Raw genomic sequence first — 54,777 nt, 5'->3', positions numbered from 1 at the left:
ATTTGCGGTTCTGTACGGAGATCGGTTCATCAGGCCGACCTGGTGAAAATCAGGGCCTGCCTAACGGCAGGCCGTTACCGGCCCGCACACAAAAAATCTGACAGTCCCGGCTTCGAAGACGGCGAGCTTGCCCTGCAGATCCGCCATGGCCTCTATCATGATCTGCTTGTCCAGTTGGCCGTTTTTCTCCTGTTCCACCAGCCGGTCAATCCAGTGCTCGTTGGCCAGAGCCATTTGCTTGGCCCGCTGGTACACCGCCTCGGTTTCGGCGCTGGGGGCGGCCTGGGCCGTGGCGCCCAGCGCAAGGCCGAGCACCAGGGTCGGAAGCTTGAAGAGCACTTGAAATCCTCTTTGGTAACGGACGAACGCCCGGCACTCTTGCAAAACCAAGGCAAACTTTTTCTCTAGGCCGATCTGCGCGGACTGACTGACCGCGCCACCGGCCGTTTTCATGTTCCGATCGTTGCCCCAGCCCACAATGTCACTAAGGAGCAACCCATCAACACATCAAAACGACTCAACAGGCTTCTTGGCCTCAGCCAGAACCTTATTTTCCTCTAACCGAGGAAACGTAAACCGAATAACCATCCCCGCACCCGCACCTTGCCCAACCATCACCAACTCAGCGGACCGAACATTCTCCGGTGCAGCAGCCAACGCACTAACAGCATTGGTCTGCCCGTCAGCGCTCAGCCCTTCGAGAAAGGTGTAAGTCAGACTGCCAGATGCCAGAGCGACCTGCTCAAAGTTGGAAATCTTCGTCGTCAGTTCTTCTTGGCTTCTCGACTTTCTCGCAGTATCAAACACATCCAGGATGGACTTTTCATCGTTCATGGAAACCAGCGTGAACGAGTTGGAAAGCCCCGCGATAGCTTTGACATAGGCGTTTTGATCAAACGGGCTGATCAGTGAAACCATCATCAGCTTGCCACCGGAGAAGATCAGTGCGACGGTGAATTTCTCTTCCAGGAAATCTACATCGTCGATACACCTCGCGGTCCCGCCGACGTCTTTGGAGCAGTCGTAGTAACCTGCAGCTTTAGTGAATTTTGCGAGCGGGGTCTGGTAGACGTAGTTCTTGAACAGCTTTTCTTCGGCGAGAGCCCCCTGAGCGGAGGCGAGCAAGGCGCCGGCCACGAGAATGGATGATGCGACTTTCTTCAGCATGGGGTCCCTTCCTTACTTTGACTGATAGCCAGATGCTATCAGCCCATTTCAGGGCTGTCTTGCTTAATCCCACACTGGATGAGGTTGTACTCCCGGATATCACTCAGCCCAAGCGGTCATTCCTGATAAACTCTCTCACCTCCCAGCCACACCGATTCTCTACCCCAATGTCCCCGATCTCCGCACCCGCCCCACTCTCCCGGCGTTTTTCCGTTGCGCCGATGATGGATTGGGGGCACTCTTGCTGAAAGGCAATAAACTCAATACCTTTATGGGCATCAGTTATCCCTCGTACCATTTTTGTACCATCCACTTTCCGTGGCTCGGGGAGATGACGCTGGGACGTAGACAGCCCGCTACAGACGCAGGGAAGCACTTGAGATAGCACTTCCCTCCGTGACGTCAGTATGTCAAACAAGGGAATCGAGAGAAGACCGTCTCATCGAGTCGATCTCGTTAGCACACTCGGCTAGCTGTTGCATTAAATAAGCCATTTCTGACTCCTTATGATTACAACGATCTTTGAGACGTGACACAAGACTCGAAGAATTTGAGGTAGCTATTAATTTCTTGAGTGCCTTGATGGAAGTCGACGTGGCAGCAAGCTGGCCTCTCAGGACTTCCTGCTGCATGAGAATTTGATCCAGCGACTTGGGCGAGGAAGGTTGCTCCCAAGGTAAGTCGAGCACATCATCGTTACTTACTTCAACTTCAAGGGCTGCATCCTCAATCTCCTTGATTACAGAAGCAGATGTTCGCTGATGGAGATAATCATTAGCAAGGCTCAGGAAATTGCTATGACTATACATGTAAAAATCAGCGCCAGCTTCTGCTTTAAACTCAGAAATCAACTCAGGGCGCGGACTCAAAGTCTTTCCTCCGACCCTTAGCCACCAGTCATCCTTTTGATCCCCTGTAATCAATATAATCGACGAAGAATGCGCCTTTGCATAATCAATTAACTGACGCCACACAATAAGATCGCCATAGCGCGCGCGCACGTGCTCAAAGACTGTAGAATTTTTATATTTACCAGCATCTTCGTAACCTGGAGGGATGTGATTAGCATAGCGACCTTCACCAAACTTAAGGAGCTCCTTGAGTTTGTTTTCATCATATGCGTCGCCCACCTTACCTTCCAGCAAGTCAGCCAATCTCTCCTTTACATCGTCTCTGACCACTCTGTCTTCGTAATATTTTGCTTTATCTTCCAACGCAGAAATAACCCTGCAAGAAACCTCAACAAAATTACGATGCAGCTGACTATCAAGAAATGGATGTTTTGTATTCGATTCCAACTCCGCCAGAAAATCTGACAGCTTTTTTGTAGACTCCGCATACATACACGACTGCTCGTGGACTATTGATGGTCTGTTCCGCAAAAACTCATATATAACCTGATGCGGTATCCAGACCCTCTCGCCTAGTGTCTCGATTATCTTTAGCAAAGCTTCCCGTGCTTCGTCGGATCGCTTATACAAACTAGTAAGCACATTGGTATCAAAAACAAAGATGCAATCATCCCAAAGCTTCTGCTTCGCTTGGTCATCGAAACCAAAGTAGTTAGCAAACATCCCTCTCATTGAAGCCCTCTCAGACTCAACTAAACTGACAACAGTCCACGTATGCGGAGTGATAGCATCTCGCAGAATTCGCGATTCTTCCTAATCCAGAGAGCGAAAAACGCTCCTCTAACTATGGCCTCAGGTACTAGCCCTATCTTCATACCGAGCTGTACATATAGTAGATGAGGATCCCTATTTGTTCGGATCACTTCTTCGACCGCTCCAGCAACCTGAGACTGCGCCTCCGGAGGCCGCTGACAAGAAATGGTCAGCACGACTAGATCTGTGCCCAAATCTTCACGCACTGATTCAAATACTGAAAGCTCCGGTTGATCTCCAGGCAGCCTAATTATCCCGCTTTCAGGATCATCATCACCAGTCTGCTCCGAGTCACCATCGATAATACAAAGTGATTTGAATTTAATCGACGGATTCTTTGAATGACTTCTATGTGTGGATACTGCAGTACCGTCGCCGGCGACGGCATGAATTTCAACCTGCTCAAATGCCACCCCAAGCATTTCTCTCAGAACACTTTCTACCCAAGCCTTCGCAAACTCATCCTCAACAAAAATTGCAAGCCGCTTATCGACTCTGCCTGACACCGCACGAAGTGCCTCAACTGATAGCTTTCCTTGCTTTAACTTACCAGAAATACTTGCCCAAATCGCTTCATTCGGAAGCGGGGCAAGCGCGTAATCACTGTGGGTCGTGAACACCGCCTGCAGCGATTTACGCTCAGCAACATCAATTAAGTATTCAACCATTCGCCGAGTTGCAATTGGATGCAAGCCATTCTCGATTTCTTCGATTAAAATTAGCGAGTTCGATGGAGCCTGCTCAATCTCCAAAATCATCCTAATAATCGAGGATTCACCAGCTCCAAAATGGAACTCTGAATACTGGTTATCGCCTGTCCTTCCAATTAGAAACTGCTGACCATCACTAATTGAGGTAATCCTAAAACCTTCAACAGATTTCCCTAGAACATGCTCAATTTGCTGGATCACACTTGGACCGAGAGGCACCAATGCACTCTTATGTATATAGGAAGACTTAGTAAGCTTTTTGTACTTTGTCTTCTCGGCAGCAGGAACAGTTCGCTCGATCCCAAAAAATAGTACCGGACGATCTAAAACTTCATCCCTTGCCCACTTCGCCTGTCGAAAACTGCTTGTCCTTCTGACCAACTGCCGAGGATTTACCTTCTTATCAACAATTTCATATTCAATCCTCCATCCCGCCATCGACTCATCACCAATAGCACTTTTTGGAAAAAAATTCCCCGGCTTAATTGGTTTATAAGCGCATCCCGCCACACCCAGTACCGATGATTTTCCGCTTCCATTAGGCCCAATCAAAGCAGTAACTGGAAACTCGAACGAAATATCCTCACCAACAAAACCTCGAATTTTTTGTATGCTGGCCTTATACAAATATTGGCCGTAATCATGTGTACGAACTTTATTCAGCAAAGTGATCTTGGTGGATTCACGAATTTCACTACGTTCCATCGTTATTGCCCTATTAAATTGCAAACAGAAGGACTTAAGCCCTAATAACTCCAAAAACTCAGAGTGGCATTATGCCGCCATATTTTCAAGAGCCTACTCACATCATGTCACCGCGCCAATCACCAGTCCGCCCAAGGTGTCGACCCACCGGCGGGTGAATATCTCCAGCACGCATCACAGCTCGATACGCAGGCCGTCCAGGCCGCACTCCTCGGCAAACTTGACCAGGGTATCTAGGCTGGCCCAGGTCTTTACCGGCTCGCGCTTGGAGCGCACCGGGATCAGCCGCGCCGAAGGCCCGCCGACGCGAATGCCCAGCGTCCACTGGCTGCGGTCCAGCTCATACCGCCCGGCCACGGCGTCACGCACCTGGCGGGTGCTGGCCAGCACCCGCAGGGTGTGGCTTTCGACGGCCTGGCCGATCATGCGCCGCCCTCCCGCCGCAGTGCGTCCAGGCGCGCCGTGGCGGTGTCGATCACCAGCTGATACAGGCGCTCGATGCGCGAACTGTCCCGCGCCTTGACCAGTTCCAGGGCTTCGACCATGCCTTCGGCGCGGGCCTGGGCAATGAGGCAGTTGACGGCCGTGCCGGCATTGGCCATCTCGGCCAGGCGTTGGCGCAGAGCGCCGTGATAGCCGGCCGGCAGCACCAGGCCGGGCAGAAACTCATCGTTAGCCATAACGCTTCCCCTCCTTTCGCTGGGTGGCCGACAACATGGCGGCCATCAGTTCATCAGCTCCCGCCGCACATGGCTGCCCAACTGCGCAGCACACCTGTCACCGCCGACATGCTTACTATCGCCAGCCGAGTTGTCCCGAAGGGGTGCACTGTTGCCGACTTCGCTACCGATGAGACACGCCATGGCTGAGCGAATTCGACCACCAATGGCATCGCACAGCCTCGACCTGCCCGCCATCTGTGATATCTGCGGCAAAGGCAGGTCGACCAGACGACATTCGAAATGCAGTCGGATCCGCCAACTGCGCGAGAGCGATAAATGGGCAGCCTACATGGCCAATGTGGCCGCAAAACGAGCACTGGGGAGGCGCGCATGAACACTGTTTTCGTTCTGATGGCGCAATACAACGGACTCGCCATCATCCCAATCGCCCAGGTGTGCACCGACTACTTCACCCACCTGACCCCTGACATGTTTCAGCGGAAGGTTCTTGCCGGACAAATCAAGCTTCCTATCACCAGGCTCGAGGCAAGCCAGAAGAGCGCACGAGGCATTCATATTGCCGACCTGGCGCATTACTTGGATCAGCAGCGGGAGGCTGCCCGTAAGGAGTGTGCGCAATTGAACAAGACGCTGCGGGCCGGCTAACCGGGAGATTGCACCTCGCCTGGCCAGGTGCCGGTGGCGGTCGACATCGTCGACGATCAACCCGGACCGGCATTTGGCGAGGGCAGCTAACGACCCATAGCAGACTTTCAAGCATGGCCCCCAACATTCCCGCTGCACCAGCATCAGACGTATAGGCCACGTCAGCGGATTGAGAAGGTTTCGGCGGTATGGACCAAGGGCTGCCCTTTCTCTGTTTCAACAGCCGGGACAAGCTGGCGCTGCAATTGATAAAAGAGCGTGGCACCGTGCCTGGCGTGCACGCCGGCCGCGTCGCCACAGCCATATCCCCGGTGCTGGCTACGGCCAGCGAGAAAACAAGATTGAGGACCTGATGGCGTACTTCGTCGCCGCAGACGGGAGGCTGGCGCGATCAGTTGGCGCTTTCGCCCTTTCAATTTCATGGTCTCGTTCGCGCTGCTCCAGTAGAGGAGAGTCATCAACTTTAATTGAGTAATCGTTCGAGTATGCTTGAAGTTTTTTCTCTCTTTAGGAGCATTGGGATATCACCTGGGTGAGGTGCAGGAAGAATCCCTTCTTTTCCATCAAGCCAGTCATCTACTTTGGAGAGCTCAAGGCTAAGACCTCGATACCCTACGGCAAGCGGAGTATCAAAAGTTCTCCTTATTCCGACTTTTTCTTTTGAGGCGTGGGTGATCTTTGCTGAAATTCCGAAATTTCCTGTGGTCGGATTTGACAATAGTTCGTCGATATTTATTTTATTATCTGCTGTAGGTGCTTTATAAGGCGCCTCAGCGTCTTCAGGGGTGCGACTTCTCGTGAATCCTACGTCTGTACTGAAGTCGCCAGAATATTCAACATCAAATATTGTGGAGTAGTAGATCTCATATGGTATTATTATCAATGCTTTGCAATCGTCACAAAGTGTGCGTATTGCACTCATGGTGGTGCTATTGTTGAGGCCTTTCAGTTTTTGCGTTGGGTTAATTGTCACCTCCTTGTTTCTGCGAAGATAGGAAATTAACTCGATCGGACTAACTGAGTAATATTGAGCGGCAGGTATGGAAACGGAAATAGATTTCACATCGTTCACGCCCATCCCTAGATTTGGTAAGCCATTAATGGGCAGTGATGCTGCCAAACTACCGCCAGTGCTCATGTTTTTATAGAAATCAGGGAAGCCTACTCGGCGTAGGTACATGCTTTTTGCGGCTGGTTTAATTTCGTCGGATGCATAACAACCACGGCCGGGCTTAGCAATATAATCTGGCAGTTTGTCAGATCCAGTATTTGCGTTTACGTCGTCCTTATTGACTTCGTCGTCTTTATTTGCCTTGCCATCTTGATCTGCTTTGAGAGCTATGGTGCAGTTGTCGCTAGCTGCTTTAAAGCTCCAAGTATTTCCATAATTGCTTTCTAGTAACTTAAGTATGTCGTCAGGTGGGAGCTGGCCGATTCTCACAGTTGTAAAGTCGCATCCTTTTGATTGATATTTTTCTTTTCCTTCGCATGCCTTGTTGTATGCGTGTAGGTAAACGTTTCCTATGTAGTAATCTTCCTTTGGTGGAAACATGGGGTTGATGCCGTACTCATTTATTGCACCAACCCATTTTTGATCAAGATCCCCCTTGGGGAAAGGGCAGCCTGCCAATGTTAGCGAAGTCAAAATAAAAACAAGATGCTTCATAAAGAGCTTCCTTTTTATAGTTATTCTAAGTTGCTGCGCTAACTGCTTCAATTTCGTTGAAATTCAAAAGAATCAGGCCGTTTGGTGTTGATATTTGGTAGGGTCTAACATTTTGATTCTGGTTGTTCAAAAATTGCTCGTAATCTGTCAATAACTCATGGGCGTTCGCTGAATATGTTTGGATGGTTATAGATGATCCGCTTTTTAGATAGATTGTGATTTCTGCCATCGCTTATATGCTCCACCATGCAACGTAATCTTTACTGATAGCTGATGCTTTGGGTATGTCAAGTGGCCACCACCTTGGGTTCTACAGTACCTGCTTGACGATCGACTTTGGCTTCAGATCGTGAAGCTCTTGCTTTGGCTAAGGGAAGGCGAAAGGGAAACATTGGCCTGAGAACTTGCGGTAGTACAGGCGCACCTAGTGACTCAGGCAAGCCGCGCCGTGCCTTGCAGGAGAATGCGAGGAATGATCAGAGGGAACAGAGGGTTGTTGCGGATGCTGGTCATGCTGGCCGGCGGCTGCATGACGATGCAGCCAGACTGGCAGAGCGACCAGGTGCCTGCAGCGCAAATCCTGCTGTTGCTGCCCGAGGCCAGGCATCCACACGCGCCACCATGATGCTCTCCGACCTGCTCACACGGACTGACGCGAGAGCGGGAGAGTTGGCGAAGCTTATGACCGAGCCCTAGTAGCGGACTGGCGTGCGAGGTGTCCTACACTGCCCTCAACAAGCTGCGAGGCAGGTAGGGGAGTCTGCATCCGACCCATTGCAGACGCTGGAAAAACAGCATCTGACAGTCGATCGTAACAGAAGACTGGTGACAGCTATCGGCTGCGCGCGCTTCGTCGACAGTACCCTGCAATGCTTCTAACACTATTCACCTCCGAGGAGCGCCTGCGTTCCGATCGTTGCCATCACCTGTGACTCAGCACGCGCCGCCGAGGGAAATGCCGGCATCGCCTGGCACAAGGTGGCCTAACCTCGGGACATGCGTTAACGTGCGCGGTTATATTTCTTCGGCCCAACCAAAGGAGTGACCGTGCCCGACACCACCCACCCGCCCGAGCAGCTAAGCTTGACCACCCCCTGGGCAACCGAACACCGCCCGTTCTATGTGGTGTCCAAAGGAAAATTCCTCACTCTCTGGATTCTGTCGCTGGGGCTGTATCAGCTGTACTGGGCCTTCAAGAACTGGAAGCAGTTCGAACGCAGCACCGGCGAAAAACAGTGGCCGGTAGCCCGGGCACTGTTTGCGCTGTTTTTCACCCACGCCCTCTACCGCCAGGCCGATGCCCAGCTCAAACGTGACGGCCACGACTTTCAATGGCGCCCTCGCGCGCTGGCAACGCTGTTCGTGATTGGTATGCTCATCAGCAACCTTGCCGACGCCCTATCGCGCCGGAACATCGGTCTTCCCATTACCGACATAGTTAGTCTGGGGATACTGCCGATCACCGGCTGGATCACGTGGCTGGGCCAGCGTGCGCTGAACGCTGCTGCCGGCGACCCCGAGGGTCGCAGCAATGCGCGCCTCACGCCGCTCAACTATGTCTTCATGGCGTTTGTTGCGCTGGTACTGGTGCTTGCTTTGAGCTGACACTGCCCCTTAGTGACCACTGGCCTATTCATCTCAACTCTCAAACACGTGTGATACAGGGAAGACAATCTATGTTTCTCCATCGCTGGAGCTATGTTCTGTTAGTATCCATGCTGCCCCAATTTTGCATGGCGAGCGCGTTTCACCTCGATCCTCGCGGTGAAAAACTCTATCAACAGGCTGTTCCTTATTTGCAACAAGCAAATAATAAGCTCGAAGCAGTTCCGACCAACGCTCCTAGCGCGAACGCGGAGGAGAAGGAGCGCTCTATGGCCTTGGTCGACGAAGCTGGTGCACTGCTCAAACCTGCGATAACTTTGCTTGAACAGGCAGCCACCCTTGGCCATCCCGTAGCTCAATACCGTCTCGGTTTGATCTATGTGATGCTATACCCAAGCGATGTCATAAAAGAAAAGGCTTGCCCCTTGTTTGAGCAAAGCCTTGCTCATGGCTTTGCTCCGCCCGCTCTCGAAATTTCATCTTGGTGTTTGAAGTTTATCGACACGCCTCAATACCAAACTGCGCTACAGGCCATCGAGGTCAGTATGCCCATTTATGAAAAATACTTTCCCCAGCCGGTTGTGAAACTTGAATGCCGTCGTGAAGAACCTGTGGGCCTGGCCATGCAATGGGGCAGCAGTCGTGACTATCAAGCAGAAATATATCGGTTACAGGGTGACAGTAATCGCGCGCAACGTACAGAGTATTACCAGAAGGCTCTAGATGTTAATGACTGTTACAAAGTTAAAAGACGCATGGGGAGGGCTAGTTAATCTTTCCTGGGTCTGCTGCATGCTGCCTATGCCATTATCAATGGCCGCAATGGGTCGAAAGCAGCCGGTCACGACAGAGCGCTTTCGACCCAAAGGGGACATTGAAGGAACGGTCAAATCCTTGATCATTCTTAGAACCTCATAACTACCTGTGGCGGATGTGCGAACAAATCTGTCGCAAACACGAAAACCACAACCCAGGTAGCATTTGACGGCGCGCATATTGGTTGACCGTACATTTAGCGTTACTGCCAGCAGGCAGTGGTCTGCAGCCAGTTGATCAAGCGCAAGCTGTATGGCTCGTCGTCCGATCCCTTGCCCCATCAGAGCGGTGTCACCTAGGAGCACGCCAAGGCTGGCATGGGCTGGATGGTCGCAGGACTCTATCCAGATCGTGCCGATGTCTCGCCCATCGACAACGATAACTTGCCACAGCAATGCCTTTCGACTGGGTTGTGTTCGTGCCATGTAGTGCGAAGCACGCGTATCACTTGCCCAGCGCTCCAGCGCCGCTTGATCGGTCTGAGTGAATGCACGCAGAGCGACCTGTTTCGTCATGAGTCGAGCATCAAGCAATAGCGAGTAAGCGGGAGGGGTTCACCATTTTCTTCAAAGATGCGTTGGCTTCCTGCCTGCGCTGAAAAACCATGCTTGCAGTAAAAGCGTGTGGCTCGCTCGTTGCCATCAAGCACCCACGCACAAACCTGTTGATAGCCATGACCCCTCAATGCCTGCCGGGCCTCTGCCCATAGAGCCGTACCAATACCACACGCCCAGAATGTCGGGTCGAGGTAGATTGCCATCAGTTCAGCAGTGCCGGTGGGAGCATCCTGACCACGGCTAGGGCCGAAGGAAACCCAGCCAACCACTTGCCCATCCAATTCGGCAACGCGAATTGACGGGCTGTCAGACTCGATTGCCTTCTTCAGGAACACCACACGGCGCTCCACACTGGTGTCCAAGGAACTCAGGTATCGTTTTGACAACAGCCCTTCGTAGGCGCTTTGCCAACTGCGGATGTGAAGGATGGCAATGGCAGCGGCATCATCACTGACAGGCTTGCGAACAAGGAGCTTGGATAACAAGCTGATGCTATCCATGTGATCAGATCTAAAAGGGTAATGCGTAGACTTTTGCATGCGCCATGCCAGTTGGCGAGTTACGATCAACTGGCGCTTATGGCGGCATCAGCAAATTTTTCCTGCTTCCCAACCACACAAACTGTTTCGGTGGTGTTCTCAGACCAACAGTAACGGCCTGGTTCCATCCAGCCATGCCTATCGGGGGTTTAACGCTTCGCACAAGGAGGTCAACCACATGAGTGTTTCGAAGGAATGGCTGGAGTCAGCCATTCACGCGCTGGAAGTACGTCTTCTTGAACGCGAGTCTCGCCTTGATCGCGACATACTGAAAAGCTTGCTGGCTCCAGATTTTGTGGAATTTGGCGCGAATGGTGCCGTTTGGAACCGAACACAGATCATTGACGCCTTGCTGGAGCAGGACTTTGTCCAGCGTCAGATCAACGATTTTCAGATACGCATCCTGTCCGATAAAGTGGTGCTGACCACCTATCGATGCACTGTCCTTAGTCCGAGCGGCAGCAGCGAATCTTTGAGAAGCTCAATATGGCGCCAGGTGGGAGACGATTGGCAAATGGCATTCCACCAGGGAACGGCAAGGCCAAGAGTATAAAAAATAGCGTCAGTGAATGGCCGCTTCGGGTCGATAGCTGCCCTTCTCGAGTGACCGCAATCGACCCAAAGCTGCCCTTCACGAGGGGCAGCAATCTGCCAGAAGCGGACTGAGGAGCGGTAAATAAATCTGTCCCCTTTTAGTTGGGTTGCCAAGCGACCCCAAAAGAAAGAATGCGGTGGTCAGGCTCTCTTCGACTGCTGGTTTTGGGGCTGCTTCGCAACCAAACGCGGGACAAGCCCGCTCGCCACAGGTTACTTGTTGCCTGTTCTACCTAAATACCTTGAAAAGGCTGCATCTACCTCGCAGCCAAAAAAGCTAGGACAAATCAGCGACATGGCTGACGCTACTGTCTCGTTCTGCGATGCTCAACATCACCGGTAGCTGCTGCACCACAGATACCTCGGCGGTCTTCTCAAGAAGATCATTCAAGTCGAAAACGGCCATTTCGACATAGCGTTTTATGCACATCCGCTCGTAGGAAACGCTGCGAATACCGTCCAGTACCAGCCAGTTCAAGAACAGTGCGCCCATACCCAGCACCACGATCACCGAGCCCTTGCCCAATGTGAACAAAGGTGTGGCTTTAATAATTTCCGTGCACAACGCGATCATTACGGCGATCAGAGTGGCGAAACTCAGGTTTTGCGATAAAGCAGGTCTGGCGGGTTTTCCGATCAGACCTGCATAAGCTGACAACTCGCGTAGTTTCTCTACCGTGTAGCCCTCCTTGCGTAATCCCTCCAGAAAGAAGGCATAACAAAGGGTGTTTTCCCGCTCAAGGCTCGGCTGCTGGTCAATCGCGTGATCTTCAAACTGCTTCGGGTAAACCATGCGCAATGCCTTAAGGCGCGTGACATAGAGCAGAAGAGCCCAAGGAGCCAGTGCCATGTAGGTGTAAGGAATTAGCGTAGGGTTCTTGATTCCGAACATTGCGAACACAAAAAGCAATGCGGTTGACCCTACAGCTGACCACATTGGCCATAACTTGCGAGCATTATGGAGTTTGAAGATGTGTTTATTGGGTTGTTTACGACTGATTTTATAAAGGGCCTCGAGTTGAGCCCATTCCTTGAGTTTCATAACCAATCCTTATTTTTAAAGTCGTGATAACTGAGCGGCACAACGTTGCCCGCAATTGCCACTGCTTACAATCCACAGCCAAAAAAGACGATCGAAAGGCGACAGATTTATTTTTCTATCACTGTCCGATTTTGGCCGTTAGCGCCCTCCACAAAGGGCGGCTTTGGGTCGAGAGCAGCCGTTCGCGACTGACCGCAATCGACCCACAGCCGATGCCTACCACCAGTAAGCGCTTATCGAGGTAGCATCTTTACCCATCCGCTACTCAGCACGGGCGCCGAGTTTAACCGGTGCCTGAATGATCCGATCCAGCCACGTCCAGCCTTTATACCCATCCCCTCGCCCACGCAAATGGGTATACCGCCGCAGCGAGTTCCAATCACGGTGACCAGATACGCTTGAGACCCTAGGTATGTCCCAGTCCATTTCAAACAACCGACTCACCCCTTCGTGACGCAAGTCGTGGAAGTGCAGATCCTCTATCCCTTTCATCTTGCATGCCTTCGACCAGGCTGTGCCGATTGAATCCGTGTTGTACGGGAATATCTCGCGACACGCTCTGGGCATGCTCTGCACGATGATCCACGCTTCATCCGGCAAGTAACACCAGACATCGTTGCCGATCTTCTGACCAGGGTTTTTCATGTCCCGCACCTTCACTGCCTGCCGGTGCTCATCGAGATCATCCCACCGTATGCGTGTGATCTCGTCCATTCGGCGGGTCGAAAAAATCGCGAACGCTACTACCTTAGGCATGTGGATGACGCTCGGACGCCGCTGCAACATCTCAAAGAAGTGCTCCATCATCTTATCGATCTCATCCAGCGAAGGGCGCCGATCCCGCTCTCGGCTTTTTAGGTTGTACCCGAATTTCTTCAGCACGAGGCGCGCATCTGGCATTGCTTGCGCGTCAATCTCATAACCCCAGGCCGCCCTGGCCAGCGACAGCACCGACCCCAGGTGCGCCAGGTCATTGCCGGCCGTCTGCGGTTTAATGCCTCCACCTTCAGGACTCATGCGCCAGAGCGCGTAATCCACCAGCACCTGCTGGGTGAGGTCGGAATCCACCTTCTCGCCCAAGTAGCTGTTCTTGATGGCATTCAACGTTCGCCGCTTCGTCTCACCCAGCGGCCGGGCTTTCTCGGCTTCGACCAGGTAGCGCTCGATCATGTCCTTGACCGTATGCCCCTTGCGGCTGGCCCGCTCGATAGCGCCAGGTACCGCCAATTCGGTCTCCCGTCGCTTCGCCCAAGCTTGAGCGGCCTGCTTGCGGGCGAATGTCTGGGCTTCTTGATAAACTAAGACACCCTTTTTCTTGAGGCGGATCTGGACGGTGTAGCTGACCGTCCCATCGGCCTTTTTCCTTGCTCTGATCGTTGCCATGGTTTTCGGTGGTACAAGCGTGATTGGCGGTGGTACATCGCACCACTGTCACACTAAAAACGCCCGCCCCCCCCAAAAACGGCACAATAATGCGTAGACCAGAATGCCCCTAGAATCAGCCTCAAAGCCACAAACCACGCGCCCTGAGCCGTCCCGCCGCTTCAGCGTTGCCCCCATGATGGACTGGACCGACAGGCACTGCAGGTTCTTCCTGCGCCTGCTCTCCAAGCACACCCTGCTCTACACCGAAATGGTCACCACCGGTGCCCTCCTGCACAACGACGCCCACCGTTTCCTGCGTCACGACGTTTCCGAGCACCCGCTGGCCCTGCAGTTGGGCGGCAGCGTGCCGGCCGACCTGGCCGCCTGCGCCAAACTGGCCGAGGAAGCCGGCTACGACGAGGTCAACCTCAACGTCGGCTGCCCGAGCGACCGGGTGCAGAACAACATGATCGGCGCCTGCCTGATGGCCCACCCGGCGCTGGTGGCCGATTGCGTGAAGGCCATGCAGGATGCGGTCTCCACGCCCGTGACGGTGAAGCACCGCATCGGCATCAATGGCCGCGACAGCTATGCCGAACTGTGCGATTTCGTTGGCCAGGTGCGTGAGGCCGGTTGCCGGAGTTTTACCGTGCATGCGCGGATCGCGATTCTTGAAGGGCTGTCGCCAAAGGAAAACCGCGAGATCCCACCGCTGCGCTACGACATCGCCGCGCAGTTGAAAGCGGACTTCCCGGACCTGGAGATCGTGCTCAACGGCGGAATCAAGACCCTGGCGGAATGCCAGGCGCACCTTGAAACCTTCGATGGCGTGATGCTGGGGCGCGAGGCGTACCACAACCCTTACCTGCTGGCCGAGGTGGATCAGCAGCTGTTTGCCAGCGAAGCGCCGGTGGTGAGCCGCAGCGCGGCACTGGAGCAGCTGCGGCCGTATATCGTGGCACATATGGAGAGTGGTGGGGCAATGCATCACATTACCCGGCATATTCTGGGGCTTGGGCAAGGGTTCCCGGGGGCGCGGCGGTTCCGGCAACTGCTGTCGGCGGATATTCACAAGGCGGCGGAGCCGCTGAAGGTGTTTGATCAGGCGGCGGAGTTGATGCAGGGGCGGTGAAGTAGGGGCGGGGCTGCCATGTGCATGGCGCTAAAACCCTCAAGACGAACCCCAGGGAACCTCACGCCAGCAGCCGACTCGAATCATCACCTTAGGCAATCCTGCCCCGCCCCACTGGCCTCTTGAGCGCCCGTCGGGCCTCGGGTAATGTCGAGTAAACGCACAGGACAGAGCACGCCCATGACCTCCAAGCTGGAACAACTCAAGCAGTTCACCACCGTGGTTGCCGACACCGGGGACCTGGATGCCATCACCCGTCTCAAACCGGTCGATGCCACCACCAACCCGTCCCTGCTGCTAAAGGCCGCCGCCATCCCGGGCTATGCCGAACTGCTCAAGCAGGTGAAGGCCGATGCCAAGGGCAATGTCGACCTGGCCTGCGACAAGTTCGCCGTGGCCGTGGGCGCGGGCATTCTCAAGGTCATTCCGGGGCGCATCTCCACCGAGGTGGATGCGCGCCTGTCGTTCGATGAGCCAGCACTGCTGAACAAGGCACGCCAGCTGATCGGCCTATACGAAGCGGCAGGGGTGTCGAAAGACCGCGTGCTGATCAAGCTGGCCTCCACCTGGGAAGGCATCCGCGCCGCCGAGAAGCTGGAAAAGGAAGGCATCCAGACCAACCTCACCCTGCTGTTCTCCTTCGCCCAGGCCCAGGCCTGCGCCGATGCTGGCGTGTTCCTGATTTCGCCGTTCGTGGGTCGTATCTACGACTGGTACAAGAAGAGCACCGGCCAGGAATACGTCGGCGCCGAAGACCCAGGCGTACAGTCGGTCACGCGCATCTACAACTACTACAAGGCCAATGGCTACGACACCGTGGTCATGGGCGCCAGCTTCCGCAATCTCGGCCAGATCGAACAACTGGCCGGCTGCGATCGCCTGACCATCAGCCCGGACCTGCTGGACAAGCTGGGCAGCGACCAGGGCGAGCTGCCGCGGATGCTCAAGCCGGGCAATGCCGGTGAAGCCAAACAGGTGCTGAACGAAAGCCAGTTCCGCTGGGCGATGAACGAAGATGCCATGGGCACCGAGAAGCTGGCAGAAGGTATTCGCCAGTTTGCCCGGGATCAGGAAAAACTCGAGAAGTTGATGGCTGAAAAAGCCTGATACATCTAAGGTTTGCCAGGCGGGCGGGAAATGTTCAGCATTTTCCGCCCGTTTCGTTTCAGCGGGCTGTGAACGCGTCCTGAACCTAAAGGCAAAATGACCTCATCCCCATTGCCCCTCGTGCTCGCCGGCCCGGTACTGCGCCGCCTGGAGCCGCAAAGGCTGGCCATCTGGCTGGTTGGCAGCCAACCCCTGCAACCCGAATTCATCCTCGCCGGCACCAGCAAGGTCGATTGCCAGCTCGTTGCCGTCGGCCAGCACGCCTTTATTCACCTGCTGGACATCCACTTCGCCGAGCCCCTGCCGCGCAACGTCGCCATCGCGTACGACCTGCTGATCGACGGCCGGGGCATTGCCGACTGGGCCCCGCACTTGCTCTACCCCGACAGCCCACGCCCCACCCTGGTGCTGCGCGACCGCCTCGACCAGCTGCTGCACGGTTCCTGTCGCAAACCGCATCACCCCGCCGCCGACGGCCTGCTCTGCGCCGACCGTTTGCTGCAGGCCTGCCCACGACCGGAAGACCGCCCCGCCGTGCTGTTGATGACCGGCGACCAGGTTTATGCCGACGACGTCGCCGGCCCGATGCTACGCGCCATTCATTCGCTGATCGAGCGCCTGGGGCTGTTCGACGAAGCGCTGGAAGGCGCGGTGGTCGCCGACAGCCAGGCGCTCTATCGGCATCCGGCCTGCTATTACCACCGCGCCGACCTGCTGCCCGCCCAGGCACGCAACGAAACCCTGCGCGAACGCTTCTTCGGCGGCAAGCGCAAGCCGATATTTTCCTCCAGCAACGCCGACAACCACCTGGTGACCTTTGCCGAAGTCATGGCCATGTACCTGCTGGTATGGGCGCCCGCGCCCTGGCGCCTGGTGGACCTGGGCATGCCGGCTGGCCTGAGCCTGCAGCACCAGGCGCGCTACCGTGAGGAACTGCCACTGATCGAGGCCTTCGCCGCCAGCCTGGGCGACGTGGCACGGGTGATGACCCACCTGCCCTGCCTGATGATCTTCGACGACCACGACATCACCGACGACTGGAACCTCTCGGCACAGTGGGAAGAAACCGCCTACGGTCACCCCTTCTCAAGGCGGATCATCGGCAATGCGCTGCTGGGCTATCTGCTATGCCAGGCGTGGGGCAATGACCCGGATCGCTGCAACGGGCTGATCGGGCAGTGCCAGACACTGCCCCGCCAGCAGGATGAGCTGATCGGTGAGCTGCTGCGCTTCCAGGGCTGGCAGTACAGCCTGCCCAGCGAGCCGCCGCTGCTGGTGCTCGACACCCGCACCCGCCGCTGGCGCAGCGAGAGCGACCTGGGCAAGCCGTCCGGCCTGCTCGACTGGGAAGCGCTGTGCGAACTGCAACAGGCGTTGCTGGACCACCCTTCGGCAATCATCGTGTCACCGGCACCGATCTTCGGCGTCAAGCTGATCGAAACCGTGCAGCGGATATTCAGCTGGCTGGGCTACCCGTTGTTGGTGGATGCCGAGAACTGGATGGCCCACCGAGGCGCGGCGCAGGTGATCCTGAACATCTTCCGCCATTCGCGCACGCCAGGGCACTACGTGATCCTCTCGGGCGATGTGCACTATTCGTTCGTCTACGAGGTGCTGATCCGCCATCGCCAGCGCAGCCCGCATCTCTGGCAGGTGACCAGCAGCGGGATCAAGAACGAGTTCCCACGGCGCTTGCTGGACGTGTTGGACAGGCTCAACCGCTGGCTTTACTCGCCACGCTCACCGTTGAACTGGTTTACCAAGCGCCGGCAGATGGAGGTCGTGCCACGCACGCCCAGCCGCAGCAAGGCCGGGGAGCGGTTATGGAATGGCGCGGGGTTGGGGCAGGTGTTCTTCGATGAGCAGGGGCGGCCGGCGCGAGTGTTCCAGCTGAGTGCGAATGGCAGTGAGGCGACCGAGTTTGCGCAGCGAGAGTGACCAGGCCTGGAGACCTTGCTGGCCTCCTTCGCGGCTGAAGCCGCTCCTGCAGGGACCTCACCCGTCTTGAAGGCTGGTGTAGCCGCAGCAGATCAGGTCCGCTCCAGTGCATTCACCAGGTCATGGAAGGCTTCGCGGTTGGAGTCATTGAGCCCCATGAGAATCTTGTGCGCCTCCAGCACCTTGGAACGCACCACGTCCTCGTTCTGATCCTGCGACGGCAGGTCAGTCAGGCACTCGGGGCGTGGCACCGGGCGGTCGACGATGTTGAACACCTGGTCGAAGCCCATCGATTGCAGCAGGCGCGAAATGTCCGGGTTGGTGGTGACCACGGTCGGCAACAGGCCCACCTTCTGCCGCGACAGGATCGACAGCTTGGCCAGCAGGCCCAAGGTGGTGCTGTCGATGCTTTCGGTTTCGGTCAGGTCGATGACGATGGTCGAGAAGTTCAGCGCGGTGAAAATCTTCTCGATCGTCGCATCCAGCGCCGAACACAGGGTCAGGCGCACTTCACCGACGAATTTCAGTACAAAGGTACCGCTCTGCTCGGCGAACTGGATTCTACCGGTACTCATTGAAGGTTCCTGCTCAACACCAATAGGGCGATATCATCCGGCATCTCCCCAAGCGTAGCCAATCCAAATCGTTGGCGCAGCCCATCCAGGCTACCACCCGCCGCCTTGACGATATCCGGCAAGGCAGCTTCTTTATCTTTGAGCGTATGCCCAGGCAAAAGGTCCAGAATGCCATCGGACATCAGGCTCAGGCTGAACTGCGGCGGCAGCTCGATCACCAGGTCCTGGTAGCTCGCTTCGTCGAACAACCCTACCGGCAGGCCTCGGCCTTCCAGGTAACGGGCCTCGCCCGGGGTATACAGCACCGGCAGCGGCAGGTGGCCGCCCACGGCGTAGGTCAGCAGGCCGGTTTCTTCGTCGATCACGCCACCGACCATGGTCACGTGCTTGCCCAGCTTGCAGTTGATCAGGCCGCGGTTGATGTGGCTGAGTACTTCCGAGGGCTTGAACTCGCGCAGCTTGCTGCTGCGCTTGAATTCGAACAACAGCCGCGTGGTCATGAACTTCAGCAATACCGTGACGAATGCCGACGACGCACCGTGCCCGGAGACATCGGCCAGATAGAAAGCAATGCGCCGCTCATCCACGCGGAAGTAGTCGGCAAAGTCGCCCGACAGGTACAGCGACGGAATGATCTGGTGCTCGAAGGTGAACTCGCCGAGCGTACTGGGGCTTTCCGGCAGCATGTTCATCTGCACCTGGCGACCAGCGGTCTGGTCCTCCTGCAACAGGTGCAGGCTGGCTTCCAGCTCACGGTTGGCCGCTTCCAGCTTGTCGCGGTAGCGCTGGTTTTCCAGCACCAGGCGCGAACGGTCAAGCGCCCGGCGCACCGAGTGTTCGAGCACGGCCAGGTCTTCCAGCGGCTTGATCAGGTAGTCGGCAGCGCCCAGGCGCAAGGCCTCGACCGCGTCGCTCATCACGCCGGCACCCGAGACCACGATCACCGGCAACTGCGGCGCGCGCTCGCTGATCTGGCGGATCAGTTCGAGGCCGCCCATCTGCGGCATGCGCAGATCGCAGATCACGAGGTCGGGCTGGTGTTCTTCGAAGACCTGGAGCCCCTGCTGGCCATTACCGGCCTGGAGGACGCTGAAGCCACTGTCTTCCAGATAGGCGGCGAGGCTCGCACGGACCACGTCGTCATCATCGATGATCAGCAGCGTTGCACTGATTTTCTGCATGTGGGCGAACGGCGCCGATTTGGGTTGGTGCAGGGGCGTCTGCAAGGCTGACATCCAACTGCTGGAATACTCTGTGGTAACGCTCTACTTGAGTTGTAGGCCAAGAACACGGCCCAGGCAACCAATCGAGATACCTCGTAAGGCGCAGACGGTACTCCCATCCGCCAGGCGTTTCAAGCATACGTCGGTCGAGTTCGCTGGTCTTTACAGGGTAAATCACCGAGAGTTATAAAAACGCTAACCAGTACAACCGATTGGGAAGGATGCAGCATGCCTCATACACCCTCCGGCCACAGCGAGAAACGCGATTTCATCCGCATGCGCATCGACACCGGGGTCAGCCTGTTGCATGCGGGGCAGGTCATCGCGGCGGTGTGCCTGGACCTTTCCAGCAGCGGCATGCAGGTGCAGGCGCCGCAGCAATTCAAGGTCGGTGACCACCTGGAGGTGCGCATCGACTCCGATCACCCGGCACTCAAGGGCCTGCATGCCAGTACCGAGGTGGTGTGGATCGCCGATCAGCCCGGCGGGCAGCAGAAGTTCGGCCTGCGCATCCTGGCCATGCATTGAGCTGAACTAAAAACGGCGACCCGATGGTCGCCGTTTTCATGCCTGCAAGGATCAGAAGTCGTCTTCGACTTCGCCATCCTTGACCTTGAACTCGCGGTTCTGAAGGTAGGCATTACGGATGAAGATGTACTTGTCACCCTGGATCAGCTTCTCGGCCGACAGCAGGCTGGCCCGGGTGTCGACCACGTTGAGGGCGAAGATCGAGTTACGCACCGGCACGTCGTTGATGTAGCGGTAGGGTTCGGTGTAGGTGTCCGGGTACTTGGCCAGGCCGTCACGCACGGTGCTCGGGCCGAGCAGCGGGATCACCACGTACGGACCGCTGGGCACGCCCCAGTGACCGAGGGTCTGGCCGAAGTCTTCGTCGTTGCGCTGCAGGCCCATCTTGCTGCCGACATCGAAGAAGCCACCGATGCCGAACACGGTATTGACGATCAGCCGCGCAGTGTCGACGCCCGCCGCATGGGGCTTGAATTGCAAAACGTCGTTGGCCAGGTTGGTGACATCACCGACGTTGTTGAACATGTTGTGGATGCCATCCTGCAAGAACTGCGGGGTGACCCACTGGTAGCCCTTGGCCAATGGCTTGAGGCCATAGGTATCGATCGTATCGTTGAAACGGAAGATCGGGCGGTTGACCGCTTCCCAGGGATCTTCCTCGGTGGCGGCATGGGTGGCTGCCACGGGCGCCAGCAACAAGCTGGCGCAGACACAGGCCTGGGTGACTCGTTCGATCACACCGGCACCGATCCTACGCATAGATATTTCTCCATCGAATTTCTCGGCCGCAAGCGCCTCGCGAGCGCTGCTGTACGGCGGCAGTATAGAGCCTTGTAGGCTGATAAACAGCTTTACACATTTTTGCTCAATGAAATGTGAACAACTGTTGCCCGTCACAGCACGGTAACAATCGTCGAATAGCCTGCGGACTATTTCAGGGACGTTACCATGCTCGCTGCACCCGCCATTACCGCTGTGCTGTTCGGCCTGCGCGGTTGCCTGGTCCAGGCCACCGACGGCAGCCCCCTGCCCGCCCCTGGCGCCCTCGAAACGCTGGCCAGCCTGCGCCACGCGCAGGTGCCGTGCATCTGGCTGGACGACCTGGGTAGCCTGCAGAGCAGGCGCCTGGCCAGCGTGCTACCGGACTGGCTACCGGGCCACGCGGTCAACGGCGTACGCTGGCCGGCACCAAACGCTTGCTGGCAGGCCTTGATGAGCCTGGACAGCGAACGCCTGGAGGGCTGCGTGCTGGTCAGCGGTGAGCCAAAGCTTTTGCAATCTGGCCTCAACGCCGGCTTGTGGACGGTGGGCCTGGCGGCCTGCAGCCCCTCGTGCGACCTCTCCTCCCGGCAGTGGCAGGCCATGACCCAGCAAGAGCAGGATCTGGCCCGCGGCAAGGCCACCCTGGCCTTGTTCAGCCTGGGCGTGCATTCGGTGATCGACCACCTCGACGAACTGGACGCCTGCCTTGCCGACATTGCCCTGCGCTGCAGCAAGGGTGAAAAACCCTGACACAGCCCCATTGATACGGATCATGCAAAGCGCCAGCGAGTGGATTACGCTAGGAGACAGGCGAGAACCTTTGCCGCTTCGCTGAGGTCCATGCCTTGCCAAGCCATTGATGGAGAACAACCGATGCCTGCCCGCGAATTGCAAGAGCGCCTGAACAGCCTGCGCGAGCAACTGGACCGCAACGTACCGCTTTCGGATGAAGAACTGGCCGCCCTGCACGAAGAGGCCAGGCAGATCGAAGCGCAGTTGAAGCTCGAGGAAGCCACGCCGGACAACAATGTGGTCGACGGGGTGAACCTGGCGATCGAACGCTTCGAGGCCGAACACCCGGATTTGACCGCCACCCTGCGCAGCATTGCCAACTCGCTGCACAGCATGGGGATCTGAAATGACTGGGGCCGCTTTGCGGCCCCAACTACACAGAACTTACTGGCGAACCAGTCGCAGGTTCGCCGGGCTGATCGCCCCGGTGCTGCGGTACGGGTTGATATCCAGCCCACCGCGGCGCACATACCGCGCATACACGGTCAGGTGCTCAGGCTGCAGCAGGTTCTTCAAGTCCAGGTAGATCCGCTCCACGCACTGCTCATGGAAGTCGGCATGCTGGCGGAAGCTGATCAGGTAGGTCAGCAGGCTGGCATGGTCCAGCGCCCTGCCCTTGTACTCCACCACCACGCTGCCCCAGTCCGGCTGGCCGGTCACCGGGCAATTGGATTTGAGCAGGTGGCTGTGCACGGTCTCTTCGACAATGCGTTCAGGGTTGCAGCTCAGCAACTCCGGTTGCGGCTGTTCATAGTTGTCGATCACCACATCCAGCGCATCGATGCACTGCCCAGGCAACGCCACCACACCCTGGGCCTCCACTTCAGCCAGGGTACGCACCTGTACGCCTACCGGCTTGCCAGCGGCCGCCGACAAGTCTTTCACCAGGCACGCCTGCAGCTCGCCAATCGAGGCGAACACAGTCTGGTTCAACGAGTTGAGGTAGAGCTTGAACGACTTCGATTCGATGATGTTCGGCGAATCGGCCGGAATTGCGAACTCACCGATGGCCACCACCGGCTTGCCGGAGGGCAGCAACCACGACAACTCGAAGCAGTTCCAGTAGTCCACGCCCTGCCACGGCAGGGTCTGGGCCGTCACGCCCAGTTCTGCCCATTTGGCCGTACGCGGGATCGGGAACAGCAACGAAGGCGTGTAGGTAGCGATGTATTCGCTGGACTTGCCCAGCGGAGAATGTTCGGCAGCGGGGTGCATGGAAACTGACCTGGAGGTTCGAAATTGCCCCTAGTCTACCGGTTTTGCACCCCGCCTTGGAGTGCCAGTCATTCGATGGTCAACTCCCCGACCATACCGGCCTGATAATGCCCCGGCACGTTGCAGGCGAATTCGATCGGTGCCGACTTGCGGAAGGTCCAGGTCAGCTCGGCGCGCTGGCCGGGCTGCACCAGTACGGTGTTGCCACCGCCGTGGCCATGGGCACCGTGGTCCATCTGGCCAGGGGTCATCGGGGCATGGCCCATCTGCGAATGGTCCATGCCCTCATGCTGCATGGCCGCGTTGTACATCTTGCCCTGCATGGCGATCATTTGCTTCTGGTGTTCGGCGTGCATGGCCTTGTCACCGAGGTTGAACTCATGGGGCAGCTTGCCTTCGTTGATCAGCACGAAGCGCACGGTCTCGCCGGCTTTAACATGCAGGCTCTTGGGCTCGAAGGCGATGTCCTTGAGCACCACTTCGACGGTGCGGGTGGCCTTGGCTGCCGGGGCCGGCTCGCCGAATGCGAAGGTTTTCGCCTCGCCGGCCAGGGTGGGCAGGCTGACCAGGGCCAAAGCGGCAGCGATGAACAGGTGTTTCATGATGACTCCGAAGATCACAGCGGGATGAGACCACTCTAGAAAGGCACGGCTGGCGGTTAGCTGACGGGAAGATTACAACTTTGTCAGCTTGGGCGAGCAGGCACATCGTCACGTATCATTTCAGCCATCACCCGACCCTGTGGGAGTCCCATGAAACTGCTGATCGTCGAAGACCAGGCCCGCACCGGCCAGTACCTGAGCCAAGGCCTGAGCGAAGCCGGCTTTGCCACCGAACTGGCCACCGACGGCGAGACCGGCCAGTACCTGGCCCTGACCGGCGACCACGACCTGCTGATCCTCGACGTGATGCTGCCTGGGCGTGATGGCTGGCAGATTCTGCAGGCCGTGCGCACTGCCGGGCTGGACACCCCGGTGCTGTTCCTCACCGCCCGCGACGCCGTCGAAGACCGCGTGCACGGCCTGGAGCTGGGCGCCGACGATTACCTGGTCAAACCCTTCGCTTTCTCCGAGCTGCTGGCCCGGGTACGCAGCCTGCTGCGCCGCGGCGCCAGCCCCAGCCAGGACACCACCCTGACCCTGGCCGACCTGCGCCTGGACCTGATCCGCCGCCGCGCCGAACGAGCCGGCACGCGCATCGACCTGACCGCCAAGGAGTTCGCCCTGCTCGAGCTGCTGCTGCGCCGCCAGGGCGAGGTGCTGCCCAAATCGCTGATCGCCTCGCAAGTGTGGGACATGAACTTCGACAGTGACACCAACGTGATCGAAGTGGCGGTGCGCCGCCTGCGCCTGAAGATCGACGACCCGCATCCGAACAAGCTGATCCATACCGTGCGCGGCATGGGCTACGTGCTCGAAGAGCGCCACGACTGATGCGCAGGCTTTCCCTCGGCACGCGCCTGGCACTGCTGTTTGCCGGCTGTACTGCCGCCGTATCGCTGGGCGCGGGGCTGTTGTTCAGCCATGCCAGCGAGCAGCATTTCGTCGAACTGGACCAGCAACTGCTGGAGTCGCGCCTTTCCCTGTTTCGCAGCCAGCTCGCCGGCCTGAAGGGCCCTGACGAACTGCAAGGCCGCTTGCCAGCCCTGCGCAACGAGCTCAACCATCAGGCTGACCTGGCGCTGCGCATCACTGGCCGCGACGGCGCGATCTGGTTCACCAGCCGCGACGGCCTGCCTGGCACGCCACCAACGCCGGGGCTTACAACCCTGCACGCAGATGGCGTCGATTATCGAAGCCTGGCCGTGCCGCCGGACGCTCAGACGGCTGCGCAACTGACGCTGTTTCTCGATATCACCCATCACCAGCACTTCCTGCAGGGCATGCAACGCCTGATCTGGCTCACTGTCGGGCTGTCGGCGCTGGCCACTGCGCTGCTCGGTGCCTGGGCCGCACGCAGCGGCCTGCGCCCCTTGCGCCAGATGGGCCAGGTGGCCGCCAGCGTGTCGGCGCGCTCGCTGACCACACGCCTGCCGGTGGCGCAGATGCCCGAGGAGCTGGCGGAGCTGGCCACTACCGTCAACGCCATGCTGCAACGCCTGGACGACGCCTTTCAGCGCCTGTCGGCGTTCTCTGCCGACATCGCCCACGAGTTGCGCACACCGTTGTCCAACCTGCTGACCCACACCCAGGTCACCCTCACCCGCCCGCGCAGCCTGGAGGAATACCGCGAGGCACTGCATGGCAACCTCGAGGAGCTGCAGTGGATGGCGCAGATGATCAACGACATGCTGTTCCTCGCCAAGGCCGACCACGGCCTGCTGGTGCCGGGGCAGACCGCGCTGGCCTTGCACGATGACGTGGATGCGCTGCTGGAGTATTACGCGCCGCTGGCCGAGGACAACCAGGTGCAGTTACTGCGCGAGGGCGAGGCGCTATTGCAGGGGGACCGGCCTATGCTGCGTCGGGCCCTGTCGAACCTGCTGGACAATGCCTTGCGCTTTACCCCGGCAGGCGGGCAGATACGGGTGACGTTGGAGCCGGGGCTGCGGATTTGCGTGGCCAATACCGGGGCGGCAATCGAAGCGGCAGCGTTGCCGCGCCTGTTTGATCGCTTCTACCGGGTGGACCCGGCGCGGCGAGAAGGCAGCAGCGAGCATGCGGGGCTGGGGTTGGCGATTACCCGGTCGATCGTGCAGGCCCATGGCGGGAGTATTCGGGCGGAATGTCAGGACGGCTGGACGCGGTTTGTGATCGAGCTGCCTGAAAGTCGGTGAACCGGGGCCGCTTGGCAGCCCCGGAATCTCAGGCGAACATCAAACTGCCAGGCCAATCGCCGGTTGCACCTGCGACGCCCGGTAAGCGGGATAGATTGTCGCCAGGAAGCTCATCACCAGCCCGGCAGCGCAGATCATCAGCACATCCCCCCCCTGCAGCTCGGACGGCAAGCTGCTGACGAAATAAACATCGGACGTGAAGATGTGCTGCCCGCTCACCCGTTCCAGCCAGCCAACGATCTGGCTGACATTGAGCGCTGCAATCACCCCGAACACCCCACCGATCAGGGTGCCGACAATGCCGATCAGGCTGCCCTGAACCATGAACGTCCCCATGATCTGCGCCGGCGTGGCACCCAGCGTCCGCAAGATGGCGATGTCCGGCCCTTTGTCGTTCACCACCATCACCAGAGTGGCGATGATGTTGAACGCCGCCACGGCGATGATCATCAGCAGCAACAGGCCGATCATGGTCTTTTCCATCTTCATCGCGCTGAACAGGCTGCCCTGGGTATGCGACCAGTCATCGGCACGGTAGCCATCACCCAAACCGGCAGCGATCGCCTTGGACACCTGCGGCGCGGCATACAGGTCGTGCAGCTTCAGGCGCACGCCCTGTACCTGCCCTGGCGCCCAGCGCTGCATTTCACCGGCATCGGCCACGTGCATGTAAGCCTGCGAGCCGTCCAGCTCGGCACCCACCTTGAAGATGCCGACCACGGTCAGGCGCTGCATGCGCGGGGTGATACCACCGGGTTCCTTGCTGATTTCCGGCACGATCAGGGTCAGCTTGTCGCCGGTGTTGAGGCGGAAGCGCCGCGCGGTCAGTTCACCGATGACCACGCCGTACTCACCCGGCTGCAGGTCCTGCAGGCGGCCCTGGACGATATGCTGGCCGACGATGGAAACCTTGCCTTCCTCGGCCGGGTCGATGCCGCTGACCTGGATCGGCTGCATCGCCCCCTTGTACGAGAGCATGCCTTCCATCTCGGTGATCGGCGCCGCCGCCATCACGGCCGGGTTCTGCAACGCAGCGTCGGCCGCCTTGTGCCAGTCGTCCAGTGGCTGCACGCCCAGGATCGAGGCATGCGGCACCAGGCCGAGAATGCGCGAACTCATTTCGCGCTGGAAGCCGTTCATCACCGACAGCACCACGATCATCGCCAGCACGCCCAGCGACAGGCCGATCATCGAGGTCATCGAAATGAACGAGATGAAGTGGTTGCGGCGCTTGGCCCGGGTGTAGCGCGCGCCGATGAAGATGGGCAAGGGTCTGAACATGTAGGAAACACCCAATTAAAACGGGAAAACGGGGCAGCGCTGCCACCCCGTGCACTCGGTCAGATCGCCACCAGGTGGCCGTCGTCGAGCTTCAATACGCGGTCCATCTGGCGCGCCAGGTTGAGGTCGTGGGTCACCACCAGGAAGGCAGTACGCGACGCACTGGACAGCTCCTGCATCAATTCCTGAATGCCCTGGGCGGTGTGGTGGTCGAGGTTGCCGGTGGGCTCGTCGAGCATCACCAGCCCCGGGCGGTTGACCAGGGCACGGGCGATCGCCACACGCTGGCGCTCGCCACCGGACAGCTCGGCCGGCTTGTGGTGCAGGCGATGGCCCAGGCCGACCCGCTTGAGCAGCGCCTCGGCGCGCTCACGGGCCTCCGGGATGGCGGTGCGGCCGATCAGCAGCGGCATGCACACGTTCTCCATGGCGGTGAACTCTGGCAACAGGTGGTGGAACTGGTAGACGAAGCCCAGCTCGCGGTTGCGCAGCAGGCCGCGGGCGCGCTCGCCGAGCGCCGACAGCTCTTCGCCGGCCAGCCATACGCTGCCCTGGGTCGGCCGGTCGAGGCCGCCGAGCAGGTTGAGCAAGGTACTCTTGCCGGAGCCGGAGCTGCCGACGATGGCCACGCGCTCACCCGCGTGCAGCTCCAGGTTGAGCCCGGACAGCACCTGCACCGACTCCGGGCCCTCGTCGTAGGACTTGCCCAGGTTGCGGCAACTCAGAACGGCTTTATCACTCATGCGCGACTCACTCATAACGTAGCGCCTCTGCAGGCTGGGTGCGGGCCGCACGCCAGGCCGGGTACAGGGTGGCGAAGAAACTCAGGACCAGCGCCGCACCGCAGACCATGTACACGTCCTGGGCCTGGATCTGCGAGGGCAGGTAATCGATGAAATACACGTCGGCGTTGAGGAACTTGTGCCCGATCAGCTTCTCGATGCCGGCGATCGCCGCGCTCACGTTCAGCGCGGCGACGATCCCGACCACGGCGCCGATCAGCGTGCCGATCACCCCGATCACCGTGCCCTGGACCATGAAGATCAGCATGATCTGCCCGGGCGTGGCGCCCAGGGTACGCAAGATGGCGATATCGCCGCGCTTGTCGTTGACCACCATCACCAGGGTGGAAATGATGTTGAACGCCGCCACCGCGACGATCAGCAGCAACAGCAGGCCGATCATGGCCTTTTCCATGCGGATCGCCTGGTACAGGTTGCCGTGGGTGCGGGTCCAGTCGCGGCTGTAGTACTCCTGGTCGCCCAACTGCTGGGCGATGCTCCAGGCCACCCGCGGCGCCTGGAACAGGTCGTCGAACTTCAGGCGCAGGCCCTGCACCTGATCCGGCTTCCAGCGGTGCAGGCGGGACAGGTCGGTGATGTTGGTCAGGCCCAGGTAACCGTCGATCTCGCCAGCGCCAACGTGGAAGGTGCCGACCACGGTAAAGCGCTTCATGCGCGGGAACATGCCGGCCGGGGTCACGCTGACCTCGGGGGCGACGAAGGTCAGCTTGTCGCCGATGGCGACGCCCAGCTTGGCTGCGGCCTTGTCGCCGATCATGATGCCCCACTCGCCCGGCGCCAGCTGGTCGAGGCTGCCTTGCTGGATGAAGTTGTCGATGATCGACACCTCGCGCTCGCGCGCCGGGTCGATGCCGTTGAGCAACACCTTCTGCACCTTGCCGTCATGGGTCAGCAGGCCCTGCATCTGCGTGTACGGGGCAACCGCCAGCACCTGCGGATTCTGCTTTACTTGTTGGGCAAGGGCAGACCAGTCGTTGATCGGCTGGCCGCTCTCCAGCGTGGCGTGGGGGATCATCCCCAACACGCGGGTACGCATCTCGTGGTCGAAACCGTTCATGACCGAGAGCACCACGATCATCACCACCACGCCCAGGGCGAGGCCGATCATCGAGGTCAGGGAAATGAACGAGACGAAGTGGTTACGGCGCTTGGCACGGGTGTAACGCGTACCGATGAATGCGAAAAGAGGTCTGAACATGTCGGGGCTTGTTCGGATGAAAGGGAACGTCCTTGTGGCGAGGCGCCTACGGCGGCTTTACACTCGGACCACCGCCGCAACCATGGGTTCGCCATGACGACATTAGACGAAGAAGATCGCCGCGAATACTACCGCATCGAAGATCGGATCGCACTGGAAATCAGCCCCCTCAGCGCGGCCGAAGCCCTTGAAGCAGAACTGTTGCAGGATGATTCGCCGTTATTCAACCTGCTCAGCGAGCTGCACCTGTCCGACTTCGAGTCGCAGCACCTGCTGCGCCAGCTGAGCGACAAGGACCGCACCCTGGCGGCCTTCCTGCGCGCACAGAACAAGCGCCTCGACCTGCTCAGCGCAGTGGTCGCGCAAACCCTGCTCGGTGAAATCGGCCAGCCGCAACCGGTGATCATCTCCGAAGGTGGCATCGAGTTCGCGCAACCTCAGCAGATCGCCCCCGGCACCCGGGTGAAGGTGAAGATGGTGCTGATGCCACGCGCCCACGGCCTGCTGCTGCGCGGCAGGGTTACCCATTGCGACCTGCGCCCGGACGGCAATTTCGAGGTCGGCACGGAATTCACCGACATGACCGATGCCCAACGGCAACTGCTGGCCCGCCATATCCTGCAACGCCAACAGCAGCAACGGCGCCAGCAACTGGAACAAGATGGCCCCGCCTCCTGAGCCCTATCCCCCTGATTTGAAGGAACGAACGTGACCCTGATCTACGGCCACCGCGGCGCCAAGGGCGAAGCCCCCGAAAATACCCTGAAGAGCTTTCAGCAGTGCCTGTCCCACGGCGTGACCCGCTGCGAACTGGACCTGCACCTGTCAGCCGACAACGAACTGATGGTAATCCACGACCCTACCCTCAAGCGCACCACCGGCCGGCGCGGCAAGGTGGTCGAGCACCCGGCCGCCGAACTGATCAAGATCGATGCGCGCAAGGGTGGCCCGGGCCACGTGCAACCCTGCCCTATCCCGAAACTCGAAGAACTGTTTGAAAAATGCCCGTTCGAGCATTGGCAACTGGAGGTCAAGAGCGCCTCGCGCACCCGTGCCGCCACCACCGTGCTGGCGATTCGCGAACTGGCGCAGCAATACGGCCTGCTGGACAAGGTGACCATCACCTCCAGCTCACGCGAAGTGCTGGGCGCTGCTCTGGAGCTGGTACCGGACGTGAAACGCGGGCTGGTAGCCGAATACGCCTGGCTCGACCCGCTGAAGGTCGCGCAGAACTACCAATGCGAGCTGCTGGCGTTGAACTGGACACTGTGCACGCCTGAGCGCCTGCTCAAAGCCCAGGGCCAGGGTCTGCATGTGTCGGTATGGACGGTCAACGAACCGGCACTGATGCGCCGGCTCGCTGATTTTGGCGTGGACAGCCTGATTACAGACTTTCCCGGTTTGGCCAAGACCACCCTCGGGTAGGGCTGAAATCGGTCTCCCCGACCGGCTCAGGCCACCGGCCGGAGCCGCTTAAAAAAGCCGGTTCAGGCCGTCGTAGGCAGCTACCCGATAGGCTTCGGCCATGGTCGGGTAGTTGAACGTGGTGTTGACGAAGTACTTCAGATTATTCTGCTCGCCCGGCTGGTTCATGATCGCCTGGCCGATGTGAACGATTTCCGAAGCCTGGTAGCCGAAGCAGTGCACGCCGAGGATTTCCAGGGTTTCGCGGTGGAACAGAATCTTCAGCATGCCTTGCGGCTCGCCGGCGATCTGCGCGCGCGCCATGCCCTTGAAGAACGCCTTGCCCACTTCGTACGGCACCTTGGCCTGGGTCAGCTCCTGCTCGTTCTTGCCGATCGAGCTGATCTCCGGGATGGTGTAGATGCCGGTCGGCACGTCGTTGACGAAGCGCCAGCTGCCGTTGTCGACGATGCTGCCAGAGGCCGAACGGCCCTGGTCGTGGGCAGCACTGGCCAGGCTCGGCCAGCCAATCACGTCACCGGCGCCATAGATGTTCGGCACGCTGGTGCGGTAGGCCTCGTCGACCTCGATCTGGCCACGGCTGTTGACCTTGATGCCGATGTTTTCCAGGCCCAGCTTGTCGGTGTTGCCGGTACGGCCGTTGCACCACAGCAAGGCGTCGGCCTTGATCTTCTTGCCCGACTTCAGGTGCAGGATCACCCCGTTTTCCAGGCCTTCAACCCGCTCGTAGTCCTCGTTGTGGCGTACGGTGATGTTGTTGTTGCTGAAGTGGTAGCTCAGCGCCTGGGAAATTTCCGAATCCAGGAAGCTCAGCAGCTGGCCGCGGTTGTCGACCAATTCGACCAGCACGCCCAGGCCGCTGAAGATCGAGGCGTATTCGCAACCGATCACCCCGGCGCCGTAGACAATCAGCTTGCGCGGGGTGTGGCTGAGGCTGAGGATGGTGTCGCTGTCGTAGACGCGCGGGTGGTGGAAATCGATGTCGGCCGGGCGGTACGGGCGCGAGCCGGTGGCGATGATGATGTGCTTGGCGTTGAGCTTCTCGACCACGCCATTCGGGCAGACCACTTCGACGGTCTGCTCGTCGGCGAAGCTGCCAGTGCCAAAGAACAGATCGACGCGGTTGCGGGCGTAGTAGCCGGTACGCGAAGCGACCTGCTTGGCAATGACCTTCTCAGCGCTCTTGAGCACGTCCGGGAAGGAGAACCAGCGCGGTTCACCGATGGCCCGGAACATCGGGTTGGTATTGAACTGCATGATCTGCCGCACCGAGTGACGCAGCGCCTTGGACGGGATGGTGCCCAGGTGGGTGCAGTTACCGCCGACCTGACGGCGGCTGTCGACCATTGCCACCTTGCGCCCCGCTTTGGCGGCGTTCATTGCCGCGCCTTCACCGGCCGGGCCGGAACCCAGCACCACTACGTCGTAGTTGTAGACAGCCATGCGTACTCCTTCAGAACTGGCCCGGGGTTACGGTTACCCGCGGGACTCGATCATGCCGCCGGGGCGCCATGAGAAAATTCGGGTGCAGTCTAATCAAGCGTGAACGCCGCGCACATTAACCCTTGGTCGCGTCGTAGGCCAATTTTGCCTGCACTACATGTCATTCACCGATCCCTGGCGGCGATCATCCCTGGCAACGCTTTCAATCGCCTTTCACCGCCTGCTCGAATGCAGGGGTCGCTCGGGAGACGAAGCCACCTTCGGCCCGAGTCACCAAAACCGCAGCCAGATCATGGGCCACGGCGAAATCCCAGCCGCGCTCTGGCCCGAGGATCAACAGCAGGGTCGAATAGCCATCGGCCTGCAGCGCCGAGGCATCGAGCACGGTGACTGCGGCCAGGTCATGGTCGACCGGGCGCCCCAGGCGGGCATCGAAGGTGTGTGAATAGCGCCGGCCATTCTCCTCGAAATAATGGCGATAGTCACCCGAGGTCGACACCCCCAGGCCGTTGACCGGGATGATCTGGCGGGCAATCTGGCGGTCCTCGCGCGGCAGCTCCAGGGCAATGCGCCAGGCGCTGCCGTCGGGCTTGCGGCCTACGGCCTTGAGCTCGCCGGTGGCTTCGGCGACGAAACTGGCCACGCCCATGGCGCGCAGGCGCTCGGCGATCAGGTCGACGGCGTGGCCAGCGGCGATGCTGTTGAAATCCAGTTGCACCGGGGCATCCTTGCACAGTGCCTGGCGGTCGATGCGCAAGTGGCGGTAGCCGACGCGCTGGCGGGCCTGGGCCAGGGCCTGCAGGTCGGGCACCTGCTCGTGACGGGCTTGCGGGCCGAAGCCCCAAAGGTCTAGCAGTGGCTCGACGGTGAGGTCGAAAGCGCCGTCGCTCAAGTCGGCGAGGTGCTGGCCGAAGGCGACCAGCTCAAGCATGTCGGGCGGCAATGCCATGCACTGGTTGGCGGGCAGCTGGTTGAACTGGCTGACGGTGGAATCGCCGCGGTAGGTCGAGTAATGCTGATCAATGTCGTTGAGGAGGGTCTCGACCGCCGCCTGGACCTGGGCCGGTGCCGGGCCACCGGGCTCGCGGACGTACTGGATGCTGTAGCTGCTGCCCATGGTCGGGCCACCCAGGCGTTCCAGGGTGGGGCCTTGGTTGCAGGCGGTGAGGAGCATCAGGATGAACAGGAGGGTTATGCGCAAAGGTCGGGCTCTCGGTTGCCTGTGCGGGCCTTATCCGCGATGATGCCAGCACAGACAACACAAAATCTGGATAAAAAAACGGGAACCCGAAGGTTCCCGTTTTTTCATGCGCTTACAAGCGAATCAGCGTGGAAACGCTGGCGGGTTCACACCCGACATCTCTTCCATCACGCGAACGACCTGGCAGCTGTAACCGAATTCGTTGTCGTACCAGACGTACAGGACAACGCGGTTGTCGTTGGCGATGGTCGCCTCGGCATCCACCACACCGGCGTGGCGCGAACCTACGAAGTCGGTCGAAACCACTTCCTGCGAGCTGACGTAGTCGATCTGCTTGTGCAGTTCCGAGTGCATGGCGGTCTGGCGCAGGTACTCGTTGATCTCGTCGCGGGTGGTCGGATTCTCAAGGTTCAGGTTGAGAATGGCCATCGAAACGTTCGGCGTCGGAACGCGAATGGCGTTGCCGGTCAGCTTGCCTTTCAGCACTGGCAGTGCCTTGGCGGCAGCGGTGGCAGCGCCGGTTTCGGTGATGACCATGTTCAGCGGCGCGGCACGACCACGGCGGCTGCCCTTGTGGAAGTTGTCGATCAGGTTCTGGTCGTTGGTGAACGAGTGAACGGTTTCGACGTGGCCGTTGACGATGCCGTACTTGTCGTTGATGGCCTTGAGCACCGGCACGATGGCGTTGGTGGTGCACGAAGCTGCCGAGATGATCTTGTCATCGGCAGTGATGTCGCCATGGTTGATGCCGTGCACGATGTTCTTCAGCGCGCCCTTGCCAGGTGCGGTGAGGATCACGCGGGCAGCGCCCGGGCAGGCCAGGTGCTGGCCCAGGCCGTCGGCATCACGCCATACACCGGTGTTGTCGACGATCAGCGCATTGTTGATGCCGTACTGGGTGTAGTCGACTTCGCTCGGGCTCTTGGCGTAGATGATCTGGATCAGGTTGCCGTTGGCAGTGAGGGTGTTGTTGGCTTCGTCGATGGTGATGGTGCCATCGAACGGGCCATGCACCGAGTCACGGCGCAGCAGGCTGGCACGCTTGACCAGGTCGTTCTCGGCGCCTTTGCGCACGACGATGGCACGCAGGCGCAGGCCGTCGCCGCCACCGGTCTTCTCGATCAGGATGCGCGCCAGCAGGCGGCCTATGCGGCCGAAGCCGTACAGGACGACGTCGGTACCCTTGCGGGCCGAAACGTTCTGCTGGCCAACCACGTCGGCCAGCTCCTCACGGACGAACTGCTCGGCAGTGCGGCCATTGCCTTCCTGCTTGAACTTGTTGGCCAGCTTGCCCAGGTCGACCGAAGCGGCGCCCAGTTTCAGCTCGCTCATGGCCTTGAGCAGGGGGAATGTCTCGTGTACGGACAGTTCGGTCTCGTCGGTCTGACGGTGACGCGCAAAGCGGTGGGCTTTGAGGATCGAGATAACCGAACGGTTGATCAGGCTGCGGCCATAAATCGAGCTCACCACATTGTTGTTGCGGTAGAGCTGACCGATAAGCGGGATCATCGCTTCAGCCAGAGCTTCACGATCGATCCACTCACCAAGACACTGGTCGGGCTTCTGAGTCACGGGAACCTTCCACATGTAGGGACAGAAAAAAGGGGCTACATTATGACGCCCCTGCGCGTAACCGGCAATGAGCGCCTGTCGCCGATGGCAAAGCCCGCTGTTCATGGCCTGTGAAGCCTGACAGCAGGCACCGTCACCGGTACAATCGATCTCTTTGCCGCAACGCTTGGAGTGCAATCTCCCGTGTCAGTTCTGCGCCTTCCGCACATGTCGGCCACGGCCGGCAAACAAACCTGGGGCAACCTGCCCGGTGCCGCCCTCAGCCTGGCCATCGCCGAGGCCGCCAGCAGCGCGGGCCGCTTCACCCTGCTGCTGACCGCCGACAGCCAGGCGGCCGATCGTCTGGAACAGGAACTTCGCTTCTTTGCCCCGGACCTGCCGGTGCTGCCGTTTCCCGATTGGGAAACCCTGCCCTACGACCTGTTCTCGCCGCACCAGGACATCATTTCCCAGCGCATCGCCAGCCTCTACCGGCTGCCGGAGCTGAGCCATGGCATTCTGGTCGTGCCGATCACCACCGCCCTGCACCGCCTGGCCCCCACGCGCTTCCTGCTGGGCAGCAGCCTGGTGCTGGACGTGGGCCAGACCATCGACGTCGAGCAGATGCGCACGCGCCTGGAAGCCACTGGCTACCGCTGCGTCGACACGGTCTACGAGCATGGTGAGTTCGCCGTGCGTGGCGCGCTGATCGACCTGTTCCCGATGGGCAGCAAGCTGCCTTATCGCATCGACCTGTTCGATGACGAGATCGAGACCCTGCGCACCTTCGACCCGGAGACCCAGCGTTCGATCGACAAGGTCGACTCGATCCGCCTGCTGCCGGCGCGCGAGTTCCCCATGCAGAAGGAAGAGGTGACCCGCTTCAAGGCGCGCTTCCGTGAGCGCTTCGATGTCGACTTCCGCCGCAGCGCGATCTTCCAGGACCTGGCCAGCGGCATCATCCCCGCTGGCATCGAGTACTACCTGCCACTGTTCTTCGAAGAAACCTCGACGCTGTTCGACTACCTGCCCGCCGACACCCAGGTGTTCTCGCTGCCAGGCGTCGAGCAGGCTGCCGAACACTTCTGGAACGACGTGCGCGGGCGCTATGAAGAGCGCCGCGGCGACCTGAGCCGCCCGCTGCTGCCGCCGGCCGAACTGTTCCTGCCGGTAGAAGACTGCTTCGCCCAGCTCAAGCAGTGGCCGCGGGTGGTGGTCAGCGCCGACGACCTGGAAGCCGGTGCCGGCCGCGAACGCTTCCCCGCCCGCGCCCTGCCCAACCTGGCCATCGAAGCCAAGGCCAACCAGCCACTGGCGGCGCTGGCCGAGTTCCTCGACCAGTTCAGCGGCCGTGTGCTGTTCACCGCCGAATCGGCGGGCCGCCGCGAGGTGCTGCTGGAGCTGCTCGAACGCCTCAAGCTGCGCCCGCAGACAGTCGACAGCTGGGCCGATTTCATTACCGGCCGCGAGCGCCTGGCGATCACCATTGCCCCGCTTGACGACGGCTTGCTGCTGGAAGACCCGGCCGTCGCCCTGGTCGCCGAGAGCCCGCTGTTCGGCCAGCGCGTGATGCAGCGCCGGCGCCGTGAAAAACGCGGCGAGGCAGCCAACGACGCGGTCATCAAGAACCTCACCGAGCTGCGTGAAGGCGCGCCGGTAGTGCATATCGACCATGGCGTGGGCCGTTACCTGGGCCTGGCCACCCTGGAAATCGACGGCCAGGCCGCCGAATTCCTCACCCTGGAATACGCCGAGGGCGCCAAGCTCTACGTGCCGGTGGCCAACCTGCACCTGATTGCCCGCTACACCGGCAGCGATGACGCCCTGGCGCCGCTGCACCGGCTGGGCTCCGAAGCCTGGCAGAAAGCCAAGCGCAAGGCTGCCGAACAGGTCCGCGACGTGGCGGCCGAGCTGCTCGACATCTATGCCCGCCGCGCCGCGCGCAAGGGCTATGCGTTTGCCGACCCGGCCGCCGATTACGCCACCTTCAGCGCAGGCTTCCCGTTCGAGGAAACCCCTGACCAGCAAGCGGCGATCGAGGCCGTGCGGGTCGACATGCTCGCCCCCAAGCCGATGGACCGCCTGGTGTGCGGCGACGTCGGCTTCGGCAAGACCGAAGTGGCCATGCGCGCAGCCTTCATCGCCGTGCACAGTGGCCGCCAGGTGGCGGTGCTGGTGCCGACCACCCTGCTCGCCCAACAGCACTACAACAGCTTCCGCGACCGCTTTGCCGAATGGCCGGTGAAGGTCGAGGTGATGAGCCGCTTCAAGTCGGCCAAGGAAGTGGCCGCCGCCGCCGCCGACCTCGCCGAAGGCAAGATCGACATCCTCATCGGCACCCACAAGCTGCTGCAGGATGACGTGCGCTTCAAGGACCTGGGCCTGGCCATCATCGACGAGGAACACCGTTTCGGCGTGCGCCAGAAGGAGCAGCTCAAGGCCCTGCGCAGCGAAGTGGACATCCTCACCCTGACCGCCACGCCGATCCCGCGCACGCTGAACATGGCGGTGGCGGGCATGCGTGACCTGTCGATCATCGCCACCCCGCCGGCGCGGCGCCTGTCGGTGCGCACCTTCGTCATGGAGCAGAACAAGAGCACGGTCAAGGAAGCGCTGCTGCGTGAACTGCTGCGCGGCGGCCAGGTGTACTACCTGCACAACGATGTGAAAACCATCGAGAAGTGCGCCGCCGAACTGGCCGAACTGGTCCCGGAAGCGCGTATCGGCATCGGCCACGGGCAGATGCGCGAGCGCGAACTGGAACAGGTGATGAGCGACTTCTACCACAAGCGCTTCAACGTGCTGATTGCCTCGACCATCATCGAGACCGGCATCGACGTGCCCAGTGCCAACACCATCGTCATCGAGCGCGCCGACAAGTTCGGCCTGGCCCAGCTGCACCAGCTGCGTGGCCGGGTTGGCCGTAGCCACCACCAGGCCTACGCCTACCTGCTGACGCCGCAGCGGCAGAAGATCAGCGCCGACGCCGAAAAACGCCTGGAAGCCATCGCCAACACCCAGGACCTCGGTGCCGGCTTCGTGCTGGCCACCAACGACCTGGAAATCCGCGGCGCCGGCGAGCTGCTTGGCGAAGGCCAGAGCGGGCAGATCCAGGCCGTGGGTTTCACCCTGTACATGGAAATGCTCGAACGTGCGGTCAAGGCCATCCGCAAGGGTACCCAGCCAAACCTCGAGCAGCCGCTGGGTGGCGGCCCGGAGATCAACCTGCGCCTGCCGGCGCTGATCCCCGAGGACTACCTGCCCGACGTGCATGCCCGTCTGATCCTCTACAAGCGCATCGCCTCGGCGGCCGACGAAGAAGGCCTCAAGGACCTGCAAGTGGAGATGATCGACCGTTTCGGCCTGCTGCCCGAGCCGACCAAGAACCTCATGCGCCTGACCCAGCTCAAGCTGCAGGCGGAAGCCCTCGGCATCAAGAAAGTCGACGCCGGCCCCAACGGCGGCAAGCTCGAATTCGAGGCCGAGACCCCGGTCGACCCGCTGACCCTGATCAAGCTGATCCAGGGCCAGCCCAAACGCTACAAGTTCGAAGGCGCCACGCAGTTCCGTTTCCTGGTACCGATGGAACGCCCCGAAGAACGCTTCAATACCCTGGAGGCGCTGTTCGAGCGCCTGACCCCACAGCCTGCCTAAGGAAGATCCATGCGTGCCATCCGTTGCCTGACCCTGCTGCTCGCGCTGTTCGCGCCAGCCGCCTTTGCCGAAGGGATGTATCAGGTGGAAATGATTCTGGTGCGGCAGAACAGCGTGCCCGCCTTCACCAGCCCGTTCGCCCCGGAAGACTGGAGCGCGGGCGCCCCGCGCCTGGACAAAGGTGCCGAACGCCCGCTGGCGCTGCAGGACGAAGCCACCCGGCTGCAGGCCACCGCCGACTACACCGTGCTGCTGCACAAGGCCTGGCAACAGCCAGTCAGCAGCGACACCAGCCGCATCGCCCTGGGCGCCGGCACCGAGCAGTTCGGCCACTTCCCCATCGAGGGCAACCTGGGCATCACCGCTGGCCGCTTCATCGGCGTAGAAGCCAACTTCTGGGTCAACCAGCTCGACAGCAACGGTAACGTGCTGCAAAGCGAGCAGTTCAAGCAGAGCAACAGCAACATGAAAGGCGGCCAGCTGACCTTCCTCGATGGCGGCCACCTGGCCCTGCTGCTGAAGGTCACGCCACCGGGCACGCCGAAGATGCCAGTGATGGACCCGGAGATGATGGAGCAGTGATGCAATGAGCCGTGACGCTCTCCAGCTGCTGCGCGAGTACCCGAACTGGACCCAGTCGTTCACCGAACCGGTCCTGCAGCGCGGCGAGCGTTACGCCCGGGAAAACCGGGTAGAGATCGTACACTGCAGCGGCCCGCTCATCGAAGCCACCTGCCGTGGCAGCGAGGGCAGCCCCTATCGGCAGAAGATCACCCTCACCGCCCTGGCTGGCCGCTGCCACGTACGCGGTCAGTGCAGCTGCCCGGTGGGTCAGAACTGCAAGCATTGCGCCGCCGCCTTGTTCGTCTTGAGCGAACCACAGGCAGCGGCGAAAAATGCTGGCGACGCACTGCCGGCCAACCTGCAGCGCTGGCTCAAAGGCCTTGAGCAACCCACCCCGCAATCCGCCGAAGCAGAAGACAAACGCGGGCGCATGGTTTGCTACCAGCTCAGGTTGACTGAAGAGCCCGGCTGCGCCCTGCGGGTACGCAAAGGCATGCGCGAAGAACAGGGCCTGCGCTTCAGCCGCGTGCAGTCACTGTACGAATTCCTCTACGAACCCCCGCGCTTCGTCAAGGAAGAAGACCTGCGCATCCTGCGCCTGCTTTCGGCACTGAATCAGACCTTTAGCCAGGACCGCGGCTACCAGCTCAAAGGCCGCGAAGGCGGTGAACTGTTCCAGCGCGCGCTGGACACCGGGCGCATGATCTGTGACGAGAACAAGCCGCTGCTGCGCGAGGGCCCCGCGCTTGCGGCCGAGTTCCGCTGGGTGCGACTGGATAACGGTCACTATCGCGGCATCTGGTATCACGGCGAAACACCGCTGAACTGCGTGATTGCGCTAATGCCACTTTACTATTTCGATCTTTCGGGCAGTGAAGTAGGCAAGATCGAGCACAGCCTCGATCCACACACTGCCCTGCAACTGACCATCGCTCCTGATGTCCCGGAACACCTCGTCGTGCCTCTCAGCCACAAGCTCAACGCCTTGAACCACCAACTCCCTACGCCGACAACGCTGGACGAACAGCTCATCGACGACCTGCAGCCCAAGCCGCATCTGACCCTCGGCAGCCTCGAGTTCAGCGCCTACATGCCCAAGACCGGGCGCATGCAACGGCAGATGCAGCACCGTGCCGCGCTGGCGTTCGACTACGATGGCCTGCGCGCCAGCGGCAACGACGACAAGCCGCTGGCCCGCCTGGTCGACGCCACCAGCCAGCGCATCCGCCGCCAGCCCCAGGCCGAGCAGGCACTGCGCAAGGTGCTGCGTGACTTCGGTTTCAAGCCCGCCACCCGGCAGAGCAAGGCCCTGCCCGACAGCGCGGGCGAGATGCTCCAGCTGCCCGACGACGAGGCCTGGCTGCGCTTTGCCCGCGACGGCTTGCCACGCTTGCGCGAGGCCGGCTGGGACATCGACATCCACCGCGACTTCGCCTTCAACCTGCAGGACGTGGACGACTGGTACGCCAGCATCGACGAAGCGCCTGGGCATGAATGGTTCGACCTGGAGCTGGGCATCGTGGTCGAGGGCCAGCGCCATAGCCTGCTGCCGATCGTGCTGCAACTGCTGCGCAGCAACCCCGAGCTGTTGCGCCCCAGCGAGCTGGCGCGACGCAGCGACGACGAGCACCTGTTGATCGACCTCAATCGCGGCCGCCTGGACAGCCCGGCACTGCGCGTCGCCCTGCCCTACGGCCGCATCAAGGCAGTGATGGGCACCCTCGGCGAGCTGTACCTGCACGAGGACGCGGTCGGCCCGACCCTGCGCATGGACCGCGCCGACGCTGCGCGCCTGAACGACATTGAACACCTGCCGCTGCACTGGGAAGGCGGCGCCCATGTGCGCGACCTCGGCCGGCGCCTGCGCGATGCCCGCGACCTGCAGGTCGAAGTGCCGAGCGCGCTCAACGCCACCCTGCGCCCTTACCAGCAGCAAGGCCTGAACTGGCTGCAGGCGCTGCGCGAAATGGGCACCGGCGGCATCCTTGGCGATGACATGGGCCTGGGCAAGACCCTGCAGGCCCTGGCCCACCTGCTGCTGGAAAAACAGTCTGGTCGCCTGACCGCCCCGGCGCTGGCGGTGATGCCCACCAGCCTGGTGCCCAACTGGCTCGACGAAGCCCAACGTTTTGCCCCCGACCTGCGCGTGCTGGCCCTGCACGGCCCAGGCCGCAGCAAGCACTTCGCCAAGCTGCACGAATACGACCTGGTGCTCAGCACCTATGCCCTGGTGCCACGCGACCTGGAACACCTGCGCGCGCAAGCCTGGCATGTGCTGGTGCTGGACGAGGCGCAGAACATCAAGAGCAGCACCAGCAAGGCCGCCCTCGCCGTCTGCGAGCTGCAGGCCAACCAGCGCCTGTGCCTGACCGGCACGCCAATGGAAAACAACCTGGGCGAGCTGTGGTCGATCTTCCACTTCCTCATGCCTGGCTGGCTGGGTGACGTGAAACGCTTCAACCAGGATTACCGCACCCCGATCGAGCGCCACGGCGACGCCGAGCGCCTGGCCCACCTGGCCAGCCGGGTACGCCCTTTCCTGCTGCGCCGCACCAAGGAACAGGTGGCCACCGAGCTGCCGGCGAAGACTGAGATGGTGCACTGGGTCGAACTCAGCGACGCCCAGCGTGACACCTACGAGGCCGTGCGCGTGGCCATGGACAAGAAAGTCCGCGATGAAATCGCCCGCAATGGCGCGTCGCGCAGCCAGATCGTGATCCTCGACGCCCTGCTCAAGCTGCGCCAGGTATGCTGCGACCTGCGCCTGGTCAAAGGGGTCGAGACCAAGGGCAACCAGGCCGACAAGGGCAAGCTCGGCGCACTGCTGGAGATGCTTGAAGAACTGCTCAGCGAGGGGCGCCGAGTGCTGCTGTTCTCACAGTTCACTTCGATGCTGGCACTGATCGAGCAGGAGCTGGAAAAGCGCAAGATCCGCTACAGCCTGCTCACCGGCGATACCCGCGACCGGCGCACGCCGGTGCAGCAGTTCCAGCAGGGTGACAGCGAGGTGTTTCTGATCAGCCTCAAGGCCGGTGGCGTGGGGCTGAACCTCACCGCTGCGGACACCGTGATCCACTTTGACCCATGGTGGAACCCGGCCAGCGAGAACCAGGCGACCGACCGTGCCTACCGGATCGGCCAGGACAAGCCGGTGTTCGTGTTCAAGCTGATTACCCGGGGGACGGTGGAAGAGAAGATTCAGGTGCTGCAGCAGGAGAAGGCCGCGCTGGCGGCGAGCCTGCTCGATGGTGGGCAGGCGGGGCAGTGGCGGTTAGGCGATGAAGAGATCGAGGCGCTGTTTGCGCCCTTGCCTGGCAAACGAAGCCGTTAATCAGGACTGGCCTCTTCGCGGGTAAACCCGCGAATGGGCCAGTAAGGTCAATCGACCAGCTGTGCGTCCTTCAACGCCCCCAAGGCCTCCAGCCAACGCGGCTGCTGGCGGTAATCGGTACGCGCAAACCCACGCCCGCGCATCTGCGCAATGCGTGGCGAAGGCTTGACCTTCAAACGCTGCGCCGCCGTCAATGCCAGCTCCGCCGCCGCCCGGTCGTTGCACACCAGGCCCATGTCGCAACCGGCGCTCAACGCCGCCTCGATGCGATTGGCCGCATCACCCACCACATGTGCGCCGGCCATGGACAGGTCATCACTGAAGATCACCCCGTCGAAGCCCAGCTCACCACGCAGGATGTCCTGCAGCCAGCGCCGCGAGAACCCGGCTGGCTGGTTGTCGACCTGCGGGTAGATGACATGCGCCGGCATCACCGCCGCCAGTTGCCCGCTGAGGCGGGAGAACGGCACCAGGTCCGCCTGGCGCAGTTGCTCAAGGCTGCGCTCGTCGGTAGGAATCGCCACGTGCGAATCTGCCTCGGCCCAGCCATGCCCCGGGAAGTGCTTGCCGCAGGCCGCCATGCCCGCCGCATTCATGCCGCGAATGAACGCCCCGGCCAGCTGCGTGGCACGCTCGGGGTTGCCTTCGAAGGCGCGGCTGCCGACCACTGCGCTGCGCTGGTGGTCAAGGTCGAGCACCGGGGCGAAGCTCAGGTCCAGGCCGACCGCCAATACTTCGGTCGCCATCAACCAGCCGCATTGCTCGGCCAGGTACTCAGCATTGGCATTATCAGCGATGGCGCGCATCGCCGGCAGGCGCACGAAGCCCTGGCGCAGGCGCTGCACGCGCCCGCCTTCCTGGTCGACCGCAAGGATCAGGTCGGGGCGGATGGCGCGGATCGATGCGCACAGTTCACGCACCTGGCGCGGGCTGTCGATGTTGCGGGCAAAGATGATCAGGCCGGCCACTTCCGGCTGGCGCAGGAGCTGGCGATCTTCGGCAGTCAGCCATTTACCGGCGATATCCACCATCAGGGAGCCTTGCAGGCTGGCGGTCATAGGCAATCCTTCATTGCAGATTCAGTGAAGCCCACTGGGGGCAGGCGGCCTCGTCGATGCGCACCGGGCAATGTGCCGGGACGCGCTCGAACAGGCCAAGCAGATCGGTGTTGCGCAAACGTATGCAGCCATGGGACAGCGGCACGCCCAAGGGTTCCGTGTCTGGCGTGCCGTGCAGATAGATGTAGCGGCGAAAGGTGTCAACGCTACCCAAGCGGTTGATACCCGGCTCGCAGCCGCTGAGCCAGAGGATGCGGGTCAGGATCCAGTCACGCCCAGGATGCTGCGCGTGCAGTGCCGGCGACCAGACCTCGCCAGTCCAGCGCCGGCCTTGCAGCACAGCATTGACTGGCAAGCCTGCGCCAATCCGCGCACGCACCTGGTGCAGCCCGCGCGGCGTGCAACCCGAGCCGTTGCGCTCGCCTGCACCATTGCGCGCAGTGGATACCGCAAGGCGCACGCGCAGCTGGCCCAGGGCAAAGCCGTAGAGGCGCTGGTCGGCGAGGGAAATGTGCAGGAAATCGAGGTCAGGCATGGGCGCTAGCTTAGCCGAAGCGCCCTGCCCCGCCCAGCCTTCAGGCCTTGGCGGTGGCGCTGCCGGTCTTGCTGCGCGGGCGCAGCTGGGCGCTGGCCATGGCGTTGTCGGTGACACCGCTGCCGGCACGCATGCCGGCGGCCAGGAACGGCACCATCAGGCGCATGACCTGCTCGATCGACGTGTTGATACCGAAATCGGTCTCGGCAATGGCGCGCAACGCCTTGATCCCCGACATGCTGAACGCCGCGGCACCGAGCATGAAGTGCACCCGCCAGAACAATTCCAGGGGTGGGATGCGCGGTGCGGCTTCGTTGACCAGCAGCATGTAGCGGCGGAACACCTTGCCGTACATGTCCTCGAGGTAGCGCCGCAGGTGGCCCTGGCTCTGACTGAAGGCCAAGCCCAGCAGGCGCATGAAGATCGACAGGTCGTTGTTGCTGCGCGGCTGCACGACCAGCGCCTGTTCCACCAGCATTTCCAGCAGTTCTTCAAGGCTGGGTTTCTGCTCAGGCTTGGCCTGACGCCGCTCCAGCTCGCGTTCGAGGCTGGCGCAGAACGGCCCGAGGAAGCGCGAGAAGACCGCCTGGATCAGGGCCTTTTTCGAGCCGAAATGGTAGTTGACCGCCGCGAGGTTGACCCCGGCCTTGCTGGTAATCAGCCGCAATGAGGTTTCCGCGAAGCCTCGTTCCGCGAACAGCTGCTCGGCAGCATCGAGGATGCGTTCAACGGTTTCAGATTGGGCCATCACTACTCCGCCAGACAGAGACAAACAGGTGTTTGAAACATACGTTTCAGGCCCGCTCATGTCAAGGCTCGGTGACCGGGCGGTCGCCATTTAAAAGCGCCAGACTGCAGGCTGCAAGCGTCATCCTGCGTATTTCCTGCTGCTTTGTGCTTGCAGCCCATCCAGTACTGTATATAATTCCAGTCACTGTATAAAAAGACAGAGCGCCTGCCATGTTGAAACTGACGCCACGCCAAGCCGAGATCCTGGCCTTCATCAAACGCTGCCTCGAAGACAACGGCTTCCCACCGACGCGTGCGGAAATCGCTCAGGAGCTGGGCTTCAAGTCGCCGAACGCCGCCGAGGAGCACCTCAAGGCCCTCGCCCGCAAAGGCGCGATCGAAATGACCCCGGGCGCTTCCCGAGGCATCCGTATCCCAGGCTTTGAAGCCAAGGCCGAAGAAAACGGCTTGCCGATCATTGGCCGAGTCGCAGCGGGTGCCCCTATCCTCGCCGAGCAGCACATCGAGCAATCCTGCAACATCAACCCGACCTTCTTCCACCCCCCTGCCGACTATTTGTTGCGCGTGCACGGCATGAGCATGAAGGACGTCGGCATCTTCGACGGCGATCTGCTGGCAGTGCACACCTGCCGTGAAGCCCGTAATGGCCAGATCGTCGTCGCCCGCATCGGCGACGAAGTGACCGTCAAGCGCTTCAAGCGCGAAGGCAGCAAGGTCTGGCTGATCGCCGAAAACCCCGAGTTTGCCCCCATCGAAGTCGACCTGAAAGAACAGGAACTGGTGATTGAGGGTTTGAGTGTCGGCGTCATTCGCCGCTGATCCAGGAGGCGTCATGCAGCAGTCCATCCCAGCACATCAGCAGGTCCAGCTTCCGCTGTTCGAAGCGTTCCTCGCCCAGCCGGTACTGCCAGGCCTGAAGGCCAGCGAGCAGGCACGCAAGAGCAGCCATCCGGAGCTGTTCAGCGAACTGTCCCTGCGTGGCGCCCCCGAACACTGCCAGAGCCTGTTGGCGCCAGTATTGCGTGAGCTGAGCGAAGAGGAAGAAGCGCGCTGGCTGACGCTGATCGCCCCGCCCGCCAGCCTGACCCAGGCCTGGCTGCGCGATGCCGGGCTCAACCGCGAACGGATCCTGTTGCTGCAGCCCAGTGGCAATCAGAGCGCACTGCAACTGGCGTGCGAAGCACTGCGCCTGGGGCGCAGCCACACCGTGGTCAGCTGGCTTGGCAGCGTTAACGCTACCGCTCGCCAACAACTGCTACGCGCAGCCAGTGCCGGAAACGCACAAAGCCTGAACATCCGCCTCGGCTGATGTTCAGGCTTTGCCTGTGAAGCAGAGCAAGCGGACGCTTTAGTGCAGCACGCGCGGCCCTTCGTCGCGCTCCAGCTCACCATCCATCAGGCGACCTGCCATCTGCACACCAACGCTCAGCATGGCCTTGGCGACCTCGACATGCTGGCCCTGCAGGAACGCCTTGGCGTCTTCCGAGAAATCCAAGGTTACCAGGGAGCCTTCATCCTCGGCGCGACGCAGCTCGATACGGCCATCAGGCAACTCGACAATTTCAAGAAACGACGTAGACATATAGGGCAGTTCTCCACGAAAGGCCGTTAGTGTACCAGCCGTTGCGGCTATCAGCACTCACTCAACGCGTCGCGGAAACGTCTCACCAAGCCTTTAAGATTGTTGCGCCAACTTTCCAGCTCTTCCCTCGACAACGCAGGATGCTCGGGCTCATCGAGATTGACGGCCTGAATCAACGGCTGGGTGACGTCGGTCTTTGCTGCTTTTTTCGCGACCGGTGGTCGGAACAAATCGGCATAAGCACTGAGTAGTTGTGCCAACCAGGTTTCGCGCTGGCGAACCAGTTCGAGCATTTCGGCCACTTCAGGGATAGCGATGGTGTTCAGCGCATCGTCAGCGAGCGCCTGCTCGACCGACGCCACTACGGGCAGGCGGTAGAAACCACCGATTTCATGACACAGCCCCAGCAGCGCGCCGTACAGGTGAAACAGCGCCGACTCACGCTCGGCCTGGACCAGGCCCTGGGCGTTCATGGCCTGGCTCTGTTCGGCCTTGGCCATGGATTCGAGGGCCAGGCCGGCGAAGAACAGTTTCTGGTTGGTGCGGGTGTAGAGTTCCTGGGCCATTTCGAATGACCTCCCGTTAGGCTGCAGGCGAATAACTGCATCATAAATGATTGGGGCCGCGAAGCGGCCCCAATTACAGCACTGAAGGATCAGCGCTTGTCTTCAACCTTCCACGCACCACCGTCGTAGAACGCCTTCCAGCCAGTCGGCTTGCCATCGACCTCGGACTGCACGTACTGCTCCTTGGTCTTGCGGCTGTAACGAATCACCGCCGGGCGCCCTTCCGGGTCTTTCTGCGGCGCATCGCACAGGAAGTGGTACTTCGGATCGATCTCATGCTTGTGCGGCACGATCTCCAGCACCAGCGGTGCGCGGGTCTCGCGGTTTTTCGGGAACTGGCTGGCAGCCAGGAACAGCCCCGATGCGCCGTCACGCAACACGTAGGTGTCGTCGACCTTCTCGCACTTGAGCTCCGGCATCTCCACCTTGTCCATCTTCGGCGGCGCCGCCTCACCGCTCTTGAGCAGTTTGCGGGTGTTCTTGCACGCCGGGTTGGTGCAACCGAAGAACTTGCCGAAACGGCCCGTCTTGAGCTGCATTTCGCTACCGCACTTGTCGCACTCCAGGCTCGGCCCTTCGTAGCCCTTGATGCGGTAGTTGCCCTCTTCGATCTCGTAGCCGGCGCAATCCGGGTTGTTACCGCAGATGTGCAGCTTGTGCTTTTCGTCCAGCAGGTAGGCATCCATCGCCGTGGCACAGATCGGGCAGCGGTGCTTGCCCAACAATACGCGCGATTCCGACTCACCCTCGTCGTCCGCGGCAATCTCGTCACCCGGCACCAGGTTCACGGTGGCCTTGCAGCGCTCTTTCGGCGGCAGGCTGTAACCCGAGCAACCGAGGAATACACCCGTGGAAGCGGTGCGGATCATCATCGGCCGGCCACATTCCTTGCACGGAATGTTGGTCATGGTCGGCTGGTTGGCACGCATGCCGCTTTCGGCTGACTCCGCGGTGAGCAATTTCTTGCTGAAGTCGCCGTAGAACTCGTCGAGCACGTTCTTCCAGTCACGTTCGCCCTGGGCCACGTCATCGAGGTTCTCTTCCATGCCGGCGGTGAAGCCGTAGTCCATCAGGTTGGAGAAGCTTTCCGACAGGCGCTCGGTGACGATATCGCCCATCTTCTCGGAGTAGAAGCGGCGGTTGTGCAGGGTGACGTAACCGCGGTCCTGGATGGTGGAAATGATCGCCGCGTAGGTCGACGGGCGGCCGATACCGCGCTTTTCCATTTCCTTGACCAGGCTGGCTTCGGTGAAGCGCGCCGGCGGCTTGGTGAAGTGCTGGCTCGGGTCGAGCTGGATCAGCTTGAGCGCTTCGCCCTGGGCCATTTCTGGCAGCACATCGTCTTCGCCCGGCTTGCTCTGCTGTGGCAGCACGCGGGTGTAACCGTCGAACTTGAGGATGCGGCCCTTGGCACGCAGCTCGAAGTCGCCAGCGGCCACGGTGACACTGGTGGACAGGTATTGCGCCGGTGGCATCTGGCAGGCCAGGAACTGGCGCCAGATCAGCTCGTACAGGCGCTCTGCGTCCCGCTCCATGCCACTGAGCTTGGTCGGATGGGTATTGACGTCGGAAGGGCGAATCGCCTCGTGCGCCTCCTGGGCGCCTTCCTTGCTGCCATACACCAGCGGAGCTTCCGGCAGGTACTGCTTGCCGAACTCGCGCTCGATGTAGCTGCGCGCCATGTCGAGGGCGTCGGCCGACAGGTTGGTCGAGTCGGTACGCATGTAGGTGATGTAACCCGCTTCGTACAGACGCTGGGCCATCATCATGGTCTTCTTCACCCCGAAGCCCAGGCGGTTGCTCGCGGCCTGCTGCAGGGTGGAGGTGATGAACGGCGCCGACGGCTTGCTGCTGGTCGGGCGGTCTTCACGCTTGATCACGCTGTAGCTGGAAGCCTTGAGCTTCTCCAGCGCAGCCATGGCCGTGGCCTCGTTCAGCGGCTTGAAGGCTTCGCCCTTCTCGCGCGCTACTTCGAAGCGCACCTTGGCGTCCTTGGCGGTGCCGAGGTCGGCATGTACTTCCCAGTATTCTTCCGGGACGAAGGCACGGATCTCGCGCTCACGCTCGACCACCAGCTTCACCGCCACCGACTGCACACGGCCGGCAGACAGGCCACGGGCGATCTTGGCCCACAACAGCGGCGAGACCATGTAGCCCACCACGCGGTCGAGGAAGCGCCGCGCCTGCTGGGCGTTGACCCGGTCGATGTCCAGCTCGCCAGGCTGCGAGAACGCTTCCTGGATCGCCTTCTTGGTAATTTCGTTGAACACCACGCGCTTGTAGCGGGTGTCATCACCACCGATGGCTTCGCGCAGGTGCCAGGCAATGGCTTCCCCTTCGCGGTCCAAGTCGGTTGCGAGATAGATGGTGTCGGCATCCTTGGCCAGGCGGCGCAGCTCTTCGATCACCTTCTCCTTGCCGGGAAGGATCTCGTACTTGGCTTTCCAGCCGTGCTCGGGGTCGACCCCCATGCGCGCCACCAGCTGGCGACGGGCCTTCTCTTTCGGCGACAGCGCCGGAGCCTCACCCGCAGCAGCCTTGCCACGCTTGGCGGCCGGCTCTTTGCTTGCGCTGGCCGAACCGCTGGTGGGGAGGTCTCGGATATGGCCGATACTCGACTTCACCACGTACTGGTTGCCCAGGTACTTGTTGATGGTCTTGGCCTTGGCCGGGGATTCCACAATGACCAGCGATTTGCCCATGGATCGGAGTATTCCTGAATCTGAAGATGAAAAACGCGTCAGGTGCCGGACGCGGCACCGCTATATATAGTGGCAAAAGAGTGAGGTCAAGCGCGGTCGATCACGCTTGCGACTTGCCAGACAGCTCGGGCAGCCCTTCTTCGGCCTTGACCAAAGCAAAGCGCGGCACCTGCTCGCCGTCAACCTCGACGGACTCCTGGAACATCGCAAGGGGCCTCACCCAAAAACTGTAATCACCATACAGGCATTGGTAGAAGACCATCCACTCTTCGTTCTCGGAGTGCCGTGCAACACTGAAGACACGGTACTCAGGCCCTTTGTAATGCCGGTATACGCCTGGTTGTATCTGCATGTCGCCGTTCCTCTTGAAACAAATTCTGTAAAAAACAAAAACCGGGGCACAAGGCCCCGGCTGCTGTCCCGCTACGCGATCAGACGCGTTCGAAGACAGTGGTGATACCTTGACCGAGGCCGACGCACATGGTCGCCACCCCCAGGGTACCGCCGTTCTGCTTCATGACGTTGAGCAGGGTGCCGGAAATCCGTGCACCGGAGCAACCGAACGGGTGGCCCAAAGCGATGGCGCCGCCGTGCAGGTTAACCTTCTCATCCATCTTGTCGAGCACTTTCAAGTCTTTGAGCACTGGCAGGGCCTGTGCGGCGAAGGCTTCGTTGAGCTCGATGAAGTCGATATCGGCCATGGTCAGGCCGGCGCGCTTGAGGGCTTTCTGGGTCGATGGCACCGGGCCGTAGCCCATGATTGCCGGGTCGACGCCGGCCACCGCCATCGAGCGGATGACCGCCAGCGGCTGGATGCCCAGGTCCATGGCACGCTGGCCAGACATGACGATCATGCACGAAGCACCGTCGGTGATCTGCGACGAAGTACCTGCAGTCACGGTGCCGCCTTTCGGGTTGAACGCCGGTTTCAGCGACGCCAGGCCCTCGAGGGTGGTTTCCGGGCGAATGGTCTCGTCGAAGTCGAAGACCTTCAGGAAACCGTTCTCGTCATAACCCTGCATCGGGATGATTTCATCCTTGAACTTGCCTTCGACCGTCGCCTTGTGGGCGAGCTGGTGCGAGCGCAGGCCGAACAGGTCCTGCTGCTCACGGCTGATGCCATGCATCTTGCCCAGCATCTCGGCGGTCAGGCCCATCATCCCGGACGCCTTGGCTGCGTGCAGCGACAGGTGCGGGTTAGGGTCGACGCCATGCATCATGCTGACGTGGCCCATGTGCTCGACGCCGCCGACCACGAACACATCGCCGTTGCCGGTCATGATCGCCTGGGCAGCGGTGTGCAGCGCGCTCATCGACGAGCCGCACAGGCGGCTGACGGTCTGGGCGGCCGAGGTGTGCGGGATCTGGGTCATCAGCGACGCCATGCGGGCAATGTTCCAGCCCTGCTCCAGGGTCTGGTTGACGCAGCCCCAGATCACGTCTTCGACTTCTTTCGGGTCGACCTTGCCGTTGCGTTCCAGCAGCTTGCTGATCAGGTGCGCGGACATGTCTTCGGCGCGGGTGTTGCGGTGCATGCCACCCTTGGAGCGGCCCATGGGGGTGCGACCGAAGTCGACAATCACCACGTCTCTTGGATTCAGGCTCATATCAAATCTCTCGCTCTAGCTCGTTGACCACTCAGTTGAAGAAGCGCTGGCCGTTCTTGGCCATTTCACGCAGCTTCGCGGTCGGGTGGTACAGCGGCCCAAGGTCGGCGTACTGGTCGGCCAGGGCAACGAATTCGGCCACACCGATCGAGTCGATGTAGCGCAACGCACCACCCCGGAATGGAGGGAAACCAATGCCGTAGACCAGGCCCATGTCGGCTTCGGCGGCGGTTTCGACGATGCCGTCTTCCAGGCAACGCACGGTCTCCAGGCACAGCGGCACCATCATCCAGTTGATGATGTCTTCGTCGGTCACTTCACGCTGTTCGAAGACGATCGGCTTGAGCACATCCAGCACGGTGGCATCGAAAACTTTCTTCGGCTTGCCGCGCTTGTCGGTCTCGTAGGCATAGAAGCCCTTGCCGTTCTTCTGGCCCAGGCGGTTGGCCTCGTACAGGGCGTCGACGGCCGAGCGGCGCTCGTCCTTCATGCGGTCCGGGAAGCCTTCGGCCATCACGTCACGACCATGGTGGCCGGTGTCGATGCCGACCACGTCCATCAGGTAGGCCGGGCCCATCGGCCAGCCGAACTTTTCCATGACCTTGTCGATGCGCACGAAATCGACGCCAGCGCTGACCAGCTTGGCGAAACCACCGAAGTACGGGAACAGCACACGGTTGACCAGGAAGCCCGGGCAGTCGTTGACCACGATCGGGTTCTTGCCCATCTTCTTGGCGTAGGCCACGGTGGTAGCGACGGCTACCTCACTGGACTTCTCGCCACGGATCACTTCCACCAGCGGCATCATGTGCACCGGGTTGAAGAAGTGCATGCCGACGAAGTTTTCCGGGCGCTTGAGCGCCTTGGCCAGCAGGTTGATGGAAATGGTCGAGGTGTTGGAGGCGAGGATCGCATCCGCTTTGACCTGGCCTTCCACTTCGGCCAGCACGGCCTGCTTGACCTTCGGGTTCTCGACCACGGCTTCGACGACGATGTCGACGTTGGCGAAGTCGCCGTACGACAGGGTCGGGCGAATGGCGTTGAGCGCCTCGGCCATTTTCGCCGGGGTCAGGCGACCTTTCTCGACGCGGTTGCCGAGCAGCTTGGAGGCCTCGTTCAGGCCCAGCTGGATGGCTTCCTCGCGGATGTCCTTCATCAGGATCGGGGTGCCTTTGACCGCCGACTGGTAGGCGATACCGCCACCCATGATGCCAGCGCCGAGTACGGCGGCCTGCTTCACGTCGTGGGCGATTTCGTCATGCGCCTTGGCCTTGCGCTTGAGCTCCTGGTCATTCAGGAACAGGCCGATCAGGCTTTCGGCAACCGAGGTCTTGGCCAGCTTGGCGAAGCCGGCAGCCTCGACTTCCAGGGCCTTGTCGCGGCCGAAGTTGGCGGCCTTCTGGATGGTCTTGATGGCTTCGACCGGCGCCGGGTAGTTCGGGCCGGCCTGGCCTGCGACGAAGCCCTTGGCGGTCTCGAAGGCCATCATCTGCTCGATGGCGTTGAGCTTGAGCTTTTCCAGCTTGGGCTGGCGCTTGGCCTTGTAGTCCAGCTCGCCGCTGATGGCGCGCTTGATCAGGTCCAGCGCACCGGCCAGCAGCAGCTCAGGGGCGACCACGGCATCGACGGCACCGACTTTCAAGGCGTCTTCGGCACGGTTTTCCTTGCCGGCGGCGATCCACTCGATAGCGTTGTCCGAGCCGATCAGGCGCGGCAGGCGCACGGTGCCGCCGAAGCCTGGGTAGATGCCCAGCTTGACTTCCGGCAGGCCGATCTTGGCGTTGGTGGACATGACTCGGTAGTCGGCTGCCAGGCACATTTCCAGGCCGCCGCCCAGGGCGATGCCATTGATGGCCGCCACGGTCGGTACTTCGAGGTCTTCGAAGGCGTTGAAGATGCGGTTGGCTTCCAGGTTGCCGGCAACCAGTTCGGCCTCGGGCAGCTTGAAGTTGTCGACGAACTCGGTGATGTCGGCGCCGACGATGAACACGTCCTTGCCACTGCTGACGATCACGCCTTTCACCGAGGCGTCGGCCTTGATGGCGTCGACGGCCTGGCGCAGCTCGTCCAGGGTCAGGCGATTGAACTTGTTGACGGACTCACCCTTGAGGTCGAACTTCAGTTCGACGATGCCGCTTTCAAGAGCCTTAACCGTGATGGCTTTACCTTCGTAAATCATCAACTGATCTCCACGATATGGAAGCTGAACTGTACACGCCGATCGCTGGTGGAAGAGTAGGCCTTGCCGCCCTTGCCCCAGGCACACCCGTCAGCGCGCTAGTCGGGATTCTGTATGAGCGGTATGACATACAAACGCTCAATTCATACGCCCGTTTGATTTGGGTATGCACACATTCTCCGAAAAGATCGGCGTTGTCAAATGCTCCCGAACGGGGTGAAAACGCGACTTTGCGGTCATTTTGTATCGCCAGAGTGCAAAACATGATGACAGTGATTACCGATCATTCATGTCAGCGATTGACCACAAGAGAACGGCCGGGGGCTGCATTTTTTTCATGCAACCGGCCAGGGAATGGCTACACTGCGACTGGATTGAAGAATTTCCCGGCCTGCCTGGCCTTTTCTGCACTGCAGAAACGACAAAGCGGCAACCTGGTAGCTACCGGGTTGCCGCTTTGTCGTTGCAGGGCATCAAGCGAGGGTGTCGAAGGCGTGGGCAATATCCTGCAATACAGATTCATCACCGCGCTCGCTCCAGTACAGGGCGATCATGCGCGTGTCGGCCTCGACCTTGTAGACTGTCTCCGGCAGGCGCGCGAAGACCTCGTTCAGGCGCGGCTCCTCGCACACTTCCTTCCACTTGTTCCACCAGACGCCAGGGCTGACCTGCCAGTAGCACCAGCTGTCTTCATGCCCGCGGCGGCGCCCGCGGTGGTACTGCGGGCACGGGCTCGGCGGCGGCTGCTCGAACCAGTGCGGCCACTGCTGCGGCGCCAGCTGCATGGCCAGACCCATACGCCGCGCCTCCAGGCGCAGGCTCATCTGCTGCCCCTGCTTGCGCGACAGGCGCAGCCAGGAAAGCGGGCTGAGAATCAGCGCAAGGATTGACACCACGAGCCATACCGTCATATCTGTAGATTCCATAAAGCGTTGCAAATGAGCGGGTTACTCAGTATTCACGGATGACCTGCCGGAAAGCGACCATACTTCTACTATCGCGATTGTCAGGAGTACAGCTCATGTCCTACGAACATCTTCTGGTCGCCGTCGACCTAACCGAAGAATGCGACCCGGTGATCAAGCGTGCCATGGCGCTGGCGGCACCGTCGAATGCCAAGGTCTCGCTGGTGCATATCGTCGAACCGATGGCCATGGCCTTTGGCGGCGACGTGCCGATGGACCTGTCGCAACTGCAACAGCAGCAGTTCGACCAGGCCAAGGAGCGCATGGAACGGTTGTTCAACAAGTACCCCGATATCAACCGTGGCGATTCGCACCTGACCTACGGCCAGCCGCGCCAGGAAATTCACCAGCTGGCCAAGGAACAGCATTGCGACCTGATCGTGGTCGGCAGCCATGGCCGACATGGCCTGGCATTGCTGCTGGGGTCCACTGCCAATGACGTGCTGCACGGGGCGCCGTGTGATGTGCTGGCGGTGCGCCTGCAGAAAAAAGAATGATTTAGCCTGTGCTGGCGCCGGTGTGGGGGGGGCCCCGACGGCCCCCCCACCACCAAAAACACCGAACAACAAAACCCCA

General features: G+C 60.6%; 54 protein-coding genes. 22 read left to right on the top strand and 32 right to left on the bottom strand.

Going from position 1 to position 54,777, the window contains the following annotated elements:
- Positions 1 to 60: 60 nt before the first annotated feature.
- The 6 genes from ABE528_RS24875 to ABE528_RS24850 form a co-directional block, all read right to left on the bottom strand.
- Entirely contained in the window at positions 61 to 453 is a 393-nt protein-coding gene (locus tag ABE528_RS24875) for a hypothetical protein (protein WP_346654345.1), read from the bottom strand.
- A 54-nt stretch (positions 454 to 507) separates the two neighbouring features.
- Positions 508 to 1,167 carry a hypothetical protein gene (locus tag ABE528_RS24870; RefSeq protein ID WP_152956172.1) on the bottom strand — a complete coding sequence of 220 codons (660 nt, stop codon included), beginning with the start codon at positions 1,165 to 1,167 and terminating at the stop codon, positions 508 to 510.
- A gap of 410 nt (positions 1,168 to 1,577) precedes the next feature.
- Positions 1,578 to 2,741, bottom strand: coding sequence for a PIN domain-containing protein (locus tag ABE528_RS24865; protein ID WP_346654344.1), 1,164 nt, complete (start codon positions 2,739 to 2,741; stop codon positions 1,578 to 1,580).
- 29 nt (positions 2,742 to 2,770) lie between these two features.
- A complete protein-coding gene (locus tag ABE528_RS24860; RefSeq protein WP_346654343.1) occupies positions 2,771 to 4,246 on the bottom strand; it encodes an AAA family ATPase in 1,476 nt (491 codons plus the stop codon).
- 174 nt (positions 4,247 to 4,420) lie between these two features.
- Entirely contained in the window at positions 4,421 to 4,672 is a 252-nt protein-coding gene (locus ABE528_RS24855; RefSeq protein ID WP_346654342.1) for a hypothetical protein, read from the bottom strand.
- Positions 4,669 to 4,926, bottom strand: coding sequence for a hypothetical protein (locus tag ABE528_RS24850; RefSeq protein WP_346654341.1), 258 nt, complete (start codon positions 4,924 to 4,926; stop codon positions 4,669 to 4,671). Before ABE528_RS24850 ends, ABE528_RS24855 begins: the two co-directional genes overlap by 4 nt.
- Before the next feature lie 181 nt (positions 4,927 to 5,107).
- Here ABE528_RS24850 and ABE528_RS24845 point away from each other — a divergent pair, with 181 nt between their 5' ends.
- A complete protein-coding gene (locus ABE528_RS24845) occupies positions 5,108 to 5,302 on the top strand; it encodes a hypothetical protein (protein WP_346654340.1) in 195 nt (64 codons plus the stop codon).
- Positions 5,299 to 5,574, top strand: coding sequence for a pyocin activator PrtN family protein (locus ABE528_RS24840; protein ID WP_346654339.1), 276 nt, complete (start codon positions 5,299 to 5,301; stop codon positions 5,572 to 5,574). Before ABE528_RS24845 ends, ABE528_RS24840 begins: the two co-directional genes overlap by 4 nt.
- A gap of 463 nt (positions 5,575 to 6,037) precedes the next feature.
- Here the strand turns inward: ABE528_RS24840 and ABE528_RS24835 are convergent, their stop codons facing one another.
- Positions 6,038 to 7,240: a hypothetical protein gene (locus ABE528_RS24835; protein WP_346654338.1), complete on the bottom strand. Its 1,203-nt coding sequence runs from the start codon at positions 7,238 to 7,240 to the stop codon at positions 6,038 to 6,040.
- Between the two features lie 336 nt (positions 7,241 to 7,576).
- On the opposite strand from ABE528_RS24835, the gene ABE528_RS24830 reads away from it, so the two are divergent.
- From ABE528_RS24830 to ABE528_RS24820, 3 genes are all read left to right on the top strand, one after another.
- Positions 7,577 to 7,936 carry a DUF2514 family protein gene (locus ABE528_RS24830; protein ID WP_346654337.1) on the top strand — a complete coding sequence of 120 codons (360 nt, stop codon included), beginning with the start codon at positions 7,577 to 7,579 and terminating at the stop codon, positions 7,934 to 7,936.
- Between the two features lie 351 nt (positions 7,937 to 8,287).
- On the top strand, positions 8,288 to 8,845 hold the full coding sequence (locus ABE528_RS24825) for a hypothetical protein (RefSeq protein ID WP_346654336.1): 558 nt from the start codon (positions 8,288 to 8,290) through the stop codon (positions 8,843 to 8,845).
- 71 nt (positions 8,846 to 8,916) lie between these two features.
- Positions 8,917 to 9,618, top strand: coding sequence for a hypothetical protein (locus tag ABE528_RS24820; RefSeq protein WP_346654335.1), 702 nt, complete (start codon positions 8,917 to 8,919; stop codon positions 9,616 to 9,618).
- On the opposite strand, the gene ABE528_RS24815 is transcribed toward ABE528_RS24820, so the two are convergent.
- Positions 9,565 to 10,176: a GNAT family N-acetyltransferase gene (locus ABE528_RS24815; protein ID WP_346654334.1), complete on the bottom strand. Its 612-nt coding sequence runs from the start codon at positions 10,174 to 10,176 to the stop codon at positions 9,565 to 9,567. The genes ABE528_RS24820 and ABE528_RS24815 overlap by 54 nt on opposite strands.
- Positions 10,173 to 10,718, bottom strand: a complete 546-nt coding sequence (locus tag ABE528_RS24810; protein WP_346654333.1) for a GNAT family N-acetyltransferase — start codon at positions 10,716 to 10,718, stop codon at positions 10,173 to 10,175. Before ABE528_RS24810 ends, ABE528_RS24815 begins: the two co-directional genes overlap by 4 nt.
- 217 nt (positions 10,719 to 10,935) lie before the next feature.
- On the opposite strand from ABE528_RS24810, the gene ABE528_RS24805 reads away from it, so the two are divergent.
- A complete protein-coding gene (locus ABE528_RS24805; protein WP_346654332.1) occupies positions 10,936 to 11,310 on the top strand; it encodes a nuclear transport factor 2 family protein in 375 nt (124 codons plus the stop codon).
- A 318-nt stretch (positions 11,311 to 11,628) separates the two neighbouring features.
- Here the strand turns inward: ABE528_RS24805 and ABE528_RS24800 are convergent, their stop codons facing one another.
- Entirely contained in the window at positions 11,629 to 12,393 is a 765-nt protein-coding gene (locus ABE528_RS24800; protein WP_346654331.1) for a hypothetical protein, read from the bottom strand.
- 261 nt (positions 12,394 to 12,654) lie between these two features.
- Positions 12,655 to 13,776, bottom strand: coding sequence for a site-specific integrase (locus ABE528_RS24795; RefSeq protein ID WP_346654330.1), 1,122 nt, complete (start codon positions 13,774 to 13,776; stop codon positions 12,655 to 12,657).
- Between the two features lie 103 nt (positions 13,777 to 13,879).
- Here ABE528_RS24795 and dusA point away from each other — a divergent pair, with 103 nt between their 5' ends.
- The 3 genes from dusA (at position 13,880) to ABE528_RS24780 (ending at position 17,935) form a co-directional block, all read left to right on the top strand.
- Positions 13,880 to 14,890, top strand: a complete 1,011-nt coding sequence (dusA, locus tag ABE528_RS24790) for a tRNA dihydrouridine(20/20a) synthase DusA (protein WP_346654329.1) — start codon at positions 13,880 to 13,882, stop codon at positions 14,888 to 14,890.
- 180 nt (positions 14,891 to 15,070) lie between these two features.
- Positions 15,071 to 15,997 (top strand): transaldolase, encoded by a 927-nt coding sequence (tal, locus tag ABE528_RS24785; protein WP_346654328.1) that lies wholly within the window; start codon positions 15,071 to 15,073, stop codon positions 15,995 to 15,997.
- Between the two features lie 96 nt (positions 15,998 to 16,093).
- Positions 16,094 to 17,935, top strand: a complete 1,842-nt coding sequence (locus tag ABE528_RS24780) for an alkaline phosphatase D family protein (RefSeq protein ID WP_346654327.1) — start codon at positions 16,094 to 16,096, stop codon at positions 17,933 to 17,935.
- 92 nt (positions 17,936 to 18,027) lie between these two features.
- Here ABE528_RS24780 and rssC read toward each other — a convergent pair whose 3' ends face one another.
- Positions 18,028 to 18,510, bottom strand: coding sequence for an anti-sigma factor antagonist RssC (gene rssC / locus ABE528_RS24775; protein ID WP_027919583.1), 483 nt, complete (start codon positions 18,508 to 18,510; stop codon positions 18,028 to 18,030).
- Positions 18,507 to 19,691, bottom strand: coding sequence for a two-component system response regulator RssB (gene rssB, locus ABE528_RS24770; RefSeq protein WP_346654346.1), 1,185 nt, complete (start codon positions 19,689 to 19,691; stop codon positions 18,507 to 18,509). The genes rssC and rssB overlap by 4 nt, the downstream gene beginning before the upstream one ends.
- Positions 19,692 to 19,961: 270 nt before the next feature.
- Here rssB and ABE528_RS24765 point away from each other — a divergent pair, with 270 nt between their 5' ends.
- Complete coding sequence (locus ABE528_RS24765) at positions 19,962 to 20,261, top strand: PilZ domain-containing protein (protein ID WP_152956397.1); 300 nt, start codon at positions 19,962 to 19,964, stop codon at positions 20,259 to 20,261.
- A gap of 51 nt (positions 20,262 to 20,312) precedes the next feature.
- Here the strand turns inward: ABE528_RS24765 and ABE528_RS24760 are convergent, their stop codons facing one another.
- Positions 20,313 to 21,020, bottom strand: a complete 708-nt coding sequence (locus ABE528_RS24760) for a VacJ family lipoprotein (RefSeq protein WP_152956396.1) — start codon at positions 21,018 to 21,020, stop codon at positions 20,313 to 20,315.
- A gap of 189 nt (positions 21,021 to 21,209) precedes the next feature.
- On the opposite strand from ABE528_RS24760, the gene ABE528_RS24755 reads away from it, so the two are divergent.
- Positions 21,210 to 21,773, top strand: coding sequence for a phosphonoacetaldehyde phosphonohydrolase-related protein (locus tag ABE528_RS24755; RefSeq protein WP_152956395.1), 564 nt, complete (start codon positions 21,210 to 21,212; stop codon positions 21,771 to 21,773).
- 123 nt (positions 21,774 to 21,896) lie between these two features.
- On the top strand, positions 21,897 to 22,160 hold the full coding sequence (locus ABE528_RS24750) for a DUF4404 family protein (protein ID WP_152956394.1): 264 nt from the start codon (positions 21,897 to 21,899) through the stop codon (positions 22,158 to 22,160).
- Between the two features lie 39 nt (positions 22,161 to 22,199).
- Here ABE528_RS24750 and queF read toward each other — a convergent pair whose 3' ends face one another.
- On the bottom strand, positions 22,200 to 23,030 hold the full coding sequence (gene queF, locus ABE528_RS24745) for an NADPH-dependent 7-cyano-7-deazaguanine reductase QueF (RefSeq protein ID WP_152956393.1): 831 nt from the start codon (positions 23,028 to 23,030) through the stop codon (positions 22,200 to 22,202).
- Between the two features lie 68 nt (positions 23,031 to 23,098).
- Positions 23,099 to 23,632: a plastocyanin/azurin family copper-binding protein gene (locus ABE528_RS24740; RefSeq protein ID WP_152956392.1), complete on the bottom strand. Its 534-nt coding sequence runs from the start codon at positions 23,630 to 23,632 to the stop codon at positions 23,099 to 23,101.
- 150 nt (positions 23,633 to 23,782) lie between these two features.
- Between ABE528_RS24740 and cinR the strand changes: the two genes are divergently transcribed.
- Together cinR and ABE528_RS24730 are read left to right on the top strand one after the other, a co-directional pair.
- Positions 23,783 to 24,463 (top strand): two-component system response regulator CinR, encoded by a 681-nt coding sequence (gene cinR / locus ABE528_RS24735; protein WP_085674789.1) that lies wholly within the window; start codon positions 23,783 to 23,785, stop codon positions 24,461 to 24,463.
- Positions 24,460 to 25,806, top strand: coding sequence for a heavy metal sensor histidine kinase (locus ABE528_RS24730; RefSeq protein WP_152956390.1), 1,347 nt, complete (start codon positions 24,460 to 24,462; stop codon positions 25,804 to 25,806). Before cinR ends, ABE528_RS24730 begins: the two co-directional genes overlap by 4 nt.
- 39 nt (positions 25,807 to 25,845) lie before the next feature.
- Here ABE528_RS24730 and ABE528_RS24725 read toward each other — a convergent pair whose 3' ends face one another.
- The 3 genes from ABE528_RS24725 to ABE528_RS24715 are packed head-to-tail and all read right to left on the bottom strand — an operon-like array spanning position 25,846 to position 29,088.
- The gene (locus ABE528_RS24725; RefSeq protein WP_152956389.1) at positions 25,846 to 27,087 is read right to left on the bottom strand and encodes a lipoprotein-releasing ABC transporter permease subunit; all 1,242 of its coding nucleotides are present in this window, start codon (positions 27,085 to 27,087) and stop codon (positions 25,846 to 25,848) included.
- A 59-nt stretch (positions 27,088 to 27,146) separates the two neighbouring features.
- The gene (gene lolD, locus ABE528_RS24720) at positions 27,147 to 27,830 is read right to left on the bottom strand and encodes a lipoprotein-releasing ABC transporter ATP-binding protein LolD (protein WP_176506135.1); all 684 of its coding nucleotides are present in this window, start codon (positions 27,828 to 27,830) and stop codon (positions 27,147 to 27,149) included.
- 7 nt (positions 27,831 to 27,837) lie between these two features.
- Positions 27,838 to 29,088, bottom strand: a complete 1,251-nt coding sequence (locus tag ABE528_RS24715) for a lipoprotein-releasing ABC transporter permease subunit (RefSeq protein ID WP_346654326.1) — start codon at positions 29,086 to 29,088, stop codon at positions 27,838 to 27,840.
- Between the two features lie 93 nt (positions 29,089 to 29,181).
- On the opposite strand from ABE528_RS24715, the gene ABE528_RS24710 reads away from it, so the two are divergent.
- Both ABE528_RS24710 and ABE528_RS24705 read left to right on the top strand, forming a co-directional pair.
- Entirely contained in the window at positions 29,182 to 29,766 is a 585-nt protein-coding gene (locus ABE528_RS24710; RefSeq protein WP_152956387.1) for a PilZ domain-containing protein, read from the top strand.
- Between the two features lie 30 nt (positions 29,767 to 29,796).
- Positions 29,797 to 30,513, top strand: coding sequence for a glycerophosphodiester phosphodiesterase family protein (locus ABE528_RS24705; protein WP_346654325.1), 717 nt, complete (start codon positions 29,797 to 29,799; stop codon positions 30,511 to 30,513).
- A 48-nt stretch (positions 30,514 to 30,561) separates the two neighbouring features.
- On the opposite strand, the gene sthA is transcribed toward ABE528_RS24705, so the two are convergent.
- From sthA to ABE528_RS24690, 3 genes are all read right to left on the bottom strand, one after another.
- Positions 30,562 to 31,956 (bottom strand): Si-specific NAD(P)(+) transhydrogenase, encoded by a 1,395-nt coding sequence (sthA, locus tag ABE528_RS24700; RefSeq protein ID WP_060508048.1) that lies wholly within the window; start codon positions 31,954 to 31,956, stop codon positions 30,562 to 30,564.
- Between the two features lie 202 nt (positions 31,957 to 32,158).
- Complete coding sequence (locus ABE528_RS24695) at positions 32,159 to 33,157, bottom strand: FAD:protein FMN transferase (RefSeq protein ID WP_346654324.1); 999 nt, start codon at positions 33,155 to 33,157, stop codon at positions 32,159 to 32,161.
- 123 nt (positions 33,158 to 33,280) lie between these two features.
- Complete coding sequence (locus ABE528_RS24690; RefSeq protein WP_152956385.1) at positions 33,281 to 34,744, bottom strand: glyceraldehyde-3-phosphate dehydrogenase; 1,464 nt, start codon at positions 34,742 to 34,744, stop codon at positions 33,281 to 33,283.
- A gap of 168 nt (positions 34,745 to 34,912) precedes the next feature.
- On the opposite strand from ABE528_RS24690, the gene mfd reads away from it, so the two are divergent.
- From mfd to ABE528_RS24675, 3 genes are read left to right on the top strand one after another with little or no spacing between them, the layout of a single operon-like run.
- On the top strand, positions 34,913 to 38,362 hold the full coding sequence (mfd, locus tag ABE528_RS24685; RefSeq protein WP_346654323.1) for a transcription-repair coupling factor: 3,450 nt from the start codon (positions 34,913 to 34,915) through the stop codon (positions 38,360 to 38,362).
- 9 nt (positions 38,363 to 38,371) lie between these two features.
- A complete protein-coding gene (locus ABE528_RS24680) occupies positions 38,372 to 38,944 on the top strand; it encodes a CsiV family protein (RefSeq protein ID WP_346654322.1) in 573 nt (190 codons plus the stop codon).
- A 4-nt stretch (positions 38,945 to 38,948) separates the two neighbouring features.
- Positions 38,949 to 42,257 (top strand): DEAD/DEAH box helicase, encoded by a 3,309-nt coding sequence (locus ABE528_RS24675; protein WP_346654321.1) that lies wholly within the window; start codon positions 38,949 to 38,951, stop codon positions 42,255 to 42,257.
- A 47-nt stretch (positions 42,258 to 42,304) separates the two neighbouring features.
- On the opposite strand, the gene nagZ is transcribed toward ABE528_RS24675, so the two are convergent.
- From nagZ to ABE528_RS24660, 3 genes are read right to left on the bottom strand one after another with little or no spacing between them, the layout of a single operon-like run.
- Positions 42,305 to 43,303, bottom strand: a complete 999-nt coding sequence (nagZ, locus tag ABE528_RS24670; protein ID WP_186601147.1) for a beta-N-acetylhexosaminidase — start codon at positions 43,301 to 43,303, stop codon at positions 42,305 to 42,307.
- A 22-nt stretch (positions 43,304 to 43,325) separates the two neighbouring features.
- Complete coding sequence (locus tag ABE528_RS24665; RefSeq protein WP_152956381.1) at positions 43,326 to 43,850, bottom strand: L,D-transpeptidase; 525 nt, start codon at positions 43,848 to 43,850, stop codon at positions 43,326 to 43,328.
- Positions 43,851 to 43,890: 40 nt separating this feature from the next.
- Positions 43,891 to 44,598, bottom strand: coding sequence for a TetR/AcrR family transcriptional regulator (locus ABE528_RS24660; protein ID WP_346654320.1), 708 nt, complete (start codon positions 44,596 to 44,598; stop codon positions 43,891 to 43,893).
- Positions 44,599 to 44,810: 212 nt separating this feature from the next.
- Here ABE528_RS24660 and lexA point away from each other — a divergent pair, with 212 nt between their 5' ends.
- Both lexA and sulA read left to right on the top strand, forming a co-directional pair.
- Entirely contained in the window at positions 44,811 to 45,419 is a 609-nt protein-coding gene (lexA, locus tag ABE528_RS24655) for a transcriptional repressor LexA (protein WP_103449820.1), read from the top strand.
- Positions 45,420 to 45,432: 13 nt separating this feature from the next.
- A complete protein-coding gene (gene sulA, locus ABE528_RS24650; protein ID WP_152956379.1) occupies positions 45,433 to 45,909 on the top strand; it encodes an SOS-induced cell division inhibitor SulA in 477 nt (158 codons plus the stop codon).
- Between the two features lie 39 nt (positions 45,910 to 45,948).
- Here the strand turns inward: sulA and ABE528_RS24645 are convergent, their stop codons facing one another.
- From ABE528_RS24645 to ABE528_RS24615, 7 genes are all read right to left on the bottom strand, one after another.
- Complete coding sequence (locus ABE528_RS24645; protein WP_004376430.1) at positions 45,949 to 46,182, bottom strand: hypothetical protein; 234 nt, start codon at positions 46,180 to 46,182, stop codon at positions 45,949 to 45,951.
- Positions 46,183 to 46,232: 50 nt separating this feature from the next.
- Entirely contained in the window at positions 46,233 to 46,748 is a 516-nt protein-coding gene (locus tag ABE528_RS24640; RefSeq protein ID WP_152956378.1) for a DUF6586 family protein, read from the bottom strand.
- Between the two features lie 89 nt (positions 46,749 to 46,837).
- Positions 46,838 to 49,450, bottom strand: coding sequence for a type I DNA topoisomerase (gene topA / locus ABE528_RS24635; RefSeq protein ID WP_346654319.1), 2,613 nt, complete (start codon positions 49,448 to 49,450; stop codon positions 46,838 to 46,840).
- A 100-nt stretch (positions 49,451 to 49,550) separates the two neighbouring features.
- Positions 49,551 to 49,802 carry a DUF1653 domain-containing protein gene (locus ABE528_RS24630; protein ID WP_079227151.1) on the bottom strand — a complete coding sequence of 84 codons (252 nt, stop codon included), beginning with the start codon at positions 49,800 to 49,802 and terminating at the stop codon, positions 49,551 to 49,553.
- Between the two features lie 79 nt (positions 49,803 to 49,881).
- Positions 49,882 to 51,057 (bottom strand): acetyl-CoA C-acyltransferase FadA, encoded by a 1,176-nt coding sequence (gene fadA, locus ABE528_RS24625; protein WP_054883485.1) that lies wholly within the window; start codon positions 51,055 to 51,057, stop codon positions 49,882 to 49,884.
- Positions 51,058 to 51,088: 31 nt separating this feature from the next.
- Positions 51,089 to 53,236, bottom strand: coding sequence for a fatty acid oxidation complex subunit alpha FadB (gene fadB / locus ABE528_RS24620; protein ID WP_346654318.1), 2,148 nt, complete (start codon positions 53,234 to 53,236; stop codon positions 51,089 to 51,091).
- 473 nt (positions 53,237 to 53,709) lie between these two features.
- Complete coding sequence (locus ABE528_RS24615) at positions 53,710 to 54,147, bottom strand: hypothetical protein (protein WP_152956375.1); 438 nt, start codon at positions 54,145 to 54,147, stop codon at positions 53,710 to 53,712.
- Positions 54,148 to 54,257: 110 nt separating this feature from the next.
- On the opposite strand from ABE528_RS24615, the gene ABE528_RS24610 reads away from it, so the two are divergent.
- Positions 54,258 to 54,698 (top strand): universal stress protein, encoded by a 441-nt coding sequence (locus ABE528_RS24610; protein WP_346654317.1) that lies wholly within the window; start codon positions 54,258 to 54,260, stop codon positions 54,696 to 54,698.
- The last annotated feature ends 79 nt before the right edge of the window (positions 54,699 to 54,777 follow it).

It is taken from the genome of Pseudomonas sp. TWI628 (assembly GCF_039673865.1).
Classification (GTDB): domain Bacteria; phylum Pseudomonadota; class Gammaproteobacteria; order Pseudomonadales; family Pseudomonadaceae; genus Aquipseudomonas.
Note: the sequence above shows the minus strand (reverse complement) of the source record. Positions and strands in the feature narration are given on the sequence as shown.

Excerpts from the sequence above, each read along its gene's own strand:
- ABE528_RS24875 (WP_346654345.1), bottom strand. The coding sequence starts at position 453 with ATGAAAACGGCCGGTGGCGCGGTCAGTCAGTCCGCGCAGATCGGCCTA.
- ABE528_RS24870 (WP_152956172.1), bottom strand. The coding sequence starts at position 1,167 with ATGCTGAAGAAAGTCGCATCATCCATTCTCGTGGCCGGCGCCTTGCTC.
- ABE528_RS24865 (WP_346654344.1), bottom strand. The coding sequence starts at position 2,741 with ATGTTTGCTAACTACTTTGGTTTCGATGACCAAGCGAAGCAGAAGCTT.
- ABE528_RS24860 (WP_346654343.1), bottom strand. The coding sequence starts at position 4,246 with ATGGAACGTAGTGAAATTCGTGAATCCACCAAGATCACTTTGCTGAAT.
- ABE528_RS24855 (WP_346654342.1), bottom strand. The coding sequence starts at position 4,672 with ATGATCGGCCAGGCCGTCGAAAGCCACACCCTGCGGGTGCTGGCCAGC.
- ABE528_RS24850 (WP_346654341.1), bottom strand. The coding sequence starts at position 4,926 with ATGGCTAACGATGAGTTTCTGCCCGGCCTGGTGCTGCCGGCCGGCTAT.
- ABE528_RS24845 (WP_346654340.1), top strand. The coding sequence starts at position 5,108 with ATGGCTGAGCGAATTCGACCACCAATGGCATCGCACAGCCTCGACCTG.
- ABE528_RS24840 (WP_346654339.1), top strand. The coding sequence starts at position 5,299 with ATGAACACTGTTTTCGTTCTGATGGCGCAATACAACGGACTCGCCATC.
- ABE528_RS24835 (WP_346654338.1), bottom strand. The coding sequence starts at position 7,240 with ATGAAGCATCTTGTTTTTATTTTGACTTCGCTAACATTGGCAGGCTGC.
- ABE528_RS24820 (WP_346654335.1), top strand. The coding sequence starts at position 8,917 with ATGTTTCTCCATCGCTGGAGCTATGTTCTGTTAGTATCCATGCTGCCC.
- ABE528_RS24815 (WP_346654334.1), bottom strand. The coding sequence starts at position 10,176 with ATGACGAAACAGGTCGCTCTGCGTGCATTCACTCAGACCGATCAAGCG.
- ABE528_RS24810 (WP_346654333.1), bottom strand. The coding sequence starts at position 10,718 with ATGGATAGCATCAGCTTGTTATCCAAGCTCCTTGTTCGCAAGCCTGTC.
- ABE528_RS24805 (WP_346654332.1), top strand. The coding sequence starts at position 10,936 with ATGAGTGTTTCGAAGGAATGGCTGGAGTCAGCCATTCACGCGCTGGAA.
- ABE528_RS24800 (WP_346654331.1), bottom strand. The coding sequence starts at position 12,393 with ATGAAACTCAAGGAATGGGCTCAACTCGAGGCCCTTTATAAAATCAGT.
- ABE528_RS24795 (WP_346654330.1), bottom strand. The coding sequence starts at position 13,776 with ATGGCAACGATCAGAGCAAGGAAAAAGGCCGATGGGACGGTCAGCTAC.
- dusA (WP_346654329.1), top strand. The coding sequence starts at position 13,880 with ATGCCCCTAGAATCAGCCTCAAAGCCACAAACCACGCGCCCTGAGCCG.
- tal (WP_346654328.1), top strand. The coding sequence starts at position 15,071 with ATGACCTCCAAGCTGGAACAACTCAAGCAGTTCACCACCGTGGTTGCC.
- ABE528_RS24780 (WP_346654327.1), top strand. The coding sequence starts at position 16,094 with ATGACCTCATCCCCATTGCCCCTCGTGCTCGCCGGCCCGGTACTGCGC.
- rssC (WP_027919583.1), bottom strand. The coding sequence starts at position 18,510 with ATGAGTACCGGTAGAATCCAGTTCGCCGAGCAGAGCGGTACCTTTGTA.
- rssB (WP_346654346.1), bottom strand. The coding sequence starts at position 19,691 with ATGCAGAAAATCAGTGCAACGCTGCTGATCATCGATGATGACGACGTG.
- ABE528_RS24765 (WP_152956397.1), top strand. The coding sequence starts at position 19,962 with ATGCCTCATACACCCTCCGGCCACAGCGAGAAACGCGATTTCATCCGC.
- ABE528_RS24760 (WP_152956396.1), bottom strand. The coding sequence starts at position 21,020 with ATGCGTAGGATCGGTGCCGGTGTGATCGAACGAGTCACCCAGGCCTGT.
- ABE528_RS24755 (WP_152956395.1), top strand. The coding sequence starts at position 21,210 with ATGCTCGCTGCACCCGCCATTACCGCTGTGCTGTTCGGCCTGCGCGGT.
- ABE528_RS24750 (WP_152956394.1), top strand. The coding sequence starts at position 21,897 with ATGCCTGCCCGCGAATTGCAAGAGCGCCTGAACAGCCTGCGCGAGCAA.
- queF (WP_152956393.1), bottom strand. The coding sequence starts at position 23,030 with ATGCACCCCGCTGCCGAACATTCTCCGCTGGGCAAGTCCAGCGAATAC.
- ABE528_RS24740 (WP_152956392.1), bottom strand. The coding sequence starts at position 23,632 with ATGAAACACCTGTTCATCGCTGCCGCTTTGGCCCTGGTCAGCCTGCCC.
- cinR (WP_085674789.1), top strand. The coding sequence starts at position 23,783 with ATGAAACTGCTGATCGTCGAAGACCAGGCCCGCACCGGCCAGTACCTG.
- ABE528_RS24725 (WP_152956389.1), bottom strand. The coding sequence starts at position 27,087 with ATGTTCAGACCCTTGCCCATCTTCATCGGCGCGCGCTACACCCGGGCC.
- lolD (WP_176506135.1), bottom strand. The coding sequence starts at position 27,830 with ATGAGTGATAAAGCCGTTCTGAGTTGCCGCAACCTGGGCAAGTCCTAC.
- ABE528_RS24715 (WP_346654326.1), bottom strand. The coding sequence starts at position 29,088 with ATGTTCAGACCTCTTTTCGCATTCATCGGTACGCGTTACACCCGTGCC.
- ABE528_RS24710 (WP_152956387.1), top strand. The coding sequence starts at position 29,182 with ATGACGACATTAGACGAAGAAGATCGCCGCGAATACTACCGCATCGAA.
- sthA (WP_060508048.1), bottom strand. The coding sequence starts at position 31,956 with ATGGCTGTCTACAACTACGACGTAGTGGTGCTGGGTTCCGGCCCGGCC.
- ABE528_RS24690 (WP_152956385.1), bottom strand. The coding sequence starts at position 34,744 with ATGTGGAAGGTTCCCGTGACTCAGAAGCCCGACCAGTGTCTTGGTGAG.
- ABE528_RS24680 (WP_346654322.1), top strand. The coding sequence starts at position 38,372 with ATGCGTGCCATCCGTTGCCTGACCCTGCTGCTCGCGCTGTTCGCGCCA.
- ABE528_RS24675 (WP_346654321.1), top strand. The coding sequence starts at position 38,949 with ATGAGCCGTGACGCTCTCCAGCTGCTGCGCGAGTACCCGAACTGGACC.
- ABE528_RS24665 (WP_152956381.1), bottom strand. The coding sequence starts at position 43,850 with ATGCCTGACCTCGATTTCCTGCACATTTCCCTCGCCGACCAGCGCCTC.
- ABE528_RS24660 (WP_346654320.1), bottom strand. The coding sequence starts at position 44,598 with ATGGCCCAATCTGAAACCGTTGAACGCATCCTCGATGCTGCCGAGCAG.
- lexA (WP_103449820.1), top strand. The coding sequence starts at position 44,811 with ATGTTGAAACTGACGCCACGCCAAGCCGAGATCCTGGCCTTCATCAAA.
- sulA (WP_152956379.1), top strand. The coding sequence starts at position 45,433 with ATGCAGCAGTCCATCCCAGCACATCAGCAGGTCCAGCTTCCGCTGTTC.
- ABE528_RS24645 (WP_004376430.1), bottom strand. The coding sequence starts at position 46,182 with ATGTCTACGTCGTTTCTTGAAATTGTCGAGTTGCCTGATGGCCGTATC.
- ABE528_RS24640 (WP_152956378.1), bottom strand. The coding sequence starts at position 46,748 with ATGGCCCAGGAACTCTACACCCGCACCAACCAGAAACTGTTCTTCGCC.
- topA (WP_346654319.1), bottom strand. The coding sequence starts at position 49,450 with ATGGGCAAATCGCTGGTCATTGTGGAATCCCCGGCCAAGGCCAAGACC.
- ABE528_RS24630 (WP_079227151.1), bottom strand. The coding sequence starts at position 49,802 with ATGCAGATACAACCAGGCGTATACCGGCATTACAAAGGGCCTGAGTAC.
- fadA (WP_054883485.1), bottom strand. The coding sequence starts at position 51,057 with ATGAGCCTGAATCCAAGAGACGTGGTGATTGTCGACTTCGGTCGCACC.
- fadB (WP_346654318.1), bottom strand. The coding sequence starts at position 53,236 with ATGATTTACGAAGGTAAAGCCATCACGGTTAAGGCTCTTGAAAGCGGC.
- ABE528_RS24615 (WP_152956375.1), bottom strand. The coding sequence starts at position 54,147 with ATGACGGTATGGCTCGTGGTGTCAATCCTTGCGCTGATTCTCAGCCCG.
- ABE528_RS24610 (WP_346654317.1), top strand. The coding sequence starts at position 54,258 with ATGTCCTACGAACATCTTCTGGTCGCCGTCGACCTAACCGAAGAATGC.